This is a genomic window from Streptomyces sp. NPDC006208 (assembly GCF_040613775.1).
In the GTDB taxonomy this organism is placed as follows: domain Bacteria; phylum Actinomycetota; class Actinomycetes; order Streptomycetales; family Streptomycetaceae; genus Streptomyces.
The window spans coordinates 1-57,671 of record NZ_JBEXSW010000032.1 but is presented as its reverse complement, the minus strand read 5'-3'; the positions used below and the strand labels follow the sequence as shown (position 1 = coordinate 57,671).

General features: G+C 69.7%; 45 protein-coding genes and 2 tRNA genes (1 of these 47 running past the window's edge). 7 read left to right on the top strand and 40 right to left on the bottom strand.

The features are described 5' to 3' along the window. A protein-coding gene (gene leuS / locus ABZ208_RS24955; protein ID WP_356911689.1) for a leucine--tRNA ligase crosses the window boundary here: on the bottom strand, positions 1–1,499 show its 5' portion. It extends 1,354 nt beyond the left edge of the window; only the first 1,499 of its 2,853 coding nucleotides appear in the window; it begins with the start codon at positions 1,497–1,499; the stop codon falls past the left edge of the window. Between the two features lie 559 nt (positions 1,500–2,058). On the opposite strand from leuS, the gene ABZ208_RS24950 reads away from it, so the two are divergent. Next, entirely contained in the window at positions 2,059–3,726 is a 1,668-nt protein-coding gene (locus tag ABZ208_RS24950; RefSeq protein WP_356911688.1) for a hypothetical protein, read from the top strand. Beyond that, positions 3,723–5,318 (top strand): NADH-ubiquinone oxidoreductase-F iron-sulfur binding region domain-containing protein, encoded by a 1,596-nt coding sequence (locus ABZ208_RS24945; RefSeq protein WP_356911687.1) that lies wholly within the window; start codon positions 3,723–3,725, stop codon positions 5,316–5,318. Before ABZ208_RS24950 ends, ABZ208_RS24945 begins: the two co-directional genes overlap by 4 nt. A 68-nt stretch (positions 5,319–5,386) precedes the next feature. Here the strand turns inward: ABZ208_RS24945 and ABZ208_RS24940 are convergent. The 9 genes from ABZ208_RS24940 to ABZ208_RS24900 form a co-directional block, all read right to left on the bottom strand. Next, positions 5,387–5,459: transfer RNA gene (locus ABZ208_RS24940), tRNA-Ala, on the bottom strand. A 132-nt stretch (positions 5,460–5,591) separates the two neighbouring features. Next, the gene (locus ABZ208_RS24935; RefSeq protein WP_328400676.1) at positions 5,592–5,825 is read right to left on the bottom strand and encodes a hypothetical protein; all 234 of its coding nucleotides are present in this window, start codon (positions 5,823–5,825) and stop codon (positions 5,592–5,594) included. 2 nt (positions 5,826–5,827) lie between these two features. Continuing rightward, entirely contained in the window at positions 5,828–6,049 is a 222-nt protein-coding gene (locus tag ABZ208_RS24930) for a hypothetical protein (protein ID WP_356911685.1), read from the bottom strand. Between the two features lie 96 nt (positions 6,050–6,145). Then, positions 6,146–6,218: transfer RNA gene (locus ABZ208_RS24925), tRNA-Ala, on the bottom strand. Between the two features lie 128 nt (positions 6,219–6,346). After that, entirely contained in the window at positions 6,347–6,961 is a 615-nt protein-coding gene (locus ABZ208_RS24920) for a histidine phosphatase family protein (RefSeq protein ID WP_356911724.1), read from the bottom strand. 113 nt (positions 6,962–7,074) lie between these two features. Beyond that, a complete protein-coding gene (rsfS, locus tag ABZ208_RS24915; protein ID WP_356911684.1) occupies positions 7,075–7,506 on the bottom strand; it encodes a ribosome silencing factor in 432 nt (143 codons plus the stop codon). 92 nt (positions 7,507–7,598) lie between these two features. After that, the gene (locus ABZ208_RS24910; protein ID WP_356911683.1) at positions 7,599–9,299 is read right to left on the bottom strand and encodes an LCP family protein; all 1,701 of its coding nucleotides are present in this window, start codon (positions 9,297–9,299) and stop codon (positions 7,599–7,601) included. Between the two features lie 19 nt (positions 9,300–9,318). Then, positions 9,319–9,942: a nicotinate-nucleotide adenylyltransferase gene (gene nadD, locus ABZ208_RS24905; RefSeq protein WP_356911682.1), complete on the bottom strand. Its 624-nt coding sequence runs from the start codon at positions 9,940–9,942 to the stop codon at positions 9,319–9,321. A gap of 38 nt (positions 9,943–9,980) precedes the next feature. Further along, positions 9,981–10,142: a hypothetical protein gene (locus tag ABZ208_RS24900; RefSeq protein ID WP_328400666.1), complete on the bottom strand. Its 162-nt coding sequence runs from the start codon at positions 10,140–10,142 to the stop codon at positions 9,981–9,983. 269 nt (positions 10,143–10,411) lie between these two features. Here ABZ208_RS24900 and ABZ208_RS24895 point away from each other — a divergent pair, with 269 nt between their 5' ends. Continuing rightward, on the top strand, positions 10,412–11,485 hold the full coding sequence (locus tag ABZ208_RS24895) for a M48 family metallopeptidase (protein ID WP_356911681.1): 1,074 nt from the start codon (positions 10,412–10,414) through the stop codon (positions 11,483–11,485). Here the strand turns inward: ABZ208_RS24895 and ABZ208_RS24890 are convergent. From ABZ208_RS24890 to proB, 5 genes are all read right to left on the bottom strand, one after another. After that, complete coding sequence (locus ABZ208_RS24890) at positions 11,470–12,615, bottom strand: hypothetical protein (protein WP_356911680.1); 1,146 nt, start codon at positions 12,613–12,615, stop codon at positions 11,470–11,472. The two genes, ABZ208_RS24895 and ABZ208_RS24890, sit on opposite strands and share 16 nt — an antisense overlap. A gap of 87 nt (positions 12,616–12,702) precedes the next feature. Continuing rightward, positions 12,703–13,317, bottom strand: coding sequence for a hypothetical protein (locus ABZ208_RS24885; protein WP_356911679.1), 615 nt, complete (start codon positions 13,315–13,317; stop codon positions 12,703–12,705). 90 nt (positions 13,318–13,407) lie between these two features. After that, a complete protein-coding gene (locus tag ABZ208_RS24880; protein ID WP_356911678.1) occupies positions 13,408–14,700 on the bottom strand; it encodes a glutamate-5-semialdehyde dehydrogenase in 1,293 nt (430 codons plus the stop codon). 64 nt (positions 14,701–14,764) lie between these two features. Beyond that, on the bottom strand, positions 14,765–15,325 hold the full coding sequence (locus tag ABZ208_RS24875; RefSeq protein WP_356911677.1) for a hypothetical protein: 561 nt from the start codon (positions 15,323–15,325) through the stop codon (positions 14,765–14,767). A 140-nt stretch (positions 15,326–15,465) separates the two neighbouring features. After that, on the bottom strand, positions 15,466–16,572 hold the full coding sequence (gene proB / locus ABZ208_RS24870) for a glutamate 5-kinase (RefSeq protein ID WP_356911723.1): 1,107 nt from the start codon (positions 16,570–16,572) through the stop codon (positions 15,466–15,468). A 239-nt stretch (positions 16,573–16,811) separates the two neighbouring features. On the opposite strand from proB, the gene ABZ208_RS24865 reads away from it, so the two are divergent. Together ABZ208_RS24865 and rfbC are read left to right on the top strand one after the other, a co-directional pair. Then, a complete protein-coding gene (locus tag ABZ208_RS24865; protein ID WP_356911676.1) occupies positions 16,812–18,926 on the top strand; it encodes a glycosyltransferase family 2 protein in 2,115 nt (704 codons plus the stop codon). 78 nt (positions 18,927–19,004) lie between these two features. After that, entirely contained in the window at positions 19,005–19,604 is a 600-nt protein-coding gene (rfbC, locus tag ABZ208_RS24860) for a dTDP-4-dehydrorhamnose 3,5-epimerase (RefSeq protein ID WP_356911675.1), read from the top strand. A gap of 75 nt (positions 19,605–19,679) precedes the next feature. Here rfbC and ABZ208_RS24855 read toward each other — a convergent pair whose 3' ends face one another. From ABZ208_RS24855 to ABZ208_RS24735, 25 genes are all read right to left on the bottom strand, one after another. Beyond that, entirely contained in the window at positions 19,680–20,474 is a 795-nt protein-coding gene (locus tag ABZ208_RS24855; RefSeq protein ID WP_356911674.1) for a class I SAM-dependent methyltransferase, read from the bottom strand. 77 nt (positions 20,475–20,551) lie between these two features. Next, complete coding sequence (rfbD, locus tag ABZ208_RS24850; protein ID WP_356911673.1) at positions 20,552–21,463, bottom strand: dTDP-4-dehydrorhamnose reductase; 912 nt, start codon at positions 21,461–21,463, stop codon at positions 20,552–20,554. Further along, entirely contained in the window at positions 21,460–22,446 is a 987-nt protein-coding gene (gene rfbB, locus ABZ208_RS24845; protein WP_356911672.1) for a dTDP-glucose 4,6-dehydratase, read from the bottom strand. Before rfbB ends, rfbD begins: the two co-directional genes overlap by 4 nt. Next, the gene (locus ABZ208_RS24840; protein WP_356911671.1) at positions 22,443–23,510 is read right to left on the bottom strand and encodes a glucose-1-phosphate thymidylyltransferase; all 1,068 of its coding nucleotides are present in this window, start codon (positions 23,508–23,510) and stop codon (positions 22,443–22,445) included. Before ABZ208_RS24840 ends, rfbB begins: the two co-directional genes overlap by 4 nt. A 108-nt stretch (positions 23,511–23,618) precedes the next feature. Further along, positions 23,619–24,821: a glycosyltransferase gene (locus ABZ208_RS24835; RefSeq protein ID WP_356911670.1), complete on the bottom strand. Its 1,203-nt coding sequence runs from the start codon at positions 24,819–24,821 to the stop codon at positions 23,619–23,621. A gap of 164 nt (positions 24,822–24,985) precedes the next feature. Then, positions 24,986–27,049 carry a hypothetical protein gene (locus ABZ208_RS24830; protein ID WP_356911669.1) on the bottom strand — a complete coding sequence of 688 codons (2,064 nt, stop codon included), beginning with the start codon at positions 27,047–27,049 and terminating at the stop codon, positions 24,986–24,988. 157 nt (positions 27,050–27,206) lie between these two features. Continuing rightward, entirely contained in the window at positions 27,207–28,706 is a 1,500-nt protein-coding gene (locus ABZ208_RS24825) for a bifunctional cytidylyltransferase/SDR family oxidoreductase (protein WP_356911668.1), read from the bottom strand. Between the two features lie 213 nt (positions 28,707–28,919). After that, entirely contained in the window at positions 28,920–30,947 is a 2,028-nt protein-coding gene (locus ABZ208_RS24820) for a glycosyltransferase family 4 protein (protein WP_356911667.1), read from the bottom strand. Between the two features lie 485 nt (positions 30,948–31,432). Beyond that, positions 31,433–32,869 (bottom strand): GTPase ObgE, encoded by a 1,437-nt coding sequence (gene obgE / locus ABZ208_RS24815; protein ID WP_356911666.1) that lies wholly within the window; start codon positions 32,867–32,869, stop codon positions 31,433–31,435. 111 nt (positions 32,870–32,980) lie between these two features. After that, complete coding sequence (gene rpmA, locus ABZ208_RS24810) at positions 32,981–33,235, bottom strand: 50S ribosomal protein L27 (RefSeq protein WP_356911665.1); 255 nt, start codon at positions 33,233–33,235, stop codon at positions 32,981–32,983. Between the two features lie 14 nt (positions 33,236–33,249). Next, entirely contained in the window at positions 33,250–33,570 is a 321-nt protein-coding gene (gene rplU / locus ABZ208_RS24805) for a 50S ribosomal protein L21 (protein ID WP_256523109.1), read from the bottom strand. Between the two features lie 316 nt (positions 33,571–33,886). Then, positions 33,887–37,450 (bottom strand): Rne/Rng family ribonuclease, encoded by a 3,564-nt coding sequence (locus ABZ208_RS24800; RefSeq protein WP_356911664.1) that lies wholly within the window; start codon positions 37,448–37,450, stop codon positions 33,887–33,889. A 233-nt stretch (positions 37,451–37,683) separates the two neighbouring features. Then, positions 37,684–38,463: a TIGR03936 family radical SAM-associated protein gene (locus ABZ208_RS24795; protein WP_356911663.1), complete on the bottom strand. Its 780-nt coding sequence runs from the start codon at positions 38,461–38,463 to the stop codon at positions 37,684–37,686. Positions 38,464–38,585: 122 nt separating this feature from the next. Continuing rightward, positions 38,586–39,737, bottom strand: coding sequence for a hypothetical protein (locus ABZ208_RS24790; protein ID WP_356911722.1), 1,152 nt, complete (start codon positions 39,735–39,737; stop codon positions 38,586–38,588). 195 nt (positions 39,738–39,932) lie between these two features. Next, complete coding sequence (locus ABZ208_RS24785) at positions 39,933–41,852, bottom strand: TIGR03960 family B12-binding radical SAM protein (RefSeq protein WP_356911662.1); 1,920 nt, start codon at positions 41,850–41,852, stop codon at positions 39,933–39,935. 195 nt (positions 41,853–42,047) lie between these two features. Further along, complete coding sequence (locus ABZ208_RS24780) at positions 42,048–43,655, bottom strand: CYTH and CHAD domain-containing protein (RefSeq protein WP_356911661.1); 1,608 nt, start codon at positions 43,653–43,655, stop codon at positions 42,048–42,050. Positions 43,656–43,748: 93 nt separating this feature from the next. Further along, the gene (gene rodA / locus ABZ208_RS24775; protein WP_356911660.1) at positions 43,749–44,951 is read right to left on the bottom strand and encodes a rod shape-determining protein RodA; all 1,203 of its coding nucleotides are present in this window, start codon (positions 44,949–44,951) and stop codon (positions 43,749–43,751) included. Positions 44,952–44,954: 3 nt separating this feature from the next. Beyond that, entirely contained in the window at positions 44,955–47,120 is a 2,166-nt protein-coding gene (gene mrdA, locus ABZ208_RS24770) for a penicillin-binding protein 2 (protein ID WP_356911659.1), read from the bottom strand. 16 nt (positions 47,121–47,136) lie between these two features. Then, a complete protein-coding gene (gene mreD, locus ABZ208_RS24765; protein WP_356911658.1) occupies positions 47,137–47,805 on the bottom strand; it encodes a rod shape-determining protein MreD in 669 nt (222 codons plus the stop codon). Between the two features lie 13 nt (positions 47,806–47,818). Next, complete coding sequence (gene mreC, locus ABZ208_RS24760; RefSeq protein WP_356911657.1) at positions 47,819–48,844, bottom strand: rod shape-determining protein MreC; 1,026 nt, start codon at positions 48,842–48,844, stop codon at positions 47,819–47,821. Between the two features lie 169 nt (positions 48,845–49,013). Further along, positions 49,014–50,033: a rod shape-determining protein gene (locus ABZ208_RS24755; protein WP_356911721.1), complete on the bottom strand. Its 1,020-nt coding sequence runs from the start codon at positions 50,031–50,033 to the stop codon at positions 49,014–49,016. A 254-nt stretch (positions 50,034–50,287) separates the two neighbouring features. Then, positions 50,288–50,701: a nucleoside-diphosphate kinase gene (gene ndk / locus ABZ208_RS24750; RefSeq protein ID WP_356911656.1), complete on the bottom strand. Its 414-nt coding sequence runs from the start codon at positions 50,699–50,701 to the stop codon at positions 50,288–50,290. A 150-nt stretch (positions 50,702–50,851) separates the two neighbouring features. Further along, positions 50,852–51,199, bottom strand: a complete 348-nt coding sequence (locus ABZ208_RS24745) for a DUF4233 domain-containing protein (RefSeq protein ID WP_356911655.1) — start codon at positions 51,197–51,199, stop codon at positions 50,852–50,854. A gap of 6 nt (positions 51,200–51,205) precedes the next feature. Beyond that, complete coding sequence (locus tag ABZ208_RS24740) at positions 51,206–52,699, bottom strand: folylpolyglutamate synthase/dihydrofolate synthase family protein (RefSeq protein WP_356911654.1); 1,494 nt, start codon at positions 52,697–52,699, stop codon at positions 51,206–51,208. Positions 52,700–52,788: 89 nt separating this feature from the next. Continuing rightward, positions 52,789–55,410 carry a valine--tRNA ligase gene (locus ABZ208_RS24735; RefSeq protein ID WP_356911653.1) on the bottom strand — a complete coding sequence of 874 codons (2,622 nt, stop codon included), beginning with the start codon at positions 55,408–55,410 and terminating at the stop codon, positions 52,789–52,791. Between the two features lie 133 nt (positions 55,411–55,543). Here ABZ208_RS24735 and ABZ208_RS24730 point away from each other — a divergent pair, with 133 nt between their 5' ends. Then, on the top strand, positions 55,544–56,500 hold the full coding sequence (locus tag ABZ208_RS24730; RefSeq protein ID WP_356911652.1) for a hypothetical protein: 957 nt from the start codon (positions 55,544–55,546) through the stop codon (positions 56,498–56,500). A 165-nt stretch (positions 56,501–56,665) separates the two neighbouring features. After that, positions 56,666–57,610 (top strand): hypothetical protein, encoded by a 945-nt coding sequence (locus tag ABZ208_RS24725; RefSeq protein WP_356911651.1) that lies wholly within the window; start codon positions 56,666–56,668, stop codon positions 57,608–57,610. Positions 57,611–57,671: the final 61 nt, after the last annotated feature.

The following is a 57,671-nucleotide window of genomic DNA, read 5'->3' as shown; positions in this document are numbered from 1 at the left end:
TCGCCGATGCCCTTGGCGACCAGCCACTCGGTGATCTTGGCCTTGGCCTCGGCGACGCCCAGGCCGTCCAGCGAGATCTCGTCGTTGGCGGAGTGGATCGCCGGCCCCTGCCCGGTGAAGGCCTCGCCCTCCCAGCCCTCCGGCGGCTGCACGGTCCGGATGATGGGCAGCTCGAACGCCTCGGCGAACTCCCAGTCGCGCTCGTCCTGGCCGGGGACGGCCATGATCGCGCCGGTGCCGTAGCCCATCAGCACGTAGTCGGCGACGAAGACGGGGATGCGCTTGCCGGTGACCGGGTTCAGGGCGTACGCGCCGGTGAAGACACCGGTCTTGTCCTTGTGCTCGGTCTGCCGCTCGACGTCGCTCTTGGTCTGAGCCTGCTTGCGGTAGGCGGCGACGGCCTCGGCCGGAGTGGCCGCGCCGCCGGTCCACGCCTCCTTGACGCCCTCGGGCCATTCGGCCGGGACGATGGAGTCGATCAGGCCGTGCTCCGGGGCCAGCACCATGTAGGTGGCACCGAACAGCGTGTCCGGGCGGGTGGTGAAGACCGTGATCCGCGCGGAGTCGTCGCCGTCGACGGCGAAGTCCAGGCGTGCGCCTTCGGAGCGGCCGATCCAGTTGCGCTGCTGCAGCTTGATGGCCTCGGGCCAGTCCAGCGCGTCCAGGTCGTCCAGCAGCCGGTCGGCGTAGGCGGTGATGCGCATGTTCCACTGGCGCAGCTTCGCCTTGAAGACGGGGAAGTTGCCCCGCTCGGAGCGGCCGTCGGCCGTCACCTCTTCATTGGCCAGTACGGTGCCCAGTCCGGGGCACCAGTTGACCGGCGCGTCGGAGGCGTACGCCAGGCGGTACTGGCCCAGGACCTCGGCACGCTCGACGGCGCTCAGCGCGCCCCACGCGCCCCCACCGGGAACCTCGCGCTCGCCGCTCTCGAACCGGGCCACCAGCTCCTCGATCGGGCGGGCCTTCTGCGTGTTGTCGTCGTACCAGGAGTTGAAGATCTGCAGGAAGATCCACTGGGTCCACTTGTAGTAGTCCGGGTCGATCGTCGCGAAGGAGCGGCGCGTGTCGTGGCCCAGGCCCAGCCGTCGCAGCTGGCGCTGCATGTTCTTGATGTTCGCCTCGGTCGACACCCGCGGATGCGTACCGGTCTGCACGGCGTACTGCTCTGCGGGCAGGCCGAAGGCGTCGAAGCCCAGGGTGTGCAGGACGTTGTGTCCGGTCATGCGCTGGTGGCGGGCGAAGACGTCGGTGGCGATGTACCCCAGGGGGTGCCCGACGTGCAGACCAGCACCCGAAGGGTACGGGAACATGTCCATGACGAACTTCTTCGGCCTGGCCGCCACAGCCGCGTCCCCGGCCAGATCGCCGCGCGGGTTGGGCGCCTCGTACGTCCCCTCGGCCTCCCAGGTGTCCTGCCAGCGTGCCTCGATGTCGGCCGCCATCGCAGCCGTGTAACGATGCGGGGCTGCCGCCTCGGCAGCCGAATTCATCTCGCTCATGATCCTTAAAGCTCCATCGATCGTCTCTGCTTGCGCTCTGTCATCCACCGGCGAAATGAAAAAACCCCTCGCACAGGAGGGGACGCCGCGCCGATTCCGACCGGATCTTTCATCCGTCGGGACTGATCAGCGCGGCTCGCTAAGCAGAAGGCGTACGGCACGCATGGCGTCAGGGTACCGCAGCGGGCGAACCGGGCGCATGGAGGAGACCCCGAGGCACCGCGACCGCCCACGGTGCGCCCACGCCCCGCTAGATTCGTCGTCACATGAGCGCCACATCTGGATCACATCAGAACCACATCAACATCACACAGGCACCACTTGAACGCCACGCCCACGCCGTCCGTAGATCACTGGAAGGCCGGAAACACCACCCGGCGCCCCGACAACAACGGTCAACCCGTCCGGGTTACTCCGCGTATCGACCTTATCCAGGGCAACCCCAAAGTCAGTTGCCTGTACTTCACCTCTATAAACGCCGAAACCTCGTACTGACTGGTATGCCTCGACCTAGAGTGCGTCAACGGGACCGCTATCCCGCACCATTCGGAGTCGCCCCATGAACCCTCGTCTCAAGATGCGTATGTCGCCCGATCCGAGCCCCGGACTCAGCCGCCCGGTGCAAGGCGGCCTCTACGTAGCCGCGTTGATCCTCATACCCCTGCTCGCCATCGGAGGCAGCGACAGTTTCCGCGCAGCGCTGGACTTCACCACCGGGGTCCTCTCTCTGGTGTCACTGACCGCCTCGGTCGCATGGGGACTCATCGCCACCGACCGGCTGTTGCTTTCCCCCCGCCACCGCCTGCTCGCGCAGGGCATCCACCGGACCACCGCGATCGCCTCGCTCGGCTTCCTGCTGCTGCACGGCACCGTGAAGGTCTCCCTGGGGCATGTGGAGTTGATCGGCGCCCTCATCCCGTTCGGCCTCGGTGTCACCGGCACCTCCGCGCTCATCGGCTTCGGCTCGCTGGCCGGATTCCTGATGGTGGTCGCCGCCACGACCGGAGTGCTGCGCAGCGCTCTGGCCGGCAACGTCCGCGTCGCCGGCCGCTGGCGGCCGCTGCACATGCTTGCCTACCCGGCCTGGTGCTCCGCACTGGTCCACGGGCTCTACACCGGCCGGCCGGCCGCGACCTGGGTCGTGACCATGTACTGCCTGGCCCTGGCCGGTGTGGCGGTCGCCGTCTCCGTACGGCTGCTGCCGCGGTCGGTGCAGCGGCGCATCGCGGCCAGGATCGAGGCGCTGACCGGTGCCGCGGGGGACGGACCGGCAGCAGCTGACGAGCAGGCGAGGCGCGACATGCTGACGGCCCCGCTCCCGGGCGTCAGCGGCGTCGGCGGCGCGGGCGGGATGAGCGGAAGGAACCGCTCGACCGTATCCGCCGGCATGGACCGTATGGACCGCGTGAGCGGTGTTCCCTCACAGCGCACGTTCGAGCGGGACCTCCAGGCGCCTCTCGGCCAGTCACGGCCCCAGCCCCCGCGGATCGCTGCCCCCTCCCCCCAGTTGTACGAGGCCCCGCGTCCCTCCGGGCCGGAGCCGGAGCACACCTCTGCACCGGGCGGCGGCCGCGGCCCGGGGATGTCCGCCGCCTACCGTGCGGTCTCCCTCGGGGCCGAGTCGGCGCCTCCGCTCGCCGAGCGGGTGCCGATGACCGAGGAGATACCTGTGGTGTCCGAGACGGGTCCCCTCCCCGGCTCCTGGCCCACCCCCTCACCGCCTCCCCCGGCCCAGGCCGTGCGGCCCACGCCGGCCACCCCGCCCACGTACGACACCCCGCCCCCGCCACTGTTCGACACGGCGCCCGCCTACGGCTCCCCGCCCTCGTACGACACGGGCAGCGCCTCCTTCGGTGCCGGTTTCGACACAGGATCCGCCGGGTTCGACGCCGGATCCTCCGGCTACAGCGCCACGGCCGGTGGCTACGACGCCGTGTCCGGCGGCCTGGGCGCCCAGTCCACGTACGACGCGACCGCCATGTACACCCCCCCGGCCCCGTCGTACGACGCCGGCGTCTCTTACGATCCCCTCGCCACGAACGAGGCCGCTCCCCCGTACACCACGTCCCCGTACGACACCGGCGGCATCCCCACGTACGACACCGGCAGCATGCCCACGTACGACACCGGCAGCATCCCCCCGTACGAGGAGACCGCCGCCATGCCCGGACTCTTCCAGCCCCCGGCCGGCGAGCCCTGGAACGCACCCGCAGGAGAACGACCGTGAACGCCCCGCTCCCCGACGTCCCCGAAGTCCGTGTGGTCGGCCTTCCCCAGCTGACCCAGGGCTTCGACCTGGTCGAACGGCTCGATCTGCCCATGCACCTCAAGGTGCACGGGCCGCTCGAGCCGGTCAGCGGTGAGCGGCTCGCACAGCTCGCCGAGGAGATATCCCTCACCGGCCGCGGGGGCGCGGGCTTCCCGTTCGCCAAGAAACTGCGGGCCGTCGCCAAGTCCGCGATCCGGCGCGGAGTGCGCCCCGTCGTCGTCGTCAACGGCAGTGAGGGCGAGCCTCCCTGCCGCAAGGACACGGTGCTGCTGAACCGTGCGCCCCATCTCATCCTGGACGGCGCGCTGCTGGCCGCCGAGGCGCTCGGTGCGCGCACCCTGGTCGTCGCGGTGACCCGCAACTCCACCGAGATCTCCATCCGTGCCGCACTGGCCGAGCGCGGCCTGTCCGACCGGCGCGGGCAGGCCCTGCGCGCCCGCGTGGTGCGCACCCCCGAGCGCATGGTCTCCGGTGAGGCGTCCTCGGTCATCCGCGCCGTCAACGGCGGCCCCGCACTGCCGCCCGGGCGCCGCGAGCGGGCCGCCGAATCCGGTGTGGGTGGCGCCCCGACGCTGCTGTCCAACGCCGAGACCTTCGCCCAGCTGGCCGTGGCCGCCCGTCTCGGCTCACGCCGCTACTGCAACACCGGGCTGGACTCCGAGCCCGGCACGGTCATGCTGACCATCTCCGGCGCCGTCGCCCGCCCCATGGTGGTCGAGGTACCCACCGGCGTCCCGCTGCGGTACGTGCTCCAGCTGGCCGGCGCCCCGCCGCTCCCCCAGGGCGTGCTCACCGGCGGCTACCACGGCAACTGGATCGACGCGGTCGCCGTCCACGAGTCCGTCGTCTCCAAGCAGTCCCTCGCGGCCGTGGGCGGCGCTCTCGGCGCCGGAGCGATCCTTCCGATCGGCCCCGAGACCTGTCCGCTGGGCGAGGCACTGCGTGTGGCCAACTGGCTCGCCGCCGAGACCGCGGGCCAGTGCGGCCCCTGCCGGCTCGGTCTGCCCGCCGCGGCCGGCGGCCTGTCCGATGTCATCAACGGCGGCGGCCCCGCCGCTCTGGAGGCCCTGCGCGAGGTCACACAGGCCGTGAAGGGCCGCGGCGCGTGCAAGCACCCCGACGGCTCCGCGCGGTTCTTCGCGTCGACCCTGTCGGCGTTCACGGACGATCTCGCCGCGCACGTCCTGGACGGCGGCTGCGGCCGCGAGACGACCGGTGTGCTGCCGCTGCCCAACGAGGGCTACCAGGACGAGGTGGAGTCGATCCCGAGCGGCGAGAAGGTCTTCATCGACTGGACGCTGTGCCAGGGCCACGGCCTGTGCGCGGACATCATTCCCGAGCTGATCCGCATCAACCCGGACGGCTTCCCGTCGGTCGCCGACGCCGTGGTGCCGATGCACATGCGCGGGCGTGCGGAGCGGGCTGTACGGCGTTGTCCCGCGCTGGCGATGCGTCTCGAGCAGACGGCGCCCGCCGCGCCGCCGAAGCCCTCCTCGCGCCCGGAACTGCCCAGCGCCGGCCGCAAGGCCCTGGGTCCCGGCCGCGGTTAGCCGCCGGAACGCGGACAAAGAAGCGGGCCACCCGACTCGGGTGGCCCGCTTCTTTTGCACTTCTTCTGTGGAGCTAAGGAGAATTGAACTCCTGACCTCCTGCATGCCATGCAGGCGCTCTACCAACTGAGCTATAGCCCCTTGCTGTGCCGCTTCGTTCGCGGGTTTCCCCCTGGCGACGTCGACAACATTAACGCCCCTGCTCGCGCATCACCAAATCGTTTCCGGAGCAGCCCGACAAAGTCCGTAATGTCCGGTTCTCGTGATGATCCGTCAAGCCGTGGCGAACGAGTAGAAGCGCTTGAGGGTGCAGTGCTCGTCGAGCAGGCGCCCGTAGATCGGTTCACCCTCGAGTTCCCGGTAGGTCTCGATGGGGTCCCCTTTTATGATCAGCGCCCGCGCGCACTCCTCGCACCAGTACTGGTAGTCGGGGTTGATCGGGTCCATGTCGCGGACGATGGGCGTGCCGCTGCCGCACCAGTCACATTTACGCCTGTGTGCACCCATAGTCAGCTCCAGCTGTGGCCGCAGGCCGTGCACACGTAGGACACGCCTCCATTGTCACCGAGGACCTGGGCGACATGGGCCGAACCGCAGGACGGACAGTTGAGGCGAGCACAGGCCTCCATCGTGGCAAGCAGGTCGTCGGCCTCATGGGCCTCCTTGCCGCCGGACATCGCGCGCTCCCTCCCGTACGGCCGGTGTCCCCTCCGGCCGTACGATTCTGCCATGGCCACGCGAGAGGGTCAGCGGCGTTTGCGAAGGAGATCGGTCACCAAGGCCAACGCAAAGGATCCCGCCCCCTGACGGGGGCGGGATCCGGGTTGTGGAGCTAAGGAGAATTGAACTCCTGACCTCCTGCATGCCATGCAGGCGCTCTACCAACTGAGCTATAGCCCCGCGTGTTCTTCGCGCTCCGCGCTGCGAACAAGAAGAACTTTAGCCTGCGACCTGCCGGAAAGTGAAATCCGGGTCCGGGGGCAGGCTCCGGCGCTGGGCGCCCGGCCTGCCCGAAGGCTCAGGTGTGCTCAGGTGTCGTCGCCGAGCACCGGCTCGGGGAGCGTGCCGGCGTTGTGCTCGAGCAGCCGCCAGCCGCGCGCGCCCTCGCCCAGCACCGACCAGCAGCAGTTGGACAGGCCGCCCAGGCTCTCCCAGTGGTGGGCCTCCAGACCGAGGAGCCGGCCGATGGTGGTGCGGATGGTGCCGCCGTGGCTGACCACGACGAGGGTGCCGTCGTCGGGCAGCTTGTCGGCGTGGTGCAGCACGACCGGCGCGGCCCGGTCGGCGACCTCGGTCTCCAGCTCGCCGCCCCCGCGCCGCACAGGTTCGCCACGCTTCCAGGCGGCGTACTGCTCGCCGTAACGCCCCACGATCTCTTCGTGCGTCAGGCCCTGCCAGACGCCCGCATAGGTCTCCCGCAGGGCCGAGTCGTACGAGACGTCCAGGCCGGTGATTCCGGCCAGCTCACCGGCTGTCGCCGCGGCCCGCTTGAGGTCGGAGGCGACGATCGCGGCCGGCTTCAGCGAGGCGAGCAGCCGCGCGGCGCGGCGCGCCTGCGCGTGCCCGGCCTCGGTCAGCTCGATGTCCGTGGAGCCCTGGAAGCGGCGCTCCAGGTTCCAGGCCGTCTGGCCGTGGCGCCACAGGACGACGCGGCGGCCGCGAGCGGGCTTGGCGGAGCCAGGCCCGGAACCACCGGTGCCCGGGCCGCTCGCACCGGTGGCGTCCGCCGTGAGGCCGCTCCCGTTGTCGCTCCCGTTCAGCTCAGCTCACCGTCCGTGCCGGCCGAGAGCTGTGCGTGCTCCTGGGCCTTGCCGCGGGTCTTCAGGGCATCCTCGGGCAGCGGCATCTCGGGGCAGTCCTTCCACAGCCGCTCGAGGGCGTAGAAGACGCGCTCCTCGCTGTGCTGGACGTGCACGACGATGTCCACGTAGTCCAGCAGGATCCAGCGGGCGTCGCGGTCGCCCTCGCGGCGCACCGGCTTGGCGCCGAGCTCCTTGTTCAGCCGCTCCTCGATCTCGTCGACGATCGACTTGACCTGGCGGTCGTTGGGAGCGGAGGCGAGCAGGAAGGCGTCGGTGATCGACAGCACGTCGCTGACGTCGTAGGCGATGATGTCGTGCGCGAGCCGGTCGGCTGCCGCCTGGGCGGCGGCGTTGACGAGCTCGATGGAACGGTCCGTAGCGGTCACTAGCAGGCTTTCGTCGGCGGTCGGGAACCCTTCAAGGGTCTCACGGACCGCCGACAGCCCACGAAGGGATTGTTCGGCCTGCCCGGCCCCGGCTACTCGATCTCGTAGTCGGAGCCGAGGACCACCGAGACATCCGCGTTGGTGGCGGCCTTGCCCTTCTTGACCGCACTCGCCGGCAGATTCAGCGTCTTGGCGACCTCTGAGGCCTTGGCCTTGGACGCCTCGTCGGCATAGGTGACCTGCGAGGAGGTGGCCGTGGCCGCCTTGCCGCCGTCGACGACCGCGTAGCCTCCGTTGACCAGGGCGATCCTGGCCGTTTCGGTCGCCTTGGAGTTGCCACTGGCGTTCTTGATGCCCACGCGGACCGCGCCGCCCGCGTCCGGCGCGCTCACTGAGCCGCCCAGGATGTCCTTGACCACACTGCTCGCGGCCTGGTCGGTGAGCGTGCCGTCCTCCTGCACCGGCAGCAGGGCGGTCCTGTAGTCCCCGCCCTTGGCGTGCTCGGCGAGCCCAGCCAGGGATGCGCCCAGGTCGTTCTCGTCCAGCGAGGGGTCGAGGATCTGGGCCAGGGTCTCCACGATCACGGTCGCCGACTTCGGGTCGTCCGGGAACTTCTTCAGCACGCCCTGCATGACCTGGCCGAAGCGCTGCAACTGCTTCGCCTCGGCCTCACCCGGACCGAGGTAGGTGGCGTAGGCGACGGCCGTCCGCCCGTTGAGCGTCTGGTTCTCACCCTTCTTCACCAGCGGAGCGGCGCCCTTCTTCGCGCCCGGCACCTCGGTGTCCGTGGTCAGGTCGATCGTGCCGACCAGCTCGACGAGATTCTCCAGGAACGGGGTGTCCAGCCGCCAGGTTCCACTGATCTTGGCGCCGAGGAGGGTGCCGATCGCCTCGCGGGTACCGGTGGAGCCGTCGTCCTCGACCGACTTGGCGAGGGTGGTCGCCGTGCCGTCGTCGTTGGCGACCGAGAGGGCATTGGGAAGCAGGACCGTGGTGCCCTGCTCGGTCGTGACGTTGTCGACCAGCAGCAGGGTGGAGGTGCCGGCCTTCTTGGTGTTGTGCAGATGCACGACGATCACATCGCGCTTCTGCGGGCCGCTTGCGGCGGTGCCGCTGCCCTTGGAGTCCGAGAGGCCGGGCAGCTTGCCCGCGTACCAGAGGTAGCCGACACCGCCGACGAGGGCGAGGGCCATGGCGACGACCAGAGCGACGCCCCGGTTGCGACCGCGTCGCTTGGCCTCCTCACGCCGCTCGGAGCGGCTCTCGGTGAATTTCAGCCAGTCGATGACGTCTTCGGAGTCCTCGTCCGGCTCCTCGATGAACGAGAACTGCTCGGTCCGGTAGTCCCGTTCGGCTTCCGGGCGACGCTGCTGCGGAACAGAAGTCTGCTCCGGCTGCGTCCGGCGCTCCTGCGGCTCGGGCGGGGCGGGCTGCTGCTGCTGCTGCTGCTGCTGCTGGGGGATGCTCCACTGCTGGGTTGTGTCGACGACCGAAGGCTGGGTGCCGGTGTCGTAGCCGTAGCCCTCGTAGCCGCCGTAGCCATAGCCCTGGGCCGGGGGCTCGGGCTGGGTGGGCTGCTGGGGGTAGGGCCGGCCGTACGGGTCGTACCCGTACGTCTGCCCCTGCCCCTGGCTCTGCCCATGCCCATGCCCATGCCCCTGGGCCTGCTGGTCCTGCTGCGCGTAGGGGTCGTACTGCTGGGGCTGCTGATACACCGGTTGCCCGTACTCGTCGTAGCCGATGATCTGCGGCTGCGGATAGTACGGGTCGTACGGGTTGTGCTGGTCGTTCACCGGTGCCCCTCTCCGTGGCTCACTCGCCCCGGTACAACTGGCGCTTGTCGATGTAGCGCACCACACCGTCCGGAACCAGGTACCAGACCGGATCTCCCTTGGCGACCCTTGCGCGGCAGTCGGTGGAGGAGATCGCCAGTGCCGGGATTTCCACCAGCGAGACCCCGCCCTCCGGCAGACCGTCGTCCGTCAGATCATGGCCCGGCCGGGTCACTCCGATGAAATGAGCGAGCGAGAACAGCTCTGCGGCATCGCGCCATCCGAGGATCTGCGAGAGCGCGTCGGCGCCCGTGATGAAGAACAGGTCCGCGTTCTCGTTGAGTGCGTGCAGATCCCGCAAGGTGTCGATCGTGTACGTCGGCCCGGGTCGGTCGATGTCGATACGGCTGACCGAGAACTGCGGGTTGGACGCCGTGGCGATGACCGTCATCAGATAGCGGTCCTCGGCCGGTGACACAGTCTTGTGGGTCTTCTGCCACGGCTGTCCGGTGGGTACGAACACCACCTCGTCGAGGTGGAACAAGGCGGCCACCTCGCTGGCGGCCACCAGGTGCCCGTGATGGATCGGGTCGAACGTCCCGCCCATCACACCGAGCCGGCGCCTGCCGGAACCGGAACCGGTGACCACTATCTGCTCTCCCATGCGTGCAGAGCCTACTGGCACGGCCGGCCGGCGCGGTCTCAGCGGTCGCGGTTGAAACGGGTGGTGATCCACAGCAGCAGGAGCAGCACGAACAGAGCGCCGCCGCCGGTGAGGTAGGGGTTGAGGCTGTCGTGGTTGCCACCGTGCTCGGCGCCCTCGGCGAGAGTGACCAGGTTGGCGGCGGTGCTGGCGAGACTCATCTTCAGCAGGACCTATCGATCGGGAGTCGGAGCGGAGAGACTTCGGGCACATCGTATGCGGGCGCCCCGGGCACGCTCACGCCGACTCAGTCGTTGAGGTTCCCGTCGGCGCCGTTGTCGCAGCGCCCGCGGTTTTCCGGGGTGGGATCCACCGTCGTTCCGCGGTCGTTCGACGGTTATCCACAGCCCCCGCCGCGCCGCAGCCCCAGCACTTACGCTGGGGTCCGTCAGGGGGACGAGCCACGACTCGCAGGACAACAGGGGGCACCATGAGCGACACCCACGAGCACGTTCCGAGCAGGCAGCGCAAGCGCTTCCCCGGTATCTCCTCGCGGGCCTACGAGCATCCCGCGGACCGCTCGGCGCTGGTCGCGCTGCGCAAGCTCAGCGGGTTCGACACCGTCTTCAAGGCACTGAGCGCACTGCTGCCCGAGCGCAGCCTGCGGCTGCTGTTCCTCTCCGACTCGGTGCGGGTGAGCGACGCCCAGTTCGCGCACCTGCACAGCATGCTCCGCGATGCCTGCTACATCCTGGACCTGGAGAAGATCCCGGCGATGTATGTGGCGCAGGACCCGCGTCCCAACGCGATGTGCATCGGCCTGGACGAGCCGATCATCGTCGTCACCACCGGGCTGGTGGAGCTACTGGACGAGGAGGAGATGCGCGCGGTGGTCGGGCACGAGGTGGGCCATGCCCTCTCGGGCCACGCCGTCTACCGCACGATTCTGCTCTTCCTCACCAACCTGGCGCTGAAGGTGGCCTGGATCCCGCTCGGCAATGTGGCGATCATGGCGATCGTCACGGCGCTGCGCGAGTGGTTCCGCAAGTCCGAGCTCTCGGCAGACCGCGCGGGCCTGCTGGTCGGCCAGGATCTGCAGGCGTCGATGCGCGGTCTGATGAAGATCGCGGGTGGCAATCATCTGCACGAGATGAACGTGGACGCGTTCCTCGAGCAGGCCGAGGAGTACGAGGCCGGCGGCGACCTCCGGGACTCGGTACTGAAGATTCTGAACATGCTGCCGCGCTCGCACCCGTTCACCACGGTGCGTGCGGCCGAACTGAAGAAGTGGGCCGAGAGCCGCGACTACCAGCGGGTCATGGACGGTCACTACCCCCGCCGCTCGGAGGACAAGGACACCTCCGTCAGCGACTCCTTCCGTGAGTCGGCCTCGCACTATGCCGATTCGGTGCGCACCAGCAAGGATCCGCTGATGAAGCTGGTCGGCGACATAGCCGGCGGCGCGGGCGACCTCGGCGGGAAGCTGCGCGACAAGTTCACCGGCGCTTCGGGCAGCGGGAAGGCTTCCGCGGGCGGTGACGGAGGCGGTCAGGGCGAGGGCTGAGCGTCGGGCGACAGCGCCCCGCACAGGGCCGGGGTGGCCGGGCCGATCGCGTACGGGTCGGTGCCGGCCGGCCCGTCCGGGCCCGCCCGTTCACCGGCGAGCAGCGGCTGCAAGGCGTCCGACGCGTCGGAGGAGCAGGACTGCGGGCCGGCCTGGAGATAGCTGACCAGCAGTTCGAGGCGGTGCAGCCGGAGATCTTCGCGGTCGAAGCGGAAGTGCAGTTCGCGCCGGACGGTGAACAGCGAGGCGTCGGCCGCGCGGGGCCCGCTCGCCTCCTGGGACCGTGGTCCGCTCACTTCGACACGTTGACCGCCGGCACCGTCCGCCTGGGAATCTCCGGTGGCGGCCGGGCTCAACGCGTAGACGAAGGTGTGGTCCGACGTCACTTCCAGCACGTCGCTCCCGGTCTCGGTGACCTGCAGCGTGCCGCGTACGCGCACCTCGGGGTCGGCCAGCGCCACCTTCGCGGCGTCGAAGCGCACCAGCCAGCCGGTGGCCGAGTGGCGGCCGTCGGCAGTGGGCGTGGCGACGCTCCGGTCGAACTGCGGCAGCTGGTCGGGGGCGAGGAGCACCCGGACGGGACGGACCGCGCCACCGGTGAGCACATCGGGGTCGAGCGAGGATTCCACGAGGTAGTCCTTGACCGTGGTCAGCGCGGTCATCACCTGTCCCTCGGAGAAGTGGGCGGTACGGCGCACGGCGGGCAGGGCGATCCCGGCGGCGCCGGTGCGGAAGTGGGCGGCCGGACTGCGCGAGAAGAGGGCTTCGGGGGTGCCGCCGGGGACGGGACCGCGCGGTGCGAGCGGGATCAGGGTGATCCTCATCGGGTCCGCCGCCGTGCTCCGGCCCGGCTGGTACGGATGGCGGAAGCCCAGATAGATCGCTGTACCGAAGGCGATCACGATCACCAGGACGAGCAGCAGGATCGACTTGGAGGCGCGCCACCCGCTCCAGGCGGGGAGGCTGCGCACGGCGGGCGCGTGCTCGCCCATCCGCTCCATCGCGGAGTATTCCTGCATCCGGGCAGCCCGCACGAACGATTCGTCGAAGACAACGGATCGATACTCGTCCTCGCCGCCGCCGGGGAGACCCTCGGGTGTCCCCTCGGGCGGCTCGCCACGCCCAGCCATACCTTCAGGGTAGGTCTGACAGGGGCACGGTAAACGCCGCGGTGCACGACAAGTTCCGACGAGTTGCGACCCGTTCTTACTCCGTGGTCAGGGGGTGTGCTGCTCGGCGGGCACCGGTGGTGCGGAGCGGGCGTCGGAGACCTCCGGGCCATGGCCGCTGCCCGTGACGGTCGCGCCCGTAGGGGTGGCGTCGACGCCGGTTGTCGTGGGCGCCGGAACCGTCGGGTCCTGGCGGTTGCCCGAGGCTCCCCGGTAGACGGCCGTGAAGGCGAGGGCGACCATGCCGATGCCCATCACCAGGGCCAGTACCCAGGCCACCGGACGGTGCCAGCGTGCGGTGCCGCGGTAGGGACGCAGGGCGCCGCCGTGCCTGCCGTACGGACCGGTGAAGTCGTCGTCGGGGTCGGTGTCGTCATCGTCGTCGCGGGTCCCGCCCCTGGCATACGCGCGGGGACCGTACTCATCGTCGTAGAGCTCGTCCTCGGCTCCCACTGTGCGGGATCCCGAGCGGGCGGCCTCGGCCTCGGCGCGCGCCTCGGCCGCGGCGAGCAGTCGCTCCACCGCGGTCGGCTCATGGAACGTGGCGGCCCGGACGAAGTCCTCGTCGAACACCACGGAGGCGAAGTCCTCTTCCGCGCCCCCGCGGTCGTCGTCGGGCTCCCAACCGTCCGGGAACGGCCTGCCCCCCACGTCGTCCGGCACGCCTTCAGAGTAGACCTGGCCGGTGGGTTTGGGCAGGGAGAGTGCGAACTCTCCCCGCCTGGGTGACGCTCTTCGCGCCCGCGCTGACGGTCACCGGATGTGACCGTCTCCCGTCACGATGTACTTCGTCGAGGTCAGCTCCGGAAGCCCCATGGGCCCACGCGCGTGCAGCTTCTGCGTGGAGATACCGATCTCCGCGCCGAAGCCGAACTGGCCGCCGTCCGTGAAGCGCGTGGAGGCGTTCACAGCGACCGTCGTGGAATCGACCAACCGGGTGAACCGGCGCGCCGCCGCCTGCGAGGTGGTGACGATCGCCTCGGTGTGGCCCGAGGACCACAGCCGGATGTGGGCGACTGCCGCGTCGAGCGACTCGACGACCGCGGCGGCGATGTCGTAGGAGAGGTACTCCGTCTCCCAGTCCTCGGCGGTGGCGGCCACGATGGTGGCCTTGGTGGCGTCCGCGTACTCGATCACCCGCTCGTCGCCGTGCACGGTCACCCCGGCGTCGGCGAGGGCGTCCAGGGCGCGCGGCAGGAAGGCCGCGGCGATGTCCCGGTGCACCAGGAGCGTCTCGGCAGCGTTGCACACGCTCGGGCGCTGCGCCTTGGAGTTGATCAGGATCTCGACGGCCATGTCGATGTCGGTCTCGGCGTCCACATAGACGTGGCAGTTGCCGGTGCCGGTCTCGATGACCGGGACGGTGGACTCCTCCACGACCGTGCGGATCAGGGAGGCGCCGCCGCGCGGGATGAGCACGTCGACCATGCCGCGGGCCCGCATCAGCTCCCGTACGGAGTCCCGGCTCTCGCCCGGCACGAGCTGCACCGCGTCGGCCGGCAGACCGGAGCCTCCGACCGCGTCCCGCAGCACGCGCACCAGCGCCGTGTTGGAGGAGTACGCCGAGGACGAGCCACGCAGCAGCACCGCGTTGCCCGACTTGAGGCAGAGCGCGGCGGCGTCCACGGTCACGTTCGGGCGGGCCTCGTAGATGATGCCGACGACGCCGAGCGGGACGCGCACCTGCCGCAGATCGATGCCGTTGGGCAGCGTCGAGCCGCGCACCACCTCGCCGACCGGGTCGGGCAGCGCCGCCACGTGCCGCACATCGGCGGCGATCGCCCGCACCCGCTCCGGGGTCAGCGTGAGCCGGTCGATGATCGACTCGCTGGTCCCTGCCTCGCGGGCGCGCGCGATGTCCTCGGCGTTGGCGGCGACGATCTCGCTGGTACGGACCTCGAGCGCGTCCGCGATCGCCAGCAGTGCGTCGTCCTTGGCCGAGCGCGGCAGTGGCGCGAGGTCGGCGGCGGCGGCGCGGGCCCGATAGGCCGCCTGGGCGACCGGGGACATGTTGTCGTACGGCGTGACCGAAGAGAGCGACGTCATACCCGCAGGGTAATGCGCCCGGCGGGGGCACCCGGAACGCATCCCGTACCGCGAGACACAAGCCTCAGAAGGGGTGTACGCCCACCGGGGCCGCCGGCGGCGGACCGTAGCCCTCCGCGATGCGCTGGTGGTAGGTCTCGCGGTCGATGACCTCGAGCCCGACGATCTTCCACGGCGGCAGTTTGGCGGTGGACCGGTGCTCGCCCCACAGCCGCAGTGCCACGGCGGCCGCGTCGTGCAGGTCGCGCGCTTCCTCCCAGTAGCGGATCTCCGCATGGTCGTTGGCGTACCGGCTGGTGAGCAGGAAGGGATGGTCGTGAGCGAGCTGTTCCAGACCGCGGCGGACCTCCTTCAGCGGGCTTTCTGGGCCCGAGACGCTGAGCGTGATGTGCCACAGCTTGGACAGCGGGCGCTCGCGGGGATGCTCCGGCGCGGGGACGCCTTCCGCACGGACTTCGGCGCCCGTCTCCGTACCCGGTTCCTCGGGCGCGTCCGTACGGGCGTCGGTCTCCGCCGCAGCGCCGGCTGCGACGCTCGTCAGGGCTCGTTCCTCGCCCATGGCGCGGCGGGCGCGGGGCAGTCCCCCGTTCCCTCGGGTCACGTCCCCAGGGCGCGCTCGTCTCACCGGCGGCCTCCTGTTGCTGCGTTGTTGCCCTACCCCGCAATTCCCCCGCAACAAAGTTGACCAGCCCGCGGCGGCGCATGGGGCGGTTTTGGTAAAGGTCTCTGCCGCAAGGCGGGACTTTCCGCCGTTTCGGTGGCCCCTCAGGGTTTGATGACGACCAGATCGTCCCTGTGTACGACCTCCCGTTCGTACGCCGGCCCCAGCTCCTTCGCCAGCTCGCGGGTCGAGCGGCCGAGCAGTTGCGGGATCTCCTTGGCGTCGAAGTTGACGAGCCCGCGTGCCACAGGACGGCCGGCCGAGTCGCGTAGCTCGACCGGGTCCCCGGCGCTGAACTCGCCCTCGACCGCGGCGATTCCGGCCGGCAGCAGCGACTTCTTGCCCTGCACCACGGCCCGGACCGCGCCGTCGTCGAGCGTGAGCGAGCCCTGCGGGGTGGAGGCATGGGCGAGCCACAGCAGCCGGTCGGCGGAGCGGCGCCCGGTGCGGTGGAAGTACGTCCCAGTGGCGCGGCCGGCGAGCGCGTCGGCCGCGCGGCTGGCGGAGGTGAGGACCACAGGGACACCGGCTGCGGCCGCGATCCGGGCCGCCTCGACCTTGGTGACCATTCCTCCGGTGCCGACTCCGGCCTTGCCGGCGCTGCCGATCTGTACATGGGCGATGTCGTCCGGGCCGCGCACCTCGTCGATCAGGGAGGTGCCGGGTCTGGCCGGGTCGCCGTCGTAGAGGCCGTCGACGTCGGAGAGCAGGACCAGCAGATCGGCGCGGACGAGATGGGCGACGAGCGCGGCAAGGCGGTCGTTGTCGCCGAAGCGGATCTCGTCCGTGGCCACGGTGTCGTTCTCATTGACGACCGGGACGGCGCCCATGGTCAGGAGCTGGTCCAGGGTCCGGTAGGCATTGCGGTAGTGGGCCCGGCGGCTGGTGTCGTCGCTGGTGAGCAGTACCTGGCCGACGCGTACGCCGTAGCGGGCGAAGGAGGCGGTGTAGCGGGCGACGAGCAGGCCCTGGCCGACGCTGGCGGCGGCCTGCTGCCGGGCCAGGTCCTTGGGGCGGCGGGCCAGCCCGAGTGGCGCGAGTCCGGCGGCGATGGCGCCGGACGAGACCAGGACCATCTCCTTCTCACCGCCGCTGCGGACTTTTGCGAGCACGTCGACGAGTGCGTCCACGCGATCGGCGTCGAGCCCGCCGGTTGCGGTGGTCAAGGAGGACGAACCGACCTTGACGACGATCCTGCGAGCCTGGGTCACCTGCTGTCTTGCCACTGTCACAAGGCCGAATCTATGTCAGTCGGCGCCGGCCGCGCGCACCTATTCCGCCCGCTGGACAGCCGGCCGCACGCACGGGGGCGGCCGGTACCGATTTCCGAATGCGCAGGGGGAGTTCCGGACAAACGATAGAGTGCCAGTGGGCGGTGGCCCGCGTGTATGCGGCCTGCCTCCGGCCCCCACCTGCGACTCAGGGATTCCACAAGAGACGGGGCACTGTCGTGTCGGTAAAAGTGAGTGTCGTCATTCCGGTTTACAACCCGGGCAAGTACCTCGATCCCTGTATTGACTCGCTGGTCAGCCAGACGCTTCCACCGGAAGATTTCGAAGTACTTTTCGTCAATGACGGATCCACCGACGACACCCCGGAACGACTCGACAAGCTCGCCGCCCGGTATCCGCACTTCCGCGTGATTCACATCCCGAATTCCGGCTGGCCAGGCAAACCGCGGAACGTCGGCGTGGCAGAGGCCAAGGGCGAATACGTCCAGTTCCTCGACCAGGACGACCACCTGAGCACCGACGCGCTGCGCCGGCTCTACGAGATGGGCCACCGCAATCGCTCCGACATCGTCATGGGCAAGGTGGCCAGCAACTTCCGCGGCGTTCCGCACGGCGTCTTCCGCCAGGACCGAGAAAAGTGCACCCTGCTCACCGCACCGCTGTACGACAGCCTGACACCGCACAAGATGTTCCGGACAGCCTTTCTGCGGGAGCACGGCATCGCCTACCCCGAGGGAAAGCGCCGCCTCGAGGACCAGCTGTACATGATGAAGGCGTACTTCCCCGCCGAGGTCGTCTCGATCCTGGGGTCGTACACCTGCTACCACTACTCGAAGCGCGACGACGGAAACAACGCCGGATCCGCCAAGCTCGTCCCGGACGGCTACTACGGGAACCTCCGCGAGGTCCTCGAGGTCGTCGTCGCCAACACCGAGCCGGGCGCGCTCAGGGACCGGATCCTGCGCCGGTTCTACCGCGTGGAGATGCTCACGCGGCTCAGCGAACCGGCTGTGCTGAAGTACGAAGCCGACTACCTCCGGGAGATGACCGACGCCGTACGGCCCCTCGCCCTGGACTTCATGGACAGCTCAGTGCACGACGGGCTGGGCCCGATGCTGCGGCTGCGTTCCACCGTGCTGCGCGACGACAATCCCGAGGGACTGCTCGAACTCGCCCGCTTCGCATCCTCGGTCAAGGCCGCCGTTCGGCTGGACAACCTCGCCTGGGAGCCCGACGGCCGGATCGCGGTCACGATCGCGGCACGCCTGGTGCACGGCGACGACCGGCGGCCGCTGACGCTGCTGCGCCGTGACGGGCGGATCCATCTGCACCCGGACGTCACCGGAGACCTGCTGCCCGACGGCGAGCTCCTCGACGTCACCGACGACATCAAAGCCTTCAAGGCGGAGCTCGCGCTGCGCAACCGTGAGACGGCCGTCGAATGGCACTGCCCGGCCACGCTCGAGGCACAGGTCGAGGACCTGGACGGCGACGACGGCTGCGAGATCGTGCTGCGCGGCATCGGCCGGCTCTCCTCCGAGGCAGGCCGGGGAGGCCGGGCCGCCCTAGATCGCGGCTTCTGGGACGCCTGGGTGTCCGTGTGGGGCCTCGGACTCCTGCGGAAGGTCCGGCTCGGCGCCGACCGCGCACCGCATGTCGACGAGCAGTGCCTCCCCGCGCTGCTCTCCTCGCCGGCCCGCCCGGTGATCCCTTACTTCACGGATCCGCACAGCAATCTCACCCTTGATGTGGCAGGGCGCGCCAAGAAGATGGCCACCTATCTCGGGCGCCGACCCGTGCTGCGTATGCCCGGCCGTCCGGTGCAGCTGCGGCTGGAGGTCTTCACCACCCGGGCCACCGGGCCCGCCGATGCGGAGCTGGTGCTGAGCGAGCTGCCGCCCCCTTCGGGTCCGACCGCGTCGGCCGACCTCTCCGGCGCTCCGTCTGCCGCAGAGGTGCCGGAAGCAGCCGGCCCGTCCGCCGTGCACACCTTCCCGGCCTCGGTGCGCCCCGTCCATGGCCGGGTCCATCTCACCGTTCCGGCCCGGGTGCCGGGGGCTCCGGCGGGCTCCTGGCAGCTCTCCGTGCGGCTGGACGGCCCGAAGGGACCCGACCTGCCGTTGTCCCGGGTGAGCGTGGACCGTGCCGGGCGGCTGCGGCTGGACGACACCCTCCCCATGCCCGACGCCCACTTGCAGCGGCAGCTGACGATGCAGCAACGCCGGGCCGCACTGCGCGGTGCCGCACGGGCCGTGGCGGGTCCGCTGGTACGCCGACTGCCGCCCGCTGCGCGTCGCAAGGCCCGCCGCCTCGCGGCCCGGGTGCTCGGCTGACCTGCTGATGTAATGCGGGTGCGTGATCATGCGGCTGCGTGATCAAGGGACATGAGTCGACAGCAAGGAAGGGAACAGATGCGGCAGCTCTCCATCGCCGGGGCCTGGGTGCACGAACCGAAGATCTTCCCGGACAGCCGGGGCAGTTTCCACGAGTGGTTCAGGGCACCCGACTTCGCCGAGGCGGCCGGACACCGGCTGCGGCTCGAGCAGGCCAACTGCTCGGTCTCCAGCCGGGGCACGCTGCGTGGTATCCACTTCGCCGATGTGCCGCCGAGCCAGGCCAAATACGTCAAGTGCGTGCGCGGTGCGGTCCTCGACGTCATCGCCGACATCCGCGTCGGCTCCCCGACGTTCGGCCAGTGGGAGGCCGTCCGCCTCGACGACGTGGACCACCACGCCGTCTATCTGTCGGAAGGCCTCGGCCACGCCTTCATGGCTCTGACGGACGACGCGACCGTGGTCTATCTGTGCTCCGAGGGGTACTCCCCCGAGCGGGAGCACGGCATCAACCCTCTCGACGCCGGGCTGGGTATCGAGTGGCCCGAGGGCATCACACCACTGCTCTCGGACAAGGACGCCGCGGCGCCCACGCTTGCCGAGGCCGCCGAGCAGGGGCTGCTGCCGCGGTACGAGGAGTGCGAGGCGTACTACGCGCAGCTGCGCGCCCGCGGCTGACGGCCGCCCGGGCACGGGCACCGCAGAGCCCCCGAGATCCATGACCTCGGGGGCTCTCTCCGTTCAGCAGGAAGCTCAGCCCGTGAGCTTCTCGAGGCTCCGGCGCACAGGTACGAAGGCGGAGCGCGGGCGGCGCAGTGTGCGGGCGCGGACCAGCCCCGGCCAGAAGTCCGCGCCGAGCAGGGCCTCGGGCTGGACCGCGTGCTTGCGCACCAGTACCTCGTCCGGGACGTCCTGCGGGTCGGGGACGACGTACTCCTCGATGATCTTGTCGTACGCGTTCTTGAGCACGGTGTTCCCGGGGTCGGCGCCGAAGACGGCCACCACTCCGGTCGGCGCGGTGTCGATCTCGACGACGACCAGGTCCGGCCGGTACTTGCGAAGCACCTGGACGACCTTGTACACGTCACCCGCCCAGAACTTGGTGTGCCGGTCGCGGGCGGCCTCGTCGACACTCCGCGGCAGCATGTCGTCCAGCACGATCACGCTCGACCAGCGCGAATGCCGCTCGACGTTCATGAAGTCGCGCAGCGCGTATTCGAACAGGTGCATACCGTCGATGAACGACAGCTCCAGCTGCGGCTCGCCGCCCAGAAGGTTCATCGGATCCTTGCGGGCGAGCGCGCGAAACGGATTGCGGCCGTTGCGCAGATGCACGAGCGGGTCCTTGCGGGCGAAGAAGTCGTCGCTGGTCGCCCTTACGAGGTGCACATCGCAGCTGATGCTCGTCACGACCCGGAACGCCGGATCGATCGCGACGGAGGGAACCCGGGAAAGCGCCAGGCTGCGCCCGTCGTTGACCCCGATCTCGAGATAGTTGCGGGGTTTGTAGATGCGGTGCAGTTGACGCAGGAAGCCGTGGCGGTCCACCGATGGAGCCCTTCGCTGGGAATCAAATTCATTGATTCCCAGCGAAGTTAGCGTGTACGGCACCCGAACGTAAACATCTACTGGCCAGTAGCACCCATTCTGTCGGCCTTTCCGCGCTCCGCTTCGACCAGTTCCGGGAACGCTTCTGCGAGCGCGGCACGCCAGGCGCGGATCGGTTCGATGCGCGTCCCCTGCCACCCCTCGTGGCCGAGCACGCTGTACGCCGGCCGGGGCGCGGGCCTGACGAAGGCCTCGCTGGTCGTCGGACGCACCCGCTCCGGGTCGGCGCCCAGCAGCCGGAAGATCTCCCGCGTGAATCCGAACCAGGTGGTGTCGCCACTGCTCGTGCCGTGGCGGACGCCGCCGGTCACCGTGCCCGCGAGCGTCCCCTGCCCCAGCCGCACCAGCCGGTCGGCCAGGTCCACGGTCCAGGTCGGCTGGCCACGCTGGTCGTCCACCACGTCCAGGGTGTCCTTGACCGCCTCGAGCCTGATCATCGTGCGCACGAAGTTCGGCCCGCCCGCGCCGTACAGCCAGGCCGTACGGACCACCTGGCCGGTCTCGGGCAGGATCTCGCGCACCGCCCGCTCCCCCGCCAGCTTGGTGCGTCCGTAGGCGCCGCGTGGTCCGGTCGGTGCGTCCTCCGCGTACGGCGCGGCCGCGTCGCCGGCGAACACGTAGTCGGTGGAGACATGGAGCAGGACGGTGCCGGTCTCCTTGGACGCCTCGGCGAGCACCCGCGGACCCGTGCCGTTGACGGCGAGCGCGGCATCCTCCCGTTCCTCCGCACCGTCGACGTCCGTCCAGCCGGCGCAGTTGACGATCACTGCCGGCCGGTGTTCGTCGAGTGCGGCACGAACCGCTTCCGGGTCGGTGATGTCGAGGTCCGCGTGGGCGAGGGGGACGGCCGCGGTGCCGTCCGCCGCCAGCCTGGCGAGAACGTCCTGGGCCAGCATGCCCCGGCCCCCCGTGACGAGCCAGCCGCTCACAGCGCCGCACGCTCCTTGAGCGGCTCCCACCAGGCACGGTTGTCGCGGTACCACTGCACGGTTTCCGCGAGACCGGTCGCGAAGTCCTTGCGCGGCGCGTAGCCGAGCTCCTCGCGGATCTTGGCGCAGTCGACCGAGTAGCGGCGGTCGTGGCCCTTGCGGTCGGTCACGTACTCGACGCTGGTGTCCCAGTCGGCCCCGCACGCCTCGAGCAGCAGCGCGGTGAGCTCCTTGTTGGACAGCTCGGTGCCGCCGCCGATGTTGTAGACCTCGCCCGCCCGGCCCCGGGTGCGCACCAGCTCGATGCCCTGGACGTGGTCGTCGATGTGCAGCCAGTCACGCACATTCCCGCCGTCGCCGTACAGCGGGACCTTGTGGCCGTCCAGCAGGTTGGTGATGAACAGCGGGATGACCTTCTCCGGGAAGTGGTGATGCCCGTAGTTGTTGGAGCAGCGGGTCACGCGCACGTCCAGGCCGTGGGTGCGGTGGTAGGACAGCGCGATCAGGTCGCTGGAGGCCTTGGCCGCGGAGTAGGGGGAGTTGGGCTGGAGCGGGTGCGTCTCGGGCCAGGAGCCCTCGTCGATGGAGCCGTAGACCTCGTCGGTGGAGATGTGGACGAATGTCGTGATGCCGGCGCGGTGGGCCGCGTCGATCAGGGTATGGGTGCCCACCACGTTCGTCCGCACGAATTCGGCGCCGCCGTCGATGGACCGGTCCACGTGCGACTCGGCGGCGAAGTGCACGACCTGGTCGTGCTCACCCATGAGCCGGCCGACGAGCTCCGGGTCGCAGATGTCGCCCTTGACGAAGGCGAATCCGGGGTGGTCACGGACCTCGTCGAGGTTGGCCTCGTTGCCCGCGTAGGTGAGCTTGTCCAGCACGGTGACGGCCACGTCGCCCGGGCCGCCGGGGCCGAGCACCGTGCGGACGTAGTGGGAGCCGATGAAGCCGGCGCCGCCGGTCACCAGGATCTTGGTGGTCATGAAGAGATCTGCACCTTGCTGTGATCGCCGAGCACGAGTCGGTGGGCGGACGGGTTGCGTGGGGCGGGGGTGACCTCGACGTCGCGGCCGATGAGTGAGGCCTCCACCCGGCGTACACCGGTGATGGACGAGCCGCGCAGCACGATCGAGTACTCGATCTCGCTGTCCTCGATCCGGCACCCCTCGGAGACGGAGGTGAACGGGCCGACGTAGGCGTCGCTGATGACGGTGCCGGCGCCGATGACGGCCGGACCGATGATGCGGCTCCTGCTGATCTCGGCTCCCGCCTCGATACGAACGCGGCCGATGATCTCGCTGCTCTCGTCGACCGTGCCCTCGTTCACGGCCTCGACGCTCTCCAGCACCGACCGGTTGACCTCCAGCATGTCGGTGACGTTGCCGGTGTCCTTCCAGTAGCCGGAGATGGTCGTGGAACGCACGTCGCGCTGCTGGTCGATAAGCCACTGGATGGCGTGGGTGATCTCCAACTCCCCGCGCCAGGACGGCTGGATGGCGCGCACGGCCTCGTGCACGGCAGGTGTGAAGAGATAGACGCCGACGAGCGCGAGATCGCTCTTGGGGTTCTCGGGCTTCTCCTCGAGGCCCACGACACGGCCCTCGCCGTCGAGTTCCGCGACGCCGAAGGAGGTCGGGTTGGGGACCTTGGTGAGCAGGATCTGCGCATCGGGACGTTCGGTGCGGAACGCGTCGACGAGGCCCGTGATCCCGCCGACGATGAAGTTGTCGCCGAGATACATCACGAAGTCGTCCTCACCGAGGAACTCTCTTGCGATGATCACGGCATGGGCGAGCCCGAGTGGCTTCTCCTGTGGAATGTAGGTGACCTTCACCCCGAATCGGGATCCGTCGCCGACCGCCTCCTGGATCTCCTCCGCCGTGTCTCCGACGATCACGCCGACTTCGGTGATCCCGGCGTCCGCGATCGCTTCCAGGCCGTAGAACAGCACTGGCTTGTTCGCCACAGGAACCAGTTGCTTGGCCGAAGTGTGCGTGATGGGACGCAGGCGAGTGCCCGCCCCTCCGGAGAGTACGAGTGCCTTCACGATGCCCGTCCTCGAATCGATTGTGTTCCCCCGGCTGATATCGATCAGCCGATTCGACTTTACCCACCGTTCGCGCATCCTTACGCAATCGGTGTATTCCGCCCCGATCTACCGCCCGGTTCTCAACCGCCGTGCGCGGCGCCGGATCCCGCGCACCGCCCGTGCGAGTGACAGGCGCCCCGCCGGCAGCACGCGCCGGCTGCCGGACCAGTCCGGCACCGTCACGGCGTAGACCGAGTCGGGAATGCCCGCCCCTGCGTCCCGGAAGTGCGGAAAGGACAGGTACGGGCGGCCGGAGCGGCCACGGTGGATCACCTCCGGGATCCGCTCGGCCCGGGTGAAATCCAGATGGTCCTTGAGCAGGTCGAGCCGGCCCATGGCGACGCAGGTGAGGACGAGCCGTTCGCCGACCTTGATCCGGTCGGCCACGCCCTTGGTCCAGTACGCCCGGGTCATCGGCGCGGCCAGCTCCATCCTGTGCAGCTGTTCGCGCTCGGGACGCCGCAGCACGGCGGGACCGAACTGCTGGAGCAGACCGACCGTGAACGGCCTGACCATCAGCAGATCCCGCTTGGGCCCCGGCGGCTCGAGGCGGGCGATCAGCCGCATCAGGGCGTGCAGCGCCTCGAAGCGCTCGGGGTAACTGCCCCTGCTGGTCGCGTGTTTGCCGTCCTCACGGCCGACGAGGTAGTAGCAGTCGTAGTCGGCCACCACGGACACGCCGCCGCCTGCGAGATACGCCTCCATGGTGAACAACGCGTCCTCACCGGTCGCGAGTGTCTCGTCGAATCGCAGGCCGAGCCGCGTCAGCGTCGCGCGCCGGAACAGCTTCTGGGCGCTGAGCGCGTAGATGACCCGGGAGGTGTGCACATCGGCGTGTTCGAGGGTGCGGGTGAACATGGATCCGGGCACACCGCGGCCGACGCCGGCCATCCTGCCGAGCACCACGTCCGTACCGGCGCGGTCGGCCATGGCGACCATCCGCTCCAGCGCTTCGTCACCGAAGTAGTCGTCCGCGTCCAGGAAGAAGACATAGCGGCCGCGGGCACGGCTCAGGCCGAGGTTGCGCGGCCCGCTGGGGCCGCCGGAGTTGGGCTGGTGGACGACCGTGGTCGGGACCTTGGACCTGGCGGCGAACTCCTCCAGGTACTCACCCGTGCCGTCGGTCGACCCGTCGTCGACCGCGACGATCTCGATGCGGTCGGCCCCGAGGGTCTGCGACTCCACCGATTCCAGGCAACGGACCAGGTAGGGCATGGCCTCATAGGCCCCGACCACTACCGTGACGTCAGGCGCAGGATTGTCATTCATCGACATACAAGACAACGTGACATGAACAAAGGTTGCCTTGTTCGGCCCTCCGAGCATTCGGGGTAATCGGCGCACATACCCCAATGGGACATGAAACGGCCTGGCGGCGCCCTTCAGGGACGCCGCCAGGCCGCTGCTGTGATGTGCGATGTGATGCGGGTCTCTCAGCCGCCCACGGGAGTGTCGTCGAACCCGGGCGTCGGCTCCGCCTCCGCCTCCGCGAGGCGCTGCGCCACCCCCGCGTTGCGCGCCTCGGCCTTGGCCGCCAGCGTCTGCACAGCCGCACTGAACTGCTCCATGGAGGTCGGCTCGTCCGGGCCGAGCAGGTACTCCTTGAGCTCGTGCCGCGCCTCTGCCCGCGTGTCGGCGGCCCGGTCGGCGACGGCTTCCAGCAGCTCGTCGAGCTCGGCAGCGCTGTTGGAGAGGATCACCGCGGCGCGAACGGCGGTGTTCTGGCGCTTGAACTCCGCCTCGCCCAGACCCGCGGAGTCGGTGACCGCGTACGGCTTGCCGCTCGCGATGAAGTCCGACACCACGCTGGAGATGTCCGAGACCATGCCGTCCGACTCGTTGAAGCAGTCGTACAGCCGCGGCTCGGGACCGGTGATGACCTTGTGCTCCCACCAGCCGAAGGAGCGCCAGTACGCGGCGTTCCAGTCGTCCTTGAGCTGCGCGGTCTCCGCCTCGCGCGCCGGGTCGGCCACCGACTCGCGCGACAGCTCGGCCTCGTCCCCGCCGACGCGCGAGGTGCCCGCGAGCTCGGCGAGGCGTGCCTCGATGCGCTGCAGTTCGGCACGGGCCTCGGCCTGTCCGGCCGCATGGGACGCGGACTCCTCGGCCCAGCGCGGGTCGGCGGCCCGGGCCGCGGCGGCCTGCTCGACCAGCGCGGTGACGCGCAGGTGCACGGCCTTGGCCTTGGGGCTGCGGGTGCCGGTGAACGGGTGCGGCTTGTAGATCAGCCGGACCGGCTTCTGCGCGTTCAGCAGCCGCTTGACGATGTTCTCACCGGCCAGCAGCAGGGAGGTGTTGCCGGGGTTGTCGTCCCAGCCCTCCCACGTGGGGGCGTAGAGCACGGTCGGGACCGGGTTCGCGGGTGCGCCGGTCCAGGTGTTGATCGGGGCCAGCTGGGGACGGCCCACCTCGACGATGTCCTCGCTGCGCACACCGACGTCGGCGAGGGCGTACCGGTCACGTCCTGCGCGGCCGGCGGTCCACACCTCGTCGTACGCCTTGCTGAACGGGTTGACGCTGGCGAGCTTGTCGCTGTCGCCGTGGCCGATGAAGACATGCTTCATGGTCGGTACCCGCAGCAGGTGGATGTTCTTGCCGACGTTGGCCGCGTACAGCGCGACCCGCACGGACGACAGGTCCAGATTCATCAGGTGCACCCCGCCGGGCACGCACAGCACGGGCACGGAGGTGGAGGCGAGCTGCGGCACGATGTTGCGCTCACGCAGCAGGATCACCGGCCGGCCCTCGACCTTGGCCATCGTCTCGAGCCACATGTTGACCTGGTACGCCGAGTCCCTGGAGCCGGAGAAGTACAGCATCACCGTCGGCTTGTACTCGCCGAGCCAGGTGTCGATGCCCTTCAGCACCTTCTCCGCGGGCGGTACGAGGCGGCTCGGCCGCAGATAGGGCAGCAGCGCGGCCACGTAGCCGAGAGCGAGCACCGAGGTCAGCGCGAGACCGGCGTAGGCGAAGATGTTCTGCTTCAGCCCGATGGCGAGGATCACGCCCACGACTGCGAAGACGTCCAGGTGCAGCATCTTCTCCGCGGAGCGGTCCAGCAGGCCCTTGGGCGGCGCGTCGGGGATGCGCACGTACTTCTTCAGGTCGATGTTGCGGGTGACGACCGGCAGCCTGCGGCGCAGGCGCAGCAGGGTGACCATCGCACCGTGCGGCGCCTGGAGCCCGTAGAAGCCGAGCAGGCAGGCGACCGTCACGTAGAAGACCATGTCGTCCGCGAGACCCATGCGTGCCATCAGCAGGATGAGCAGCAGCTGGCGCACCAGAAAACGGATCGACAGGCCGGCCCGCACCTTGGCGAGCCGATTGATCAGATAGCTGGAGCGCTGGTGCAGAAAGCGGTCCGACAGATAGGTCACCGCAACCGCTGCCCCGAAGAACCAGAGGTTGGGGATTATCGCGGCGAGCATGACGCACGGGAATCCGAGCATCAGGAGCAGCGCCGCGGCCAGCTCGGATCCGCTGCCCACGCGTGCCATGCGAATGGCCTTGGAAATCACGAAGAACCTGCTCCAGGGGTACCGAATATGTGCCTTGCGAAGGACGTGTGAAGGAGGACCTCCACGGATTCGGGCCCCCGCAGTGCGCGCTGTGTAACGGCGACTACAGAGGCCCGAATATGAATGTCAATAAGTATTACACATCTTCTTGACGGTCCAGCACAGCGGCGAGGGCCTGCTCGAAGCCCGATGCCTCGGAAGCGCCCCGGGTCGGGTCCTGCTGCCGTACGTCGATGACATGGCCGGTCAGCTCGGACAACAGCACGTCCAGCGAGGTACGGGCCACGGCCTCGGACGAGAGCAGCGTACCGGCGGGCTCGGTGCCGAACGCCTTGGTGCGCATCGGCGTGGCGGTGCGCTCGGGGTTCACACAGTTCACCCGGATGCCGTCGCCCGCCCACTCGTCCGACAGAGCCTGGGTGAGGTTCACCATGGCGGCCTTGGTGGAGGAGTAGAGGCTGTACTCGGCGCGGCCGCGGGTGTAGCTGCTGGAGGTGTAGAGCAGCAGCTGGCCCTTGGTCTCCGCCAGGTACTTGTGCGAGGCCCGCGCGATCTGCACCGGAGCCAGGTAGTTGACGTTCAGCGCTTCCTGGATGGTCGTGTTGTCCGTCTCGGCCAGCTTGCCGATGCGCAGCACGCCCGCGGTGTTGATCACGTAGTCGATACGGCCGGTCTCGGCGTACGCCTTGGACAGCGCGTCGTCGACGTGCTCCGGGTTCTCCACATGGGTGCCGGTGGTGGAGCGGCCCAGCGCGTAGACCTTGGCTCCGTAGGACTCGGCGAGCGAGGCGATGTCCGCGCCGATGCCGTACGAACCGCCGAAGACGACCAGGGTCTTGCCGGCCAGCAGCTCGCGGTAGGCGGCTTCGTCGGCCTGGGCCGGGGCGGCGGTCGAGGCGAGCTGGAAGAGCTTGTCCGCGATGAAGACGTCGACCGGCTGGGTGACCTTCATGTTGTACTCGTCGCCCGCGACGACGTAGATCGGGACGTCCGGCAGGTACTTCAGCACGACGGAGCAGTCGTCGGTGGCCTGGAAGTTCGGGTCGCCGGCCGCGACCTCGTACGCCCTGCGGATGGTGGAGAGCTTGAAGGCCTGCGGGGTCTGGCCACGGCGCAGCCTGGAGCGGTCCGGGACGTCGGTGATGAACTCGCCGTCCTCGCCGTGGGTGCGGGTCACGATGATCGTGTCCGCGGACGGGATGGCGACATCGACGGCCTGGTAGCGGTCCAGGGCGTCCACGCAGTCCCGGATCACCCGCTCGGAGATCAGCGGGCGCACGGCGTCGTGGAACAGGACGTTGCGGTCCTCGCCCTCGGCAAGGCCCTCGCCGAGGGCCTTGATGGCACGCTCGGTCGTCTCGTTGCGGGTCGCGCCGCCCTCGATGACCCTGGTGACCTTCGTCAGACCCGCCTTGGCGATGATCTTCTCGACGTCGGGCACGAAGCCGGGCGCCATCAGCACGATGACGTCGTCGATGGAGTCCGCCTGCTGGAAGATCGACAGTGTGTGCTCGATGACGGCCTTGCCTGCGATCTTCAGCAGCTGCTTGGGGATGGACAGACCCACGCGCTGGCCGGTGCCACCGGCGAGCACGACTGCTGTGGTTCGGGGTTTGGCTATGTGCTGCACAGACACAGACGACCTACCTTGCGAGGGCTGGGGAACAAAACTGATGGTTGCACCCTGCGTTACCGTCCCGCAAGGCGGGTGTCGCCCACCCCACGGATCGGAGATACCTTCTGTTCACCCGGTGATCTGGGCACTTGGCCACGCGGCACCGCCCTGGAGGAGTGACGGACGCCACACACATGAGTGGCATGAACCACCCATGAGCGGGATAGCGGCGGGTTACAGGTCCACCACATTGAGCGCGAGATCATTGGACACCGTGTAGTAGACCCTGACCCTGACCTGGGGCTGCCGCTTGCGCAGCGCCCGCTTGACCATGGCGCGCACCAGGCTGCCGGTGCGCCGCTTGGGCCGGACGATACGAGGGTAGGAGTAGATGTCCTTCTTCATCACGACGTCGTCCAGCACCTTGCCGATCTTGACCGGCTCGCTGTTCGGTGCGTAGCGGACGAGCAGGTCCCACACGTCGTGCGCGGTCAGCTGCGCGGCGACGGCTTCGGCCGGGGTGAAGGTGAACCGGAAGCCGTGCTCCCCCTCCTTTTCTCCGGCGAAGGACAGTTCGCCCGCGGGCTTCCCGCGACGGCGCAGCAGCAGCGCCGGGGCGTCGGACACGGTCGCCGCGCCGTACAGACTGCCCGTCAGGGTGATCCGCATACCGTCCAGCCGGACGTCGTCGGCCTCCGCATGCACGGGCCGGGACCAGGCACGCAGCATCAGGGCGCTGCCCTTCGCCTTGTCCTCGTACGGCACGAGGTTGTGGACGGGCCCGCCCCCCGCGGGTCTCTGCGCGGCGTGCATCGCCCCCCGCTGGTCGATGACGCGGGCGGTGACGCGCCCCCTGACCTTGGTCGTGGCCATCTCGACGAAGAGGTTCCACTGGCCCTCGGGGAAGACCTCACCGGCCGGGATCCGTGCCGCGCCGCCCCCGTCGAAGTCGAAGGTGCGGACGTCCGACTGGACACCGGTACGGGTGCACACGAGCGTTGCGCCCTGTTCCAGGCCCTCGGGGAGCGGGGTCGCCAGCGTGACGGTCACCTCGCCGTCGCCCGCGACCACGACATCGGCGACCGGAGCGATCCCCGGGCCCGTCTCGCGCCGGGACGCGTCCTCGACCAGCTCCGCGAACAGCGCCTCGTACTGCTTGGTGACCACACCCGGATCGAAGCGGCGCGCGTTGTCGGCAGCGGCCTTCGCCATCCCGCGGCGCAGCCCCTCGTCGTCGATCAGCCGCAGCAGGCCCTGGGCGATCGCGGTGACGTCACCCACCGGGACGAGCAGCCCGTCGACACCGTCCTGGATGATCTCGCGCGGGCCGTAGTCGCAGTCGGTGCTGACCATCGGTACGCCGCAGCGCATGGCCTCCACCAGCGTCATACCGAAGGACTCGTGGCGCGAAGTGGAAACCGCGATGGCCCCCTTGGCCCATTCGGGTTCGATCGGCGAGTGGGCGCCCATGAGGTGGACCTGGTTGTAGAGCGCCAGTTCGTCGATGCGGGCGCGGAGCCGTTCCCGCTGGTCACCGGAGCCGTAGATCCGCAGCACCCAGTCGGGGCGGACGGCTGCGACCTTGGCGAAGGCGTCGAGCAGCACGTGGTACTGCTTCTCGGCCGAGAGCCGGCCGGCCGCGACGATGGTCCGGCCGGTGCCGTCCGAAGGCGCGACGGCCGGCTCGGGAACGCTGTTGGGTATGGACAGCACCCGGGTGGTGGGCAGCGGCAGCTTGTCCCGCCAGACCGCCGCGTCGCCCTCGGAGACCGTCACAAAGGCGTCGATGGCGTCGAGGTGCTCGTACATCTCCTCGCGCAGCGCCCCCTTGTGGTGGTTGTGCGTCATGTGCTCCTGGCCGACCCGTACGGCGCCGGGCGGGGCGAACTGGGCGACATAGGCGACGAGTCCTGGGCGGGTTCCGATGACGATGTCCGCGTCGGAGTCGGCGTAGTGGGCACGTACCCGCTCGTCGACGAGCTGGTTGTACTCCTTGTAGCGGGCCTCGGCGTGCGGGAAGGCCTTGGACGGCTGGGAGAAGAGAGGATTCCCCAGGTCGTTGCCGGGGCTGTCGGGGCGGGTGTCGGCGAGCGGCACGACAGTGATGCGGGGATCGATCGCGAAGGCGGCGGTGTCACGGTGCTGGAAGACGGAGACGATCTCGACCTCGTGGCGGTTGGCCAGCTCCCCAGCCAGATTCAGCGTCGTGCGGATGGTTCCGCCTATGCCGTAAACGGTGTGAATGAGGAAGGAGATCTTCATCGGTGCTCCGCTCAATTCTGCTCAGGAACCAACGGGCGGTCACGTTTCGGCTCGCAGGCTCGGCGACGCTTGTCCTGGCGAGGGCACCCCAGCCGGAATATTACGACATGTACCAACTTGTCCGCCTTGTCGCGGATTGCCGGACCGGTTGGGCAGTTCTCCCGCCTTCACCCGGATGAGACGGCCGGAAGGTGTGAACGGTTGGCTCTCCACACGACGGGAAGCGTGTGACCCGGGCACACAGAGGCGCATGTGCGGCGCCGCCGCCGTTGGGAGCGGGCCTGAGGCGCCCCGCACCGGCCCCGCCCGGCGCGGGGCGCCTCACGACCTTGCACCGGCTCCCCCGCAAGCCGCCGCCCACCTGCGAAAACGGCGCAGCCACCCTCGCACCGCTCGGCCCGAGGTGGGCTCACGTGCTCAGGGTGGCTGCGCCGGACTCCGCTCAGCGTCGACGGAGGTTCAGGGGGACCAGGTCCTGTCCGGGCCTAGAAGGGCTCGAAGCCCTTGAACTCCTTCATCGCCTCGTCCCGCTCCGCGTCACGGTCCCGGCGACGCTGCGCCGCCGGACGCGGGGCCTCGAAGCGGTGGTCCTCACCGCGGCGGCCGAGCATCTCCGCGCCCGCCGTCACCGTCGGCTCCCAGTCGAAGACGACCGCGTTGTCCTCGGGGCCGATGGCCACGCCGTCGCCCGACCGGGCGCCGGCCTTCATCAGCTCTTCCTCGACACCGAGACGGTTGAGGCGGTCCGCCAGATAGCCAACGGCCTCGTCGTTGTTGAAGTCCGTCTGGCGCACCCAGCGCTCCGGCTTCTCGCCGCGCACCCGGAAGAGGCCGTCCTCCTCCAGCGTGACCGTGAAGCCCGCGTCGTCGACCGCCTTGGGGCGGATGACGATACGGGTCGCCTCCTCCACCGGCTTGGCGGCCCGCGCCTCGGCGACGATCTCGGCCAGCGCGTAGGACAGCTCCTTGAGGCCCTTGTGAGCCACCGCGGAGACCTCGAAGACGCGGTAGCCCCGCTGCTCCAGCTCCGGGCGGATCATGTCGGCGAGGTCCTGGCCGTCGGGAATGTCGACCTTGTTCAGGACCACGATCCGCGGGCGGTCGTCGAGGCCGCCGTACTGCCGCAGCTCCTCCTCGATGACATCGAGGTCGGAGGCCGGGTCACGGTCGGACTCGAGCGTCGCGGTGTCCAGGACGTGCACCAGGACCGAGCAGCGCTCGACATGGCGCAGGAACTCCAGACCCAGGCCACGGCCCTGGCTGGCGCCCGGGATCAGACCCGGCACGTCCGCGATGGTGTAGACGGTCGACCCGGCCGTCACGACGCCCAGGTTCGGGACCAGCGTGGTGAACGGGTAGTCCGCGATCTTGGGCTTGGCCGCCGACAGGACGGAGATCAGCGAGGACTTGCCCGCGCTCGGGTAGCCCACCAGCGCGACGTCGGCGACGGTCTTGAGCTCCAGGACCACATCACCCGACCGGCCGGGCTCGCCCAGCAGGGCGAAGCCGGGGGCCTTGCGGCGGGCGGAGGCCAGCGCGGCGTTGCCGAGGCCTCCGCGGCCGCCCTCGGCGGCGATGTACGTGGTGCCCTGGCCGACCAGGTCGGCGAGCACATTGCCCTGCTTGTCGAGGACGACGGTGCCGTCGGGGACCGGCAGGACCAGGTCCTGGCCGTCCTTGCCGGAGCGGTTGCCGCCCTCACCGGGCTTGCCGTTGGTGGCCTTGCGGTGCGGGCTGTGGTGGTAGTCGAGCAGCGTCGTCACCGACTGGTCGACGACCAGGATCACGTCGCCGCCGCGCCCGCCGTTGCCCCCGTCGGGCCCGCCGAGCGGCTTGAACTTCTCCCGGTGAACGGAGGCGCAGCCGTGGCCTCCGTTACCCGCGGCGGCATGGAGCTCGACGCGGTCCACGAAGGTGGTCATGGAAATGCCTCCAGTTGGTGACGTACGTAGGGAAATGTCTAACTGTCAACACACGAAAGGCGGACCTGCTTCCCTCTCGGGAAGTGAGGTCCGCCCCTCGAAGTGAACCGATCAGGCGACCGGAACGATGTTCACGACCTTGCGGCCACGGTGGGTGCCGAACTCGACCGCACCGGCCTGCAGGGCGAACAGCGTGTCGTCGCTGCCGCGACCGACGCCCGCGCCCGGGTGGAAGTGGGTGCCACGCTGGCGGACCAGGATCTCACCGGCGTTCACGACCTGACCGCCGAAGCGCTTCACGCCGAGCCGCTGAGCGTTGGAGTCGCGACCGTTCCGGGTGGACGATGCGCCCTTCTTGTGTGCCATCTCTCCTCAGTCCCTTACTTCGCAGCCGTGGGGATGCCGGTGACCTTGATCGCCGTGTACTGCTGGCGGTGACCCTGGCGACGGCGGTAGCCGGTCTTGTTCTTGTAGCGAAGGATGTCGATCTTCGCGCCCTTGTGGTGGTCCACGACCTCGGCCGTGACCTTGATACCGGCCAGCACCCACGGGTCGCTGGTCACGGCGTCGCCGTCGACAACGAGCAGGGTCGAGAGCTCGACCGTGTCGCCAACCTGGGCAGTGGAAATCTTGTCAACCTCAACGATGTCGCCGACAGCAACCTTGTGCTGGCGACCACCGCTGCGCACGATGGCGTACACGCGGATCTCTCTCTCGCTCGGAACGAATCCCCTGATGCCAGCCGCTCACACGGGCCGGGCCCGGATGATCCGAATGGACGAGCGGCCTCTCCCGGCGGACCGGGAGGGAGTTGCTCAGGGGTGGGCGCATAAGGAAACACGCCGAGGGACTAGGTTACGGACCGCCGTCCCGGGGGTCAAACCGGGTCCTCCCGGGGCCGTCGCCTCCATGGTGTCCGCGGACCTCCCCTGCACGTCCGCGGGCACTGGGGGGGCCGGAGAACGGCCGTGGGCCCCTCCCTGACGGGAAGGGCCCACAAGCCGTTGAGCGTCGTGCCTACGAGGCGTCCGCGGAGACTTCCGGAAGCGACGTCTGCTCGGCGGCCACGGTCTTCTTCGCGACCTTCTTCGCGGCCGTCTTCTTCGCCGTCGTCGTCTTCTTGGCAGCCGTCTTCTTGACCGCTGCCTTCTTCGCGGTGGCCTTCTTGGCGGTCTTGCGGGCCGCCTTCTTGGCCGGAGCGCCGGCCTCGGCCTCGTCGCCCGTGACCTGCTCGGCCGCGTGCTCCTCCGCCTTGGTCCCGGCCGGCGCGACCACGACGACAGCGGCGTCCTCGGCACCCGAGGGCGAGCCCGCGGGGGCGGTGACCTTACGGGTCACCCGGCGGCGCGCGCGCGGCGGGGCCACGACCGGAGCCTCCTGCGCGGCGAGGGCGGCAGCCGCCTCCACCACTTCGGGCTCGGGCAGTGCCTCGGGCTCGGGAGCCTTGATCGTCGTCTCCGCCGGCACCGGCTCGGACGACGCCGGGGAGCCGGCCGGAGCCGACGCCCTGCGGGTGGCCCGCCGGCGGGTACGGCCCGTGGGGGCCGCCTCCTGGGCGGGCTCGGCCTCAGCCGGGGCCTCGGACACGACCGCGCGCTCGGGCTCGGGCTCGGCAGGTGCCTCGGTGACCGGCTCCGCGACCGGCTCGACGACCTCGGTCACCTGCGGCGCACCGGCCGGGGCCGACACCTTGCGGGTGGCACGGCGACGGCCGCGGCCCCGGGTCGCAGCGGCCTCGGCCTCGGCGGCGCTGCTGTACAGCTCCTCGTCCGGGGCGAACGCGGGCTCGGGGAGCGCGACGGGCGCGGCGGCCTCCGCCACGACCTCTGCCTCGGTCTCCTCGGCCGCGACCTCGTACTCGTGGACGTGCTCAGCACCGGCCGCACCGCCGCGTCCGCGCTTCTTGGAGCGCTTGCCACCGCCACCGACGGCGCTCGGCTGCTCCATGTGCACGATCACACCGCGGCCGTTGCAGTGGACGCAGGTCTCGGAGAACGACTCCAGCAGGCCCTGACCGACCCGCTTACGGGTCATCTGGATCAGACCCAGCGAGGTCACCTCGGCCACCTGGTGCTTCGTACGGTCCCGGCCCAGGCACTCCAGCAGCCGGCGCATGACCAGGTCCCGGTTGGACTCCAGCACCATGTCGATGAAGTCGACGACGACGATGCCGCCCAGGTCACGCAGCCGCAGCTGGCGCACGATCTCCTCGGCCGCCTCCAGGTTGTTCCTGGTGACGGTCTCCTCGAGGTTGCCGCCCTGGCCGGTGAACTTGCCGGTGTTGACGTCGATCACGACCATGGCTTCGGTCTTGTCGATCACCAGCGAACCGCCGCTCGGCAGCCAGACCTTGCGGTCCAGCGCCTTCATCAGCTGCTCGTCGATCCGGTTGACCGCGAAGACGTCGACCTCGCTGGTCCACCGCTCCAGGCGGTCGGCCAGGTCGGGCGCAACGTGCGAGACATAGCCGTGGATGGTCTCCCACGCCTCGTCACCGCTGACGACGACCTTGGTGAAGTCCTCGTTGAAGATGTCCCGGACGACTCGGACGGTCATGTCCGGCTCGCCGTAGAGCAGGCTCGGCGAGCTCGTCGACTGCATCTTCGACTTCTTCTGGATCTCTTCCCACTGCGCCTGCAGCCGCTCCACGTCACGGCGCAGCTCGTCCTCGCTCGCACCTTCGGCGGCGGTGCGCACGATGACGCCCGCGTCCTCGGGGACGATCTTCTTGAGGATGGTCTTCAGCCGCGCGCGCTCCGTGTCGGGCAGCTTGCGGCTGATACCGGTCATAGAGCCCTCGGGCACGTAGACCAAGTAGCGGCCGGGCAGCGACACCTGGCTGGTCAGCCGGGCGCCCTTGTGGCCGATCGGGTCCTTGGTCACCTGGACGAGGACCGACTGGCCGGACTTGAGGGCGGCCTCGATACGACGCGGGCCGTTGGCCATGCCCAGCGCCTCGAAGTTGACCTCACCGGCGTACAGCACCGCGTTGCGGCCCTTGCCGATGTCGACGAAGGCGGCCTCCATGGACGGCAGGACGTTCTGCACCTTGCCCAGGTAGACGTTGCCGACGTACGAGGTGGCCTGCTCCTTGTTGACATAGTGCTCGACGAGCACGTCGTCCTCGAGGACACCGATCTGGGTGCGCTCGCCGTGCTGGCGGACGACCATCACCCGCTCGACGGCCTCGCGGCGCGCCAGGAACTCCGCCTCGGTGATGATCGGCACCCGGCGGCGGCCCTGCTCGCGGCCCTCGCGGCGGCGCTGCTTCTTCGCCTCCAGACGGGTCGAGCCCTTGATGGACTGCACCTCGTCGGACGGCTCGTCGCTCTTGCGCGGCGCGCGCGGCTCACGGACCTTGACGACCGTGCGCTCCGGCTCGTCCTCGCCCACGACATCGGTGGTGTCACCGCTGCGACGGCGACGGCGACGGCGACGACGGCTGCTGCTCGTACCGGCAGCCGCGGGGGTCTCGGTTCCGGCCTCGTCCTCGCCTTCCTCCTCGCCCTCGTCCTCGCCCTCGTCCTCGGCTTCCTCTGCGGACTCGTCGGTGTCGGCGGCCTCTCCGCGGCGACGGCGACGGCCACCCCGGCGGCGACGGCGCGACGGCCGGTCCTCGTACTCCTCCGCCTCGCCCTCGGCACCCTCGGCCTGCTCGGGCTCGGCCTCTTCCGCGGCCTCCTCCTCGGCGGCCACGGGCTGCGCCTCGACGGCCTCGGCCGGCTCGCCACGGCGGCGCCTGCGACGGCGGCCGGCCGGCTCGGCGGGCGCCTCGGCGACGGCCTCGTGCTCGTCCTCGTCGATCTCCGGCTCAGGGCGCTGCGCGGCAGCAGCCGCGGCCGCGGCCGTCTCCGGGGTCTGGAACATGGGCTCGGTGAAGACGGGGGCCTGGAAGGTGGGCACGGCCGGCCGTGCGGCGCGGCGGCCACGCGCGGGCGGCTCGGCCTGCTCGGCACGGGCCTGCGTCTCCTGCCGCCCGGCGGTGAACTCGGCGGACGCGGCACGGCGGCGGGTACGGCCCCGGCCGGCGGCCTTCTCGGCGGTGGCGCCCTCGGGCTCGGCGGCGATCTGGGCGACCGCGCTCTCGGGCAGCGACTCGCCCGCCTCGGTGGCGCTCTCGTCCTCGTCGGACGGGGCGGCCTGGGGCGCACCGGCGGGCGCGGTGGCCTTGCGAGTGGCACGACGACGCGCACGCGGCGCAGGCGCCTCCTCCTCAGCGGCAGCCTCCACAACCTCCGGCTGGGCGGCCACAGTCTCGCCGGCCTCGACCTCCGCGGCCTGAGGCGCACCGGCAGGCGCCGTCGCCTTGCGAGTGGCACGACGACGCGCACGCGGCGCAGGCGCCTCCTCCTCAGCGGCAGCCCCCACCACGGACTCGCCTGCCTCGGCTGTCACCGGCTCCGGCTCTGCGGCCTCGGCCGCGACATCGGCGTCCGCTGCCTCCACGGCACCGGTCGGCGGTCCCGCGGGGCGCGACGCGGCGCGGCGCCTACGGCGCGGCGGCAGCGTGTCGCTGGGGCTGTTGTTGTTGTGTTCTTCGTTGGTGTCCCCGGCGGTGCCGGGTCCGTTCGGCTCGAGCATGCGGGCGGTTCTCCCGTCGCGCTCCCGGGCGCCGCGCCTGAATCCGGTCCGGCTGCGGCCCGCGTGATGTCCGCGGTGCCGCCGTCCGGGGCGCGGGCGCCGCACGGGAGCTGATGTCTGGCTCGCCGGTTCCGTACGCGATGTACGCACGGCCTGGCGAAAGTCTTCTGTGTCTCAGCGCGACCCGCCCCAGGTGGCTCCCGAGTGCACGGGCTGCGCTCCGACGACCGTCCTTACGCGGCGGGACCTTCCGGCGCCGTCGCAGGGGCCGTCCCGGCGGCCATGGATGGAGCGGCCAGGACTGCCTCGCGGTCGGGCGCGAGCGGGTCGGTCACCGTGCCGGACTCCTCGTCGAAGAGCCCCTGCGCCAGCCTGGTCACCGCTGCGGGGACCGGCGGCGCCAGGTCGGCCACAGCTCGGAGACCGGACAGGACGTCGTCGGGTCGCACGGCAGGTGTCACGTGCCGCACAACCAGGCGCAGTATCGCACAGGGCCCCTGTTCCGGCCTATCGGACTGTGGACGACCCGCCTGCAGGCCCGCCACGGCGCCTCGGGCGTCGAAGGTCCGGATGCCGTTCTTCGTCTTGCGCTTGACCTCGACGGTCTCGGCGGCGAGGAAGGCAGAGACGGCCGCTTCGGCGTCCCCCGCCTCCACCCCGTCGAGCCGCAGCTCCCACACGGAGGCAGTGAGCCGGTCGGCGAGACCCGAGGTACGGGCCTCGACGGCGTCGGTGATGTCGAGGCCGTCCGGAAGCGACTCGTCGAGCAGCTCGCGCAGCTTGTCGGGGTCGCGGTGCTCGGTGAGGGCGATCTCCAGATATTCGGCCTCGCTGCCCGTGCCGGTGGGTGCGGCATTGGCGTACGACACCTTCGGGTGCGGAGTGAAGCCCGCCGAGTACGCCATGGGCACCTCGGCACGCCTCAGCGCACGCTCGAAGGCGCGCTGGAAGTCACGATGACTGGTGAACCGGAGGCGGCCGCGCTTGGTGTAGCGCAGTCGGATGCGCTGCACCGCAGGTGCGGGCGGCGGGCCTTCGGGCTGTCGCTTGCCCAGTGGTTCTTCTCCTCGGTGCGGAGCGGACGCGGGCGACGCGCCCGCCCTCAACGTGCGGGGTTCCCTCGGGGCCGTCCGGCTCACCCCTGCTTGTGCAGGGAGATCTCGGGGCCGGCCGCCGCGCCGGGAACGGTCTGTGGGTGTTGCGTACCACCCAGGTTACGCGCCTGCCGCGGGGCGGCGGTCACGGACTCGGGCTGCCGGGGACCGCCGACCAGCGCGCGCCAGGCGTCGCGGCGTGCCTGCCGTACGGTGTCGCGGGCCGAGGCCAGCGCGGCACGTGCCTGGCGGCCCGCCTCGACGGCGACCTTTTTCGCCGGCCTCCACACGGCGTCGCGCACGAAGTGTCCGACCGGGGTGCACACGCTGCGGTAGAACCACCTCACCGGGCGGCCCGCCAGATTCCAGGCGAGCCACTTCAGCGCACGGCCGACGGCACGCGAGATGTATCCGGCGACGCGCCAGGCGACCTCGGCCGCCGCCACGATCTCGCGGCCCACGGGGGCGAGGACGCGCCGGTACACCCAGACGACCGGGGCCACGAGCAGGGTCTTGACCAGCCACACCGTGGCCGCCCACAGCCCGCGGCAGACGAAGGCGATGCCGTGACCCAGCGGGGTCAGCAGCTGCCGGTGGATCCACAGCACCGGCACCACCAGTCCGTACATCACCACAGGCACGACGACGTACTGCCACAGCGCCAGCCACGGCCAGTAGAACAGCGCCTTGGCCACCCAGGCCAGAGCGGCGAGGATGCCGTGACCGGCCGGGGTCAGGAGGGTGCGGTGGATCCAGGCGATGCCGTGGCCCAGCGGGGTCAGCAGCTGCCGGTGGATCCACAACGCCGGCACGATCAGTCCGTAGGTCCCCACGGGCGCGAGGACATACCGCCACAGTGCGACCCACGGCCAGTAGAACAGCGCCTTGGCGACGAATCGGGCCAGCCAGAAGGCACCCAGGGCGATGGGGGTCAGCACCTTCTCGAACAGCCAGGTCACCGGGACGACCACGAAGGTCCGCCCGAGCCACGCCAGGGCCCGGCCGAGCGGTCGCAGCAGCGTCCGGTCGATCGCCCGGGCGCAGACGACCAGCAGATCCCACACCATGCGGACGGGAAGGACCACCAGCAGCACCACGATCCGCACCGGAATCCTGACGGCCGTGGTGAGACAGCCCTCGCCGCCTTCGTAGTGCGTAGGCGGGGGTGTCTGCGGCGACTTCTCGAGCTCCATGCCAGACAGGACGCGTGAGAGCCCCGTCTGGATGCGCCACCTGCGCTTTCCGTCCCGCTCGGCCTCCGGAACACCCCCGGCGGCCTCGGTCACCTGCGCGAACCCGGCGCGAAAGAGCCCGGCCACGGGCTTTCACCTGTGGCCGGGCTCTCCCCGATTTCTCTGCCTGTCCGGCGGCGGCAGCGGCGCGCTACGTCATTTGACGGTCAGCGGCAGCAGCTTCTTGCCGGTCGGGCCGATCTGGATCTGCGTGTCCATCTGAGGACAGACACCGCAGTCGAAGCACGGGGTCCAGCGGCAGTCCTCGACCTCGGTCTCGTCCAGCGCGTCCTGCCAGTCCTCCCAGAGCCAGTCCTTGTCCAGACCGGAGTCCAGGTGGTCCCAGGGCAGGACCTCCTCGTACGTGCGCTCACGCGTGGTGTACCAGTCGACGTCGACGCCGAACTCGGGCAGCGTCTTGGCCGCGCACTCCATCCAGCGGTCGTACGAGAAGTGCTCGCGCCAGCCGTCGAAGCGCCCGCCGGCCTCGTAGACGGCGCGGATGACGGCGCCGATGCGGCGGTCGCCGCGGGAAAGCAGGCCCTCGACGATGCCGGGCTTGCCGTCGTGGTAGCGAAAGCCGATCGAGCGGCCGTACTTCTTGTCACCGCGGATCTTGTCACGCAGCTTCTCCAGCCGCGCGTCGGTCTCCTCGGCACTCAGCTGCGGGGCCCACTGGAACGGGGTGTGCGGCTTGGGCACGAAGCCGCCGATCGAGACGGTGCAGCGGATGTCGTTCGAGCCGGAGACCTCACGGCCCTTCTGGATCACGTGCGTCGCCATGTCGGCGATCTGCAGCACGTCGTCGTCGGTCTCCGTCGGCAGACCGCACATGAAGTACAGCTTCACCTGGCGCCAGCCGTTGCCGTAGGCGGTCGCGACGGTCCGGATCAGGTCCTCCTCCGAGACCATCTTGTTGATGACCTTGCGCAGGCGCTCGGAGCCGCCCTCGGGGGCGAAGGTGAGGCCGGAGCGGCGGCCGTTGCGGGTCAGCTCGTTGGCCAGGTCGACGTTGAAGGCGTCGACGCGGGTGGACGGGAGGGACAGACCGATCTTGTCCTCCGTGTACCGGTCCGCCAGGCCCTTGGCGATGTCGCCGATCTCGCTGTGGTCGGCGGAGGACAGCGAGAGCAGGCCGACCTCCTCGAAGCCGGTCGCCTTGAGGCCCTTGTCGACCATCTCGCCGATGCCGGTGATGCTTCGCTCCCGCACGGGGCGCGTGATCATGCCGGCCTGGCAGAAGCGGCAACCGCGGGTGCAGCCGCGGAAGATCTCGACGGACATCCGCTCGTGCACGGTCTCGGCGAGCGGGACGAGCGGCTGCTTGGGGTAGGGCCACTCGTCGAGGTCCATGACGGTGTGCTTGGACACCCGCCACGGCACGCCGGACCTGTTCGGTACGACGCGGCCGATACGGCCGTCGGGCAGGTACTCGACGTCGTAGAAGCCGGGGACGTAGACGTTGCCGGTCCTGGCGAGGCGGAAGAGGACCTCCTCGCGCCCGCCGGGGCGGCCCTCGGCCTTCCACGCCCGGATGATCCCGGTCATGTCGAGCACGGCCTGCTCGCCGTCACCGATGACCGCGCAGTCGATGAACTCCGCGATCGGCTCGGGGTTGAAGGCCGCGTGGCCGCCGGCGAGGACGATCGGGTCGTCGACGGTGCGGTCGGCGGCGCTCAGCGGGATGCCCGCGAGGTCGAGAGCCGTGAGCATGTTGGTGTAGCCGAGCTCGGTGGAGAAGCTCAGGCCGAAGACGTCGAAGGCCTTCACCGGGCGGTGCGAGTCCACGGTGAACTGCGGCACGTTGTGCTCGCGCATGAGCTCTTCGAGGTCGGGCCACACGCTGTACGTACGCTCGGCGAGGACGCCTTCGCGCTCGTTCAGTACCTCGTAGAGGATCATGACGCCCTGGTTGGGCAGCCCGACCTCGTACGCGTCCGGGTACATGAGCGCCCAGCGCACGTCACAGGAGTCCCACGGCTTGACCGTGGAGTTGAGCTCACCACCGACGTACTGGATGGGCTTCTGCACATGCGGGAGCAGAGCTTCGAGCTGTGGGAAGACCGACTCGGACATCTCGAACCTTCGTGAGCTGGCGGGGGCGACTCTCAAGCGTAACCCGATCGAGAGTGGCCCCGGCGCGGTGATCGCAACACCCTCGCAGCGACGAGGAGCAGTCGACCGTGGGAGCACACCGGACGGTCAGGACGGGATCTTCCCCACGTCCGCGGGTAAGCCGTGCACCGACAAAACGATCGTCCGCCCGCTCGGTCACGCCGCGAGCCTCACTCGGAGCCCGGGCCGCGACGCTTTCTCCCACACCGCGGGCAGCTCCCGCTCCCGCTGCGCCGCCAGGGCCTGTTCATGGCCGAAGGCGAGTCCCCAGGTGAACGCGGACTCCCCGGCCGCGTGGGCCTGGACGGCGAGGTCCCGCAGGGTGTCGCGGGCGACGACGCTGTCCTGGTGGTCGCCGAGCAGGGTCTGCACCGCCTTCATCCGTTTGGCGAACTTCCTGGCGGGCTTGCCGAGGGCCGGGGCGGTGGCCTCTCCGGCGTACCGGGCGCGTTTGGCGGCCTTGCGGGCGTCGTGCAGGGCGAGATCGCGGTCATGACCGGCAGGGAGGTCGAGGGCGTGCTCCACCCGGCCGGCCAGCCGCTTGTAGTCCCTGATGACGGCCTCGGGCAGCGCGTCGCGGGGCGCGCTGCGGGCGTCCTTGAGGAGCGGTGGGTCGTCGAGCAGGGTGTCGAGCGCGTCCAGCAGTTCGAGGTAGCGCTTGCTGTCGAGTACGGCGATCGAGCTGCGGCGGGCGCCCGCCCGGTGCGCGTTCGCCCAGATCCGCAGCCTTCCCCTGACCGGGCCGAGCCGCAGCTCCTTCGGCACCGCGTCGATCCGGGCCCGCAGCCGCTCGGCCAGCACCTCCTGGTCGCGCGCGACGCCGAGCTCTCCGGCGAGCCATTTGAGCTCGTCCCCGAACGGGTCGGTCACGTCCCGGTCGATGATCTTCCTGAATGTCTTGAAGGCACTGCGCATCCGGCGGGTGGCGACGCGCATCTGGTGGACCGCGTCGGGTAGATCGCGCCGTACGGCGGGGTCGAGCGCCACGATCGCGTCCCGCTGTTCGCGCAGATAGGCGAGGACGTACTCCCCGGCGTGCTTCTCCTTCAGCCGCGCCCCGCGGTCCCTGACGGCCTTGGCCGCCTCGGCCGCTTTCGGGGCCTTTCCCGCCGTGTCGTCCGGCGCCGCAACCGCATCGGCTGCGGCAGCGGGCTCCGGGGCGCCAGGTTCCGTTTCCGCCAGGGCCCGGGCCAGCTTGGACGCCGATGCCGACGGTTCCACGCCCGCTTTGCGCAGGCGCTTGTCGACCGCGTCGAGCAGTGCGGGGTCGCCGTCGTCGGCGAGCTCGACCTCGATCTCGGTCCAGGACGCCGTGCCACCGCCGTCCGTGAGGCGTTCGGCACTGACGGTGTCGACGCTGACCTCGGCGAGGGGCCCGCCGGGCTCGTCGACCAGATGGCTGACGTCCCGTGAGGACCTCAGCCGTACAACGGGGGTGACGGCGGCGTCGCGGGTACGGGAGCGGATCAGCCCGGCCAGCGCCCTCGGGAGCGTGTCCTCGAGCGGAGCACGGATCTCGTCGCGGATGCCGGTGGCGACGGGGAACTTCAGGTGCCATCCCTCGTCGGCGCCGCCGACGCGGCGCCGCAGGGTGATCCCGTCGGCGGCGAGGCGCAGGTCCGCGGTGTCGTAGTAGACGGCATCGAGCTCCACCACCCCTCTGCCGACGACGTCCGAGACGCCGGGCACCTTGGCCAGGTCCGGCAGCCGGGTACCGGGAGTGGCCTCGTACTTCCGCTCGATCTCGCGCTTCGTGTCCGCCATGAATTGAATCTAGTCGGACCGGCGGCTCCACGGCAGCCCCACACCCGGGTCCGCCGCCACAACAGCCCGTCGGGCGGCGGACCCGGCACGGGGCTATGCGCTTATGGGCCGCTGCACCTTGATCGACTGAAGCAGCCCGATCGCGATCCACACCGCGAACATGGAGGTGCCGCCGTACGACACGAAGGGCAGCGGCAGTCCGGCCACCGGCATGATGCCGAGCGTCATGCCGATGTTCTCGAAGGACTGGAAGGCGAACCAGGCAATGATCCCGGCGGCCACGATCGTGCCGTACAGCTCGGTCGTCTCGCGTGCGATGCGGCAGGCACGCCACAGGACGACGCCCAGCAGCGCCAGGATCAGTCCGGCGCCCAGGAAGCCGAGCTCCTCGCCGGCGACGGTGAAGATGAAGTCGGTCTGCTGCTCGGGCACGAACTGCCCGGAGGTCTGGTGGCCGTTGAACAGCCCGGCGCCGTACAGCCCGCCCGAGCCGATCGCGATCCGTGCCTGGTTGGTGTTGTAGCCGACGCCGGCCGGGTCGAGCTCGGGGTTGGCGAAGGCCGCGAAACGGTTGATCTGATACTCGTCGAGCAGCCCGAGCATGGTGACCAGGACCGCTCCGGTGGCTCCGGCGGTCAGCAGACCGAGGATCCAGCGGTTGGAGGCGCCGGAGGCGAGCAGTACGCCGAGCACGATCACCGCCATGACCATCACCGAGCCGAGGTCGGGCATCAGCATCACGATGGCCATCGGCACGACGGCGAGGCCGAGCGACTTGGCGACCGTGTGGTGGTCCGGGTGGGCCAGGTCGCCGGCGTCGACCCGGGCGGCCAGCATCATCGCCATGCCCAGGATGATCGTGATCTTCACGAACTCCGAGGGCTGGAGGGAGAAGCCGCCGCCGACCTGGATCCAGGCGTGCGCGCCGTTGATGGTGGCGCCCAGCGGGGTGAGCACCAGCAGGACGAGGACGACGGACAGCCCGTACAGCACCGGGACGGCGCCGCGCAGGGTGCGGTGACCGAGCCAGATCGTTCCGACCATCAGGGCGAGGCCGATGCCGGTGTTCAGGACGTGCCGGAACAGGAAGTAGTACGGGTCTCCCTGGTTGAGCTCGGTGCGGCCACGGGTCGCGGACCACACCAGCAGCGTGCCGATGAAGGACAGCGCGAGTGCGGAGAACAGCATCGGCCAGTCCAGCTTGCGCACCACCGAGTCGCGGGCCGTGAGCTGGGCCCACAGTCCCCCTCGCTCGGGGCCGTACCCGGAGACGGAAAATCCATTGGCGCCGGCCATGCCTCAGTCCCTTCGCGCGGGCGCGACCGCGAGCACTTGTTCGTCGGCCGGTTTCGGCTTCTTGGGCCGGTACGGCCTGATGCTCGGGGAGTCGATCGTGCCGTCCGTGCCGATCTTCGGCAGGCCCTGCTGGGGCTTCGGCAGCAGGGCCTTCTTCAGGTCCTGGTTGCCTTCCTCGTCGAGGCCGTACATCGCTTCGTAGATCTTGCGGACCGCGGGGCCCGAGGCGCCGGATCCCGTACCACCCTGGGCGATCGTCATGATGATCGTGTAGTCACGGGTGTACGAGACGAACCAGGAGGTCGTCTGCTTGCCGTAGACCTCGGCCGTGCCGGTCTTGGCGTGCATCGGGATCTTGTCCTGCGGCCACCCGCCGAAGCGCCAGGCGGCCGATCCGACGGTGGTGACTCCCGCGAGGGCCTTGTCGATCTGGTTGCGGGTCTTGCGGTCCATCGGCAGCTTGCCGTGCGCCTTGGGCTTGATCGGCTCGACCGTCTTCCCGTCGGCGCTGATGATCGCCTTGCCGACGGTGGGGTCGTACAGCGTGCCGCCGTTGGCGATGGCCGCGTAGATGGTCGCCATCTGGATGGGGGTGACGAGCGTGTCGCCCTGTCCGATGGAGTAGTTGACCGAGTCACCGGCGCGCATGAGGTTGCCCTCGAGGCAGCCCTCGTAGGCGATCCGCTCGACGTACGTGCCGTTCTTCTTGCCCTGCTTGCACCAGCCGACCTTGTTGGCCTCCCAGAAGCGCTGCTTCCACTGGCGGTCGGGGACCCGGCCGGTGACCTCGTTGGGGAGGTCGATGCCGGTCTCCTTGCCGAGGCCGAACTGGTGGGCGGTCCTGTAGAACCAGTCGTCCGTCTTCTTCTTGGGCTTCATGCCCCCGTCCTTCAGCCACTCGCGGTGGGCGAGCCCGTAGTAGACGGTGTCGCAGGAGACCTCCAGGGCGCGGCCGAGGCTGATGCTGCCGTAGCCCTTGGACTCGAAGTTCTTGAAGACCTGGCCGCCGACCGAGTAGGAGCTGGGGCAGGGGTAGTTGCCGTCGAACTCGTACCCGGCGTTGACCGCGGCGGTGGACGAGATCACCTTGAAGATGGAGCCGGGGGCGGCCTGCCCCTGGATGGCACGGTTGAGCAGCGGGAAGTTGGACTTCTTGCCGGTGAGCCTGGCGTAGTCCTTGGCGGAGATGCCGCCGACCCAGGCGTTGGGGTCGTACGTGGGCTGGGAGGCCATCGAGATGATGCGGCCGGTCTTGTTCTCCATCACCACGACGGCACCGGCGTCGGCCTTGTAGTTCTCGTCGGTGTTCCTGTCGAAGCCCTTGCGGGCTTCCTTCATCGCGTCATGGAGCTCGTACTCGGCCACGGCCTGGACGCGGGCGTCGATGGAGGTGACGAGGTTGGCGCCGGCCCGGGCCTCGTCGCGCTCGGCCTCGCCGATGACCCGGCCGAGGTTGTCGACCTCGTAGCGGGTGACGCCGGCCTTGCCGCGCAGCGCCTTGTCGTACGTGCGCTCGATTCCGGAGCGGCCGACCTGGTCGGAGCGCAGGAACGGCGAGTCGGTGTCCTTGGCCTTCTCGATCTCCTCGTCGGTGACGGGCGAGAGATAGCCGAGCACCTGGGCGGTGTTGGCCTTGCCGGGCGCGGCGTAACGGCGTACCGCGGTGGGCTCCGCGGTGATCCCGGGGAAGTCCTCGGCGCGCTCGCGGATCTGCAGGGCCTGCTGGGTGGTGGCCTCGTCGGTGACGGGGATCGGCTGGTACGGCGAGCCGTTCCAGCAGGGCTGCGGGGTCTGCGAGTCGCACAGCCGGACCTTGTCCCTGACGTCCTTGGGCTTCATGCCCAGGACACCGGCGAGCCGGGTGAGAACGCCCTTGCCGTCGTCCTTCATCTTCAGCAGTTCGGTGCGGGAGGCGGAAACGACCAGCCGGGTCTCGTTGTCGGCCAGCGGTACGCCGCGGGCGTCGAGGATCGAGCCGCGTACGGCGGGCTGGACGACCTGCTGGACGTGGTTGTTCTTCGCCTCGTTGGTGTATTCGTCGCCGTTGCGGATCTGGAGGTACCAGAGGCGGCCGCCGAGTGTGAGCAGCAGGGAGACGACGAGGACCTGGATGATGACGAGCCGGATCTGGACCCGGGGGGTCCGCCCGGTCTCCGGAATGTTGCTCACGCTGCTGCCCCCTCGGTCACAGTCGCTTGACTCCCTTGATGCGTCCGGCGCGTGCCGCACGTGTCCTGGCCGCCTTGACCCGCAGTCCGCTGCGCTGGCTGCCGATGCGCAGCCCGGTGCCTGAGGAGAGCCAGCCGGAGGACACATCGGTGCCCGACGAGCTCTGGCTGTCGGCGAGCGGGTCGTTCTCGCCGCGTCTGGCGAGGGCCATGATCAGCGGGACGGTGAAGGGTGCGAGGAGCAGGTCGTAGACGGCGGCGGTGAACAGCAGGCTGCCCAGCCCCACATGACGGGCGGCGGTGTCGCCGACGAGGGCGCCGACGCCCGCATACAGCAGGGTGGAGCCGATGGCGGCCGCGACGACCACGGCCATCGGGCCTGCGGCGGACTTGAACTGGCCGGTGTCGGGCCGCGCGAGACCGGCGAGATAGCCGATGACGCACAGCACGAGGGCATAGCGGCCGGCAGCGTGGTCCGCGGGCGGGGCGAGGTCGGCGAGCAGGCCCGCGCCGAAGCCGATGAACGCGCCCGCCACGTGGCCGTACACCATGGCGAGTGCGAGCACGACGAGGAGCATCAGGTCGGGCACGGCGCCGGGGAGCTGAAGGCGGGCGAGGACGCAGACCTGGACGACGAGGGCGACCACGACGAGGGTCGTGGAGAGCAGCATCCGGTTGAAGCGCATGACGGATCGGCTCCTACTCGTCGTTCTGGACGGCCGGGTCGGTGTCCCCGTTTCCGGGGGACTGGCTGCTGCCGGGGGAGGGACCGTCGTCCTGAGCCCGCTCCTGTTCCCCGTTCTCGGGCGGAGTCTGGCCCGGTGTGACCGTCACGGTGACGGTGGGTGTGGGCTTCGGCTTGGCGGGCTTGGGAGGCAGCACCGTGTCGCGCGGGTCGCTGCGGGGCGCCTTGACGACCACACCGACGATGTCGAGCTTGCTGAAGCCGACGTACGGGCGGACATAGACGTTGCGGGTGAGGTCGCCGCCCAGAGGTTCGACGCGGACGATCTCACCGACGGGGACACCGGGCACGAAGGGACGGTCGGCCTGCGAGCCGAAGGTGACCAGCCGGTCGCCCTTCTTCACCTTGGCCTTGCCGTTGAGCAGCTGGACGGAGAGCGGCCGGTCGCCCTGACCGGTGGCGAAGCCCAGTTCGTTGGTCTTCTCCATCCGGGTCCCGACGGTGAAGTCCGGGTCGATGGCGAGCAGGACGGTCGCCGTGTCGGGGCCGACGGTGGTGACCCGTCCGACGAGACCGTCGCCGTTGAGGACGGTCATGTCCCGGGCGATGCCGTCGTTGGAGCCGATGTCGATGGTCACCGTCCAGGAGAAGCCCTGGGCGGCTCCTATGGCGATGACTTCGGCGCCCTTGATGCCGTACTGGCCCGCTGCCGCCGTCTTGAGTATCCCGTCGAGTTCGCGGGCCCGGCTGCGGTTGCGGTCGTCGCTGCCGAGCCGTGCCTTGAGTTCGGCGTTCTCCCGCTCCAGGACGCTGATGCGATCGTGGCGCTCGCCCGAGTCGCGTACGGCTCCGATGGCGTTGCCGATCGGGTCGACGGCCGCTGCGACGCCGTTCTCGACCGGGCCGAAGACCGTGGCGGCGGCCTGCCGGGCGCCGTCGACCGGTGACTCCTCGCCGCCTCGGATGTCCACCGTGATCAGTGCGAACGCGATGGCGATCAGCAGCACCAGGAGCAGCCGGCTCTCTCGTGTGTCCCTCACGTGCGGCGGCCGTGCCTTCCTCGTCGGAATATGGGTGTCTCTATGTCAACGAACCGCCGTACGGGTTGGCAGCGCGCCCGTATGGGGGTCCCCCCACACCCGCCGGGGCGTGGGGGGAGGGTTCGCGGCGTCATCAGGTTCCGCACCTGGGCTTCGTGAACGGTGTCCACTAGCGGCGGGGCTGGGCGTCCAGCACCTGCTGCAGCGCCTCGAACTCCTCGACGCATTTGCCCGATCCGAGCGCCACCGAGTCCAGCGGGTCCTCGGCGATATGGATCGGCATACCGGTCTCGTACCGAAGCCGCTCGTCCAGACCGCGCAGCAGCGCGCCGCCGCCGGTCAGGACGATGCCGCGGTCCATGACGTCGCCGGACAGCTCCGGCGGGCACTTGTCGAGCGTGGTCTTGACGGCGTCGACGATGGCGTTGACCGGTTCCTCGATGGCCTTGCGGACCTCGGAGGCGGAGATGACCACGGTCTTGGGCAGACCTGAGACGAGGTCACGGCCGCGGATCTCGGTGTGCTCTTCCTTGTCCATCTCGAAGGCCGAGCCGATGGTGATCTTGATGCTCTCGGCGGTCCGCTCACCGAGCAGGAGTGAGTACTCCTTCTTGATGTGCTGAATGATCGCGTTGTCCAGCTCGTCGCCGGCGACCCGGATCGACTGCGCCGTGACGATTCCGCCGAGGGAGATCACGGCGACCTCGGTCGTGCCGCCACCGATGTCGACGACCATGTTGCCGGTCGCCTCGTGGACGGGAAGCCCGGAGCCGATGGCCGCGGCCATGGGCTCCTCGATGATGTGCACCTGCCGGGCACCCGCCTGCGTCGACGCCTCGATGACCGCGCGGCGCTCAACGCCCGTGATACCGGAGGGCACACAGACGACGACACGCGGACGGGCGAGATAGCGACGCTTGTGGATCTTCAGGATGAAATAGCGGAGCATCCGCTCGGTGATCTCGAAGTCGGCGATGACGCCGTCCTTCAGCGGCCGGACGGCAACGATGTTGCCCGGCGTCCGGCCGATCATCTTCTTCGCCTCTGCGCCGACCGCGAGAATGCCGCCCGTGTTGGTGTTGATCGCGACGACGGACGGCTCGTTGAGAACGATCCCCCGGCCTCTGACGTACACCAGCGTGTTGGCGGTCCCGAGGTCGACAGCCATGTCACGGCCGATGAACGACATGTTGTTCCCCATGAGGATGCGTCTGGCCTTCCCAAATCGAGCATTGATGGCTTTTTAGGACGGCGAGGTGGGTGCTGCTGCGTGGAGGCTTCCATCGTAGTGCTGCCTGCACGAACGCGCAGCGGTGGTCCACCTCAGTAATGGTGACGAGGTGTCGGAGCGATGCGTTCCCGCATTGACGACTCCTATACCGAAGGGCGACCGAAATTCCTTCGGTCGCCCCAGGTCATCATCCCTGAACGACTGACGAACTATCAGGAAAGGCCGGGAAAGAAAATCTTGAGTTCCCGAATGGCGGACTCCTCGGAGTCCGAGGCGTGGATCAGGTTCTCCCGGACGATGGTGCCGAAGTCCCCACGAATGGACCCGGGGGCTGCGGCGATCGGGTCGGTCGGCCCCGCCAGCTGGCGGACGCCCTCGATGACCCGCTCACCGTCGACGACGAGCGCGACGACCGGGCCGGACAGCATGAACTCGACGAGCGGCTCGTAGAACGGCCGGCCGACGTGCTCGGCGTAGTGCTGCTCCAGGGTGGCGCGGTCGAGCTGTCGCAGCTCCAGCGCGGTGATCTGCCAGCCGGCCTTCCGCTCGATGCGGCCGATGACCTCGCCCACGAGTCCGCGTCGGACGGCGTCCGGCTTGAGAAGGACGAGGGTGCGCTGAGTCATGGTGTGCGGCTCCTTGCAGGCCAAGATGTGTGCGGTTGGCCCGAGGCTACCCGGTGCGTGGCGACGGGCGGCACCCGGACCGTCGATCCCCGCGCGCGCAGGGGCACCGCCCGGGTGCAACGAACGGAGCAGCCGGCACAGGCACCTCTGCTACTGCGCCTGCGCCTCGCTCTGCGCAGCCCACCTGGCCTTGGCCTCGTCGATCCTGCGGCCGTAGTGCACCGAAGCCCACCAGAGCGCCGCGAACAGCACGCCGAGGAAGAACATCGCCGGCACCACGAAGCCGCTGGCGATCAGCGCGATCTGCAGCGCCCAGCCGAGCGGTATCCCGCCCCGACGGGTGATCATCCCGCACAGCAGCAGCGAGAACAGCATCGCGACGCCGCAGACCGTCCAGACCGCCGTCATCGAGACGTCATCCGACTTCATCGCGACCAGACCCGCGAAGGCCACCACGAAGAATTCACCGATCAAGGTGGATGCACAGAGCGTACGCATAAGGCCTCAGCCCCTCCCGAGCAGCAGCCGGGCCTCGCCGACCGTGATCACCGAACCGGTCACCAGGACTCCGGCGCCCGCGAACTCCGACTCCTCCTCGGCGAGCGTGATCGCCGCCTCCAAGGCGTCGTCGAGCCGCGGCTCCACGACCACCCGCTCATCGCCGAAGACCTCCACGGCGAGCGCGGCCAGCTCGTCCGCGTCCATCGCGCGCGGGGTGGAGTTCTGCGTGACGACGATCTCCGCGAAGATCGGCTCGAACGCCTCGAGCAGCCCGCGGACGTCCTTGTCGGCGCTGGTTCCGACCACGCCGATCAGCCGGGAGAAGCCGAACGACTCCGTGATGCCGTCCGCCGACGCCCTTGCGCCCGCGGGGTTGTGCGCGGCGTCCAGGACGACCGTGGGGCTGCGCCGCACGACCTCCAGGCGGCCGGGCGAGGCCACCGAGGCGAACGCCTTGCGGATGGTGTCCACGTCCAGCACACGGGCCTGCTCGGCACCGACGCCGAAGAACGCCTCGACCGCCGCCAGCGCCACGGCCGCGTTGTGCGCCTGGTGGGCGCCGTACAGCGGGAGGAAGATCTGGCCGTACTCGCCGCCGAGTCCGCGCAGCGTCAGCAGCTGGCCGCCGACCGCCACTTCGCGGGAGACCACGCCGAATTCCATGCCCTCGCGCGCGACCGTGGCGTCGACCTCGACGGCCTTCTTCAGCATCACCTGAGCGGCGTCCACCGGCTGCTGCGCCAGGATGACCGTTGCGCCCTCCTTGATGACCCCCGCCTTCTCGGCGGCGATCTCGGCGGGCGTGGAGCCGAGGCGGTCGGTGTGGTCCAGGTCGATGGGGGTGACGACGGCAACCGTCGCGTCGATCACGTTCGTCGCGTCCCAGCTGCCGCCCATGCCGACCTCGACCACGGCGGCGTCCACCGGGGCGTCGGCGAAGGCGGCGTACGCCATACCGGTGAGCACCTCGAAGAACGACAGCCGGAACTCCTGCGAGGCGTCGACCATCTCCACGTACGGCTTGATGTCGTTGTACGTCTCGACGAAGCGCTCCGCCTCGATCGGGGCACCGTCGAGGCTGATCCGCTCGGTGATCGACTGGACGTGCGGCGAGGTGTACCGGCCGGTGCGCAGCTCGAACGCGCCGAGCAGGGCCTCGATCATGCGGGCCGTGGACGTCTTGCCGTTCGTCCCCGTGATGTGGATCGAGGGGTACGCGCGCTGGGGTTCGCCCAGCACGTCCATCAGGGCCGTGATCCGGCTGACCGAGGGCTCCAGCTTGGTCTCGCCCCAGCGCGTCGCCAGGTCCCTCTCCACCTCGCGCAGCGCCTTGTCCACCTCCGGGTCGGCGGGCCGCGCGGGCACGGCGTCGCTCTGCGGCACCCCGGCCTGCGTACGCAGGGTGCGGCTGCCGGCCTCGATCACCGCCAGGTCTGGGTCGCGGTCTGTCTGGGCGTCGACGATCTCGTCGAAGGCGTCGGGCTGCTGCTCACTCACGGGGTCCAGTCTACGGACGAGCACCGACAGGGACGGGCGAGGCCCCGGGGGACGTCCCCGGGGCCTCACTCGTACGGCGTGCGCTGCCGTCAGCCCTTGGGCAGGGCCTCGAGCTGCTGGGTGATCCGCGCGATGTCCTCGTCGGCCTTGGCGAGCCGGGTACGGATCTTGTCGACCACGTTGTCCGGGGCCTTGGCGAGGAACGCCTCGTTGCCGAGCTTGCCGGTCGCCTGCGCCCGCTCCTTCTCGGCGGTGGCCAGATCCTTCGTGAGGCGCTTGCGCTCGGCCTCGACGTCGATCGTGCCGGACAGGTCCAGAGCGACGGTGGCACCGGCGACCGGGAGAGTCGCCGTCGCGCTGAAGCCCTCACCCTCCGGCTGCAGCCGAAGCAGCTGCCGGATCGCGGCCTCGTGCGGCGCGAGCGCGGTGCCGTCCAGGGTGAGGCGGGCCGGGACCTTCTGGCCCGGCTGCAGCCCCTGGTCGGAACGGAACCGGCGGACCTCGGTGACCACCCGCTGGACGAGGGCGATCTCCTGCTCTGCGGCCTCGTCGCGGAACCCGCTGTCGCTCGGCCAGTCGGCGATGACGAGGGACTCGCCGCCGGTCAGGGTCGTCCACAGGGTGTCGGTGACGAACGGGACGACGGGGTGGAGCAGCCGGAGCATCACGTCCAGGACCTCACCGAGGACCCGGCCGGAGACCCGTGCCTGCTCGCCGCCCTCGAAGAACGTGGTCTTCGACAGTTCGACGTACCAGTCGAAGACCTCGTCCCACGCGAAGTGGAAGAGAGCCTCGGACAGCTTCGCGAACTGGTAGTCCTCGTAGTTCGCGTCGACCTCGGCGACCGTCTTGTTCAGCCGGGACAGGATCCAGCGGTCCGTCGCCGACAGCTGCTCGACGGGCGGCAGTTCACCGTCGACCGTCGCGCCGTTCATCAGGGCGAAGCGGGTGGCGTTCCAGATCTTGTTGGCGAAGTTGCGGGAGCCCTGGACCCAGTCCTCGCCGATCGGGACATCGACACCCGGGTTGGCACCGCGGGCCAGCGTGAAGCGCAGGGCGTCGGAGCCGTACTTATCCATCCAGTCCAACGGGTTGACCGCGTTGCCGAAGGACTTCGACATCTTCTTGCCGAACTGGTCGCGGACCATGCCGTGCAGGGCGATGGTGTGGAACGGCGGGGTGCCGTCCATCGCGTACAGGCCGAACATCATCATCCGGGCGACCCAGAAGAAGAGGATGTCGTAGCCCGTGACCAGGACCGAGTTCGGGTAGAACTTCGCGAGACTCTCGGTCTGCTCGGGCCAGCCCAGCGTCGAGAAAGGCCACAGGCCGGAGGAGAACCAGGTGTCCAGGACATCGGTCTCCTGGGTCCAGCCCTCGCCGGTGGGTGCCTCGTCGTCCGGTCCGACGCAGACGATCTCGCCGTTGGGGCCGTACCAGACAGGGATGCGGTGGCCCCACCACAGCTGGCGCGAGATGCACCAGTCATGGAGGTTGTCGACCCAGTCGAAGTACCGCTTCTCCATCTCCTGCGGGTGGATCTTGACCCGTCCGTCGCGGACGGCGTCACCGGCGGCCTTCGCGAGCGGGCCGACCTTGACCCACCACTGCATCGACAGACGCGGCTCGATGGTGGTCTTGCAGCGGGAGCAGTGCCCGACGGAGTGGACGTACGGACGCTTCTCCGCGACGATCCGGCCCTCGGCACGCAGCGCGCCGACGATGGCGCTGCGCGCCTCCAGTCGGTCCAGGCCCTGGAACGGTCCGTGCGCGGTGATGATCGCGTGCTCGTCCATGATGGCGATGGCCGGCAAGTTGTGACGCTGGCCGATTTCGAAGTCGTTCGGGTCGTGCGCGGGCGTCACCTTGACGGCACCCGTGCCGAACTCCGGGTCGACGTGCGTGTCGGCGACGACCGGGATCGTGCGGTCGGTGAGCGGCAGGCTGATCCGCTTGCCGACCAGGTGGGCGTAGCGCTCGTCGTCCGGGTGGACGGCGACCGCGGTGTCACCGAGCATGGTCTCGGCGCGCGTTGTGGCGACGACGATGGTGTCGTCGCCGTCGCCGTACTTCATGGAGACGAGCTCGCCGTCGTCGTCCTGGTACTCGACCTCGATGTCCGAGATGGCCGTCAGACACCGGGGGCACCAGTTGATGATGCGCTCGGCGCGGTAGATCAGCTCGTCGTCGTACAGCTTCTTGAAGATCGTCTGGACCGCCTTGGACAGCCCTTCGTCCATGGTGAAGCGCTCACGCGACCAGGCGACACCGTCACCGAGGCGGCGCATCTGACCGGAGATCTGCCCGCCTGACTCGGCCTTCCACCGCCAGACACGGTCGACGAAAGCCTCACGCCCCAGATCGTGGCGGGACTTGCCCTCCTTACCGAGCTCGCGCTCGACGACGTTCTGAGTCGCGATACCTGCGTGGTCCATGCCCGGCTGCCACAGCGTCTCGTAGCCCTGCATGCGCTTGCGGCGGGTGAGGGCGTCGATCAGTGTGTGCTCGAAGGCGTGGCCCAGGTGCAGGCTGCCCGTGACGTTCGGCGGCGGGATGACGATGGTGTACGGCGGCTTCTCGCTCTTCGCGTCCGCCTCGAAGTACCCGCGCTCTACCCAGCGCTCGTACAGCTTCCCCTCTACCTCGGCCGGCGCGTACTGGGTCGGCAGTTCGGGGTTGCTGGCGGTCTGCTGCTGAGTGTTCTCGGTCACGGGGTCAGTTTAGAGGTGTCCCAGGGCCGTACTGAAACGGGAATCCCGCGCACCGGTGTGACCCCACCGCCCTGCGGGCCCTGGGCTGGGCCAGGATGTCGGGGACACGTAAACATCACGAGGGGGAACCACCATGAGCTACAACCAGCCGGGCCCGTACGGCGGGCAGCAACCGCAGCAGCCCGGACCGTACGGGCAGCCTGGCCCGTACGGTCAACCGCCGCAGGCCCCGCATCCCGGTTACGGCCGGCCGTCACAGGGTCCCCAGCCCGGATACGGGTACCCGCAGCAAGCCCCGCAGGGCGTGCCGCCGCAGCAGCCGCCCGGCCAGTGGGGCCAGCCGCAGCAACCCGGACCGTACGGTCAGCAGCCCCAGTACGGCGCCTACCCGCCCGCGCCGCCGACCCGGAGCGGCGGCAAGAAGACCGGCTTGATCATCGGCGCGGTCGCCGTCGTCACAGCACTGGGCGTCGGCGCGTACCTCCTGTTCGGCGGTGGCGGCAGCGACGTCGCCAACGACGGCCCGCACAAGCTGACGACGCCCGCGACAGTCATCAACGGCGAGTACAAGAAGGGCGAAAGCGGTGACAGCGCCTGGGAGGTCGGCGACTTCGAGGACGCGGAGAAGTGGGGCGTCAGGAATCCCGAGGAGGTGACCGCCGGCTATGAGGCGGGGAGCAAGGAGAACCCGCTGTCCCAGAAGGCCGTGAGTTTCGGCGGCGTCTACGGCGAGATCGATGACCCGGAGAAGGTCGTCGATGCCGCCATCGCCTCCATGCGGGCCGAGGTCGTGAAGGACACGGACGGGGAAACGGAGCTGGTCGGCGATCCGAAGGAGTTCGAGCCGGAGGAGCTCAAGGGCGCCGTGCTGAAGTGCCAGACGATCAGGACCAAGCCGGGCAGCGGCTCTTCCAACAGCTCCGGTCCCAAGGAGCTCACCATGACGATGTGCGTCTGGGCCGACCACAGCACGATGGCGGCGGTGCTGCCTGTCAGCGCGGCCGCGGTGATCGGGGGCGCGGCCGGCTCGCCGGAGGACGCCGCGAGCGTCGCCGCCAAGCTGCGCAACGACGTCCGCGTCAAACTCTGACGCCGGCACGGCGGCCGGTCCGTTCGCCGGAGCGGGCCCTCACGGTGTCACAAGGCCGTACTGAACGGGGCAACTGCGTAACGGTGTGACCCCCGGCGCCCCATGCTCATGCCAGTTGCGCCAGGATGTTCGGAACACATAGACATCACGAGGGGAAAACCCGTAATGAGTTACAACCAGCCGGGCCCGTACGGCGGTCAGCCTCAGCAGCCCGGTCCGTACGGCCAGCCGGGTCCCTACGGCCAGCAGCCGCAGGCCCCGCAGCCCGGCTACGGGTATCCGCAGCAGGCTCCGCAGGGCGTTCCTCCGCAGCAGCCGCCGCAGGGTTACGGCTACCCCCAGCAGCCGGGCCCGTACGGCCAGCAGCCCCAGTACGGCCAGCAGGCTCCCTACGGCCAGGTCCCGCCCCCGCCGGCGCCCCCGAAGAAGAAGACGGGCCTGATCGTGGCCTCCGCGGTGGTGGCGCTCGCGGTCATCGCGGGTGGCGTGTACTTCCTCACGGCCGGCGGCGGTGGCAGTGACGTCGCCGACGACGGCGCGCACAAGCTGATCACGCCGGCGACCGTGCTCACCGAGTACAAGAACGCGGAGGGCAGCAGCGGCGCCTCCCCGGCCGGCGACGACGACTTCCTGAAGGACGCGCAGAAGAGCGGCGTCAAGAACGCCAAGCAGGTCGAGGCCAGTTACCAGGTCAAGGACGAGGCCAACCCGCTGGGCGGGAAGTTCCTCCAGTTCGGCGGCGCCTACGGCGAGATCGAGGATCCTGAGAAGACCGTGGACGCGGTGTTCGCCAGCATCGAGGCAGAATCCAAGAAGGACGAGAGCGACGAAGCCGAACTCGTCGGCGAGCCCAAGGCGTACACGCCCGCGGAAGCCAAGGGCTCGGTCCTGAAGTGCCAGCAGATCAAGTCGAAGCCCGACGCCTCCGAGGCCCCCACCGGAGGGCCGAAGGAGTTCACCGTGTCGGTGTGCGTCTGGGGTGACCACAGCACCCTCGGCTTCGTGATGCCGATGGACATGGCCGGCCTGATGACGGGCAAGGGCACGTCGCCCGAGGACGCTGCGAGCATCACCGCCAAGCTCCGCAAGGAAGTCCGCGTCAAGCTGTAGTGAGCACGAAAGGGGTTCCCCGAGCAGGCGTTCTTCATGTGCGGTGGCATCGAGGACCTCA

What these genes read in the sequence shown, in the direction of transcription:
- ABZ208_RS24950 (WP_356911688.1), top strand. Translation starts at nt 2,059, where the DNA reads ATGAACCCTCGTCTCAAGATGCGTATGTCGCCCGATCCGAGCCCCGGA.
- ABZ208_RS24935 (WP_328400676.1), bottom strand. Translation starts at nt 5,825, where the DNA reads ATGGGTGCACACAGGCGTAAATGTGACTGGTGCGGCAGCGGCACGCCC.
- ABZ208_RS24930 (WP_356911685.1), bottom strand. Translation starts at nt 6,049, where the DNA reads ATGGCAGAATCGTACGGCCGGAGGGGACACCGGCCGTACGGGAGGGAG.
- nadD (WP_356911682.1), bottom strand. Translation starts at nt 9,942, where the DNA reads ATGGGAGAGCAGATAGTGGTCACCGGTTCCGGTTCCGGCAGGCGCCGG.
- ABZ208_RS24900 (WP_328400666.1), bottom strand. Translation starts at nt 10,142, where the DNA reads ATGAGTCTCGCCAGCACCGCCGCCAACCTGGTCACTCTCGCCGAGGGC.
- ABZ208_RS24895 (WP_356911681.1), top strand. Translation starts at nt 10,412, where the DNA reads ATGAGCGACACCCACGAGCACGTTCCGAGCAGGCAGCGCAAGCGCTTC.
- ABZ208_RS24890 (WP_356911680.1), bottom strand. Translation starts at nt 12,615, where the DNA reads ATGGCTGGGCGTGGCGAGCCGCCCGAGGGGACACCCGAGGGTCTCCCC.
- ABZ208_RS24880 (WP_356911678.1), bottom strand. Translation starts at nt 14,700, where the DNA reads ATGACGTCGCTCTCTTCGGTCACGCCGTACGACAACATGTCCCCGGTC.
- rfbC (WP_356911675.1), top strand. Translation starts at nt 19,005, where the DNA reads ATGCGGCAGCTCTCCATCGCCGGGGCCTGGGTGCACGAACCGAAGATC.
- rfbB (WP_356911672.1), bottom strand. Translation starts at nt 22,446, where the DNA reads ATGACCACCAAGATCCTGGTGACCGGCGGCGCCGGCTTCATCGGCTCC.
- ABZ208_RS24835 (WP_356911670.1), bottom strand. Translation starts at nt 24,821, where the DNA reads ATGAATGACAATCCTGCGCCTGACGTCACGGTAGTGGTCGGGGCCTAT.
- ABZ208_RS24830 (WP_356911669.1), bottom strand. Translation starts at nt 27,049, where the DNA reads ATGGCACGCGTGGGCAGCGGATCCGAGCTGGCCGCGGCGCTGCTCCTG.
- ABZ208_RS24820 (WP_356911667.1), bottom strand. Translation starts at nt 30,947, where the DNA reads ATGAAGATCTCCTTCCTCATTCACACCGTTTACGGCATAGGCGGAACC.
- obgE (WP_356911666.1), bottom strand. Translation starts at nt 32,869, where the DNA reads ATGACCACCTTCGTGGACCGCGTCGAGCTCCATGCCGCCGCGGGTAAC.
- rpmA (WP_356911665.1), bottom strand. Translation starts at nt 33,235, where the DNA reads ATGGCACACAAGAAGGGCGCATCGTCCACCCGGAACGGTCGCGACTCC.
- ABZ208_RS24800 (WP_356911664.1), bottom strand. Translation starts at nt 37,450, where the DNA reads ATGCTCGAGCCGAACGGACCCGGCACCGCCGGGGACACCAACGAAGAA.
- ABZ208_RS24790 (WP_356911722.1), bottom strand. Translation starts at nt 39,737, where the DNA reads ATGGAGCTCGAGAAGTCGCCGCAGACACCCCCGCCTACGCACTACGAA.
- ABZ208_RS24785 (WP_356911662.1), bottom strand. Translation starts at nt 41,852, where the DNA reads ATGTCCGAGTCGGTCTTCCCACAGCTCGAAGCTCTGCTCCCGCATGTG.
- ABZ208_RS24780 (WP_356911661.1), bottom strand. Translation starts at nt 43,655, where the DNA reads ATGGCGGACACGAAGCGCGAGATCGAGCGGAAGTACGAGGCCACTCCC.
- rodA (WP_356911660.1), bottom strand. Translation starts at nt 44,951, where the DNA reads ATGGCCGGCGCCAATGGATTTTCCGTCTCCGGGTACGGCCCCGAGCGA.
- mreD (WP_356911658.1), bottom strand. Translation starts at nt 47,805, where the DNA reads ATGCGCTTCAACCGGATGCTGCTCTCCACGACCCTCGTCGTGGTCGCC.
- ABZ208_RS24755 (WP_356911721.1), bottom strand. Translation starts at nt 50,033, where the DNA reads ATGTCGTTCATCGGCCGTGACATGGCTGTCGACCTCGGGACCGCCAAC.
- ndk (WP_356911656.1), bottom strand. Translation starts at nt 50,701, where the DNA reads ATGACTCAGCGCACCCTCGTCCTTCTCAAGCCGGACGCCGTCCGACGC.
- ABZ208_RS24745 (WP_356911655.1), bottom strand. Translation starts at nt 51,199, where the DNA reads ATGCGTACGCTCTGTGCATCCACCTTGATCGGTGAATTCTTCGTGGTG.
- ABZ208_RS24730 (WP_356911652.1), top strand. Translation starts at nt 55,544, where the DNA reads ATGAGCTACAACCAGCCGGGCCCGTACGGCGGGCAGCAACCGCAGCAG.
- ABZ208_RS24725 (WP_356911651.1), top strand. Translation starts at nt 56,666, where the DNA reads ATGAGTTACAACCAGCCGGGCCCGTACGGCGGTCAGCCTCAGCAGCCC.